The organism is Kitasatospora sp. NPDC085895 (assembly GCF_040702125.1).
Classification (GTDB): Bacteria; Actinomycetota; Actinomycetes; order Streptomycetales; family Streptomycetaceae; genus Kitasatospora; species Kitasatospora arboriphila.
Genome location: NZ_JBFBJY010000038.1, coordinates 1 through 54,741, shown reverse-complemented (window position 1 = coordinate 54,741; position 54,741 = coordinate 1). Strand labels below are relative to the sequence as shown.

At 72.4% G+C, this 54,741-nt stretch carries 62 protein-coding genes, 1 tRNA gene and 1 pseudogene; 46 read left to right on the top strand and 18 right to left on the bottom strand.

The window, feature by feature from the left end:
- Positions 1–534 precede the first annotated feature (534 nt).
- Positions 535–1,143 carry a helix-turn-helix domain-containing protein gene (locus AB0442_RS23200; protein WP_366164994.1) on the bottom strand — a complete coding sequence of 203 codons (609 nt, stop codon included), beginning with the start codon at positions 1,141–1,143 and terminating at the stop codon, positions 535–537.
- A 92-nt stretch (positions 1,144–1,235) separates the two neighbouring features.
- Here AB0442_RS23200 and AB0442_RS23195 point away from each other — a divergent pair, with 92 nt between their 5' ends.
- On the top strand, positions 1,236–1,628 hold the full coding sequence (locus AB0442_RS23195; RefSeq protein ID WP_366164993.1) for a DUF4345 domain-containing protein: 393 nt from the start codon (positions 1,236–1,238) through the stop codon (positions 1,626–1,628).
- 86 nt (positions 1,629–1,714) lie between these two features.
- Complete coding sequence (locus AB0442_RS23190) at positions 1,715–2,266, top strand: ATP-binding protein (RefSeq protein ID WP_366164991.1); 552 nt, start codon at positions 1,715–1,717, stop codon at positions 2,264–2,266.
- A gap of 257 nt (positions 2,267–2,523) precedes the next feature.
- Here AB0442_RS23190 and AB0442_RS23185 read toward each other — a convergent pair.
- The 3 genes and pseudogenes from AB0442_RS23185 to AB0442_RS23175 all read right to left on the bottom strand — a co-directional run.
- Positions 2,524–3,081 (bottom strand): annotated as a pseudogene (locus AB0442_RS23185) (sigma-70 family RNA polymerase sigma factor); the annotation flags it as partial.
- A gap of 18 nt (positions 3,082–3,099) precedes the next feature.
- A complete protein-coding gene (locus AB0442_RS23180) occupies positions 3,100–4,317 on the bottom strand; it encodes an FAD-dependent oxidoreductase (protein WP_366164990.1) in 1,218 nt (405 codons plus the stop codon).
- Between the two features lie 258 nt (positions 4,318–4,575).
- Positions 4,576–4,809 carry a hypothetical protein gene (locus tag AB0442_RS23175; protein ID WP_366164988.1) on the bottom strand — a complete coding sequence of 78 codons (234 nt, stop codon included), beginning with the start codon at positions 4,807–4,809 and terminating at the stop codon, positions 4,576–4,578.
- Between the two features lie 306 nt (positions 4,810–5,115).
- Here AB0442_RS23175 and AB0442_RS23170 point away from each other — a divergent pair, with 306 nt between their 5' ends.
- Positions 5,116–5,241: a hypothetical protein gene (locus AB0442_RS23170; RefSeq protein ID WP_366164987.1), complete on the top strand. Its 126-nt coding sequence runs from the start codon at positions 5,116–5,118 to the stop codon at positions 5,239–5,241.
- A gap of 53 nt (positions 5,242–5,294) precedes the next feature.
- Here AB0442_RS23170 and AB0442_RS23165 read toward each other — a convergent pair whose 3' ends face one another.
- The 3 genes from AB0442_RS23165 to AB0442_RS23155 are packed head-to-tail and all read right to left on the bottom strand — an operon-like array spanning position 5,295 to position 6,917.
- Positions 5,295–6,086: an alpha/beta fold hydrolase gene (locus tag AB0442_RS23165; RefSeq protein ID WP_366164985.1), complete on the bottom strand. Its 792-nt coding sequence runs from the start codon at positions 6,084–6,086 to the stop codon at positions 5,295–5,297.
- 24 nt (positions 6,087–6,110) lie between these two features.
- Positions 6,111–6,323 carry a DUF4287 domain-containing protein gene (locus tag AB0442_RS23160; RefSeq protein WP_366164983.1) on the bottom strand — a complete coding sequence of 71 codons (213 nt, stop codon included), beginning with the start codon at positions 6,321–6,323 and terminating at the stop codon, positions 6,111–6,113.
- A gap of 33 nt (positions 6,324–6,356) precedes the next feature.
- A complete protein-coding gene (locus tag AB0442_RS23155) occupies positions 6,357–6,917 on the bottom strand; it encodes a dihydrofolate reductase family protein (RefSeq protein ID WP_366164981.1) in 561 nt (186 codons plus the stop codon).
- A 178-nt stretch (positions 6,918–7,095) separates the two neighbouring features.
- Between AB0442_RS23155 and AB0442_RS23150 the strand changes: the two genes are divergently transcribed.
- Positions 7,096–7,404, top strand: coding sequence for a hypothetical protein (locus AB0442_RS23150; protein ID WP_366164979.1), 309 nt, complete (start codon positions 7,096–7,098; stop codon positions 7,402–7,404).
- On the opposite strand, the gene AB0442_RS23145 is transcribed toward AB0442_RS23150, so the two are convergent.
- On the bottom strand, positions 7,360–8,358 hold the full coding sequence (locus AB0442_RS23145) for a sigma-70 family RNA polymerase sigma factor (protein ID WP_366164977.1): 999 nt from the start codon (positions 8,356–8,358) through the stop codon (positions 7,360–7,362). The genes AB0442_RS23150 and AB0442_RS23145 overlap by 45 nt on opposite strands.
- 156 nt (positions 8,359–8,514) lie before the next feature.
- Here AB0442_RS23145 and AB0442_RS23140 point away from each other — a divergent pair, with 156 nt between their 5' ends.
- A complete protein-coding gene (locus AB0442_RS23140; protein WP_366164975.1) occupies positions 8,515–8,676 on the top strand; it encodes a hypothetical protein in 162 nt (53 codons plus the stop codon).
- A gap of 279 nt (positions 8,677–8,955) precedes the next feature.
- Here the strand turns inward: AB0442_RS23140 and AB0442_RS23135 are convergent, their stop codons facing one another.
- On the bottom strand, positions 8,956–9,948 hold the full coding sequence (locus AB0442_RS23135) for an SDR family oxidoreductase (protein WP_366164973.1): 993 nt from the start codon (positions 9,946–9,948) through the stop codon (positions 8,956–8,958).
- A gap of 584 nt (positions 9,949–10,532) precedes the next feature.
- On the opposite strand from AB0442_RS23135, the gene AB0442_RS23130 reads away from it, so the two are divergent.
- Entirely contained in the window at positions 10,533–10,949 is a 417-nt protein-coding gene (locus AB0442_RS23130; RefSeq protein WP_366164971.1) for a hypothetical protein, read from the top strand.
- A gap of 354 nt (positions 10,950–11,303) precedes the next feature.
- Here AB0442_RS23130 and AB0442_RS23125 read toward each other — a convergent pair whose 3' ends face one another.
- The 3 genes from AB0442_RS23125 to AB0442_RS23115 all read right to left on the bottom strand — a co-directional run bounded on the left by AB0442_RS23125 (position 11,304) and on the right by AB0442_RS23115 (position 13,739).
- On the bottom strand, positions 11,304–11,834 hold the full coding sequence (locus tag AB0442_RS23125; protein ID WP_366164969.1) for a hypothetical protein: 531 nt from the start codon (positions 11,832–11,834) through the stop codon (positions 11,304–11,306).
- Between the two features lie 235 nt (positions 11,835–12,069).
- The gene (locus AB0442_RS23120; RefSeq protein WP_366164967.1) at positions 12,070–12,639 is read right to left on the bottom strand and encodes a hypothetical protein; all 570 of its coding nucleotides are present in this window, start codon (positions 12,637–12,639) and stop codon (positions 12,070–12,072) included.
- Positions 12,640–13,133: 494 nt separating this feature from the next.
- Complete coding sequence (locus tag AB0442_RS23115; protein ID WP_366164966.1) at positions 13,134–13,739, bottom strand: TetR/AcrR family transcriptional regulator; 606 nt, start codon at positions 13,737–13,739, stop codon at positions 13,134–13,136.
- Between the two features lie 49 nt (positions 13,740–13,788).
- Here AB0442_RS23115 and AB0442_RS23110 point away from each other — a divergent pair, with 49 nt between their 5' ends.
- From AB0442_RS23110 to AB0442_RS23095, 4 genes are all read left to right on the top strand, one after another.
- Complete coding sequence (locus tag AB0442_RS23110; RefSeq protein WP_366164965.1) at positions 13,789–14,652, top strand: alpha/beta hydrolase; 864 nt, start codon at positions 13,789–13,791, stop codon at positions 14,650–14,652.
- Between the two features lie 232 nt (positions 14,653–14,884).
- A complete protein-coding gene (locus AB0442_RS23105; protein ID WP_366164964.1) occupies positions 14,885–15,121 on the top strand; it encodes a hypothetical protein in 237 nt (78 codons plus the stop codon).
- 84 nt (positions 15,122–15,205) lie between these two features.
- The gene (locus AB0442_RS23100) at positions 15,206–15,730 is read left to right on the top strand and encodes a hypothetical protein (RefSeq protein ID WP_366164962.1); all 525 of its coding nucleotides are present in this window, start codon (positions 15,206–15,208) and stop codon (positions 15,728–15,730) included.
- Between the two features lie 405 nt (positions 15,731–16,135).
- Positions 16,136–17,749: an SMI1/KNR4 family protein gene (locus AB0442_RS23095; RefSeq protein ID WP_366164960.1), complete on the top strand. Its 1,614-nt coding sequence runs from the start codon at positions 16,136–16,138 to the stop codon at positions 17,747–17,749.
- Positions 17,750–18,122: 373 nt separating this feature from the next.
- On the opposite strand, the gene AB0442_RS23090 is transcribed toward AB0442_RS23095, so the two are convergent.
- Entirely contained in the window at positions 18,123–18,941 is an 819-nt protein-coding gene (locus tag AB0442_RS23090; RefSeq protein WP_366164958.1) for a DciA family protein, read from the bottom strand.
- The gene (locus AB0442_RS23085) at positions 18,938–20,347 is read right to left on the bottom strand and encodes a transcriptional regulator (protein WP_366164956.1); all 1,410 of its coding nucleotides are present in this window, start codon (positions 20,345–20,347) and stop codon (positions 18,938–18,940) included. Before AB0442_RS23085 ends, AB0442_RS23090 begins: the two co-directional genes overlap by 4 nt.
- Before the next feature lie 1,016 nt (positions 20,348–21,363).
- On the opposite strand from AB0442_RS23085, the gene AB0442_RS23080 reads away from it, so the two are divergent.
- The 17 genes from AB0442_RS23080 to AB0442_RS23000 all read left to right on the top strand — a co-directional run bounded on the left by AB0442_RS23080 (position 21,364) and on the right by AB0442_RS23000 (position 36,424).
- On the top strand, positions 21,364–22,137 hold the full coding sequence (locus AB0442_RS23080) for a GntR family transcriptional regulator (RefSeq protein WP_366164955.1): 774 nt from the start codon (positions 21,364–21,366) through the stop codon (positions 22,135–22,137).
- Between the two features lie 138 nt (positions 22,138–22,275).
- Positions 22,276–22,506: a helix-turn-helix domain-containing protein gene (locus tag AB0442_RS23075; RefSeq protein WP_366164953.1), complete on the top strand. Its 231-nt coding sequence runs from the start codon at positions 22,276–22,278 to the stop codon at positions 22,504–22,506.
- A 215-nt stretch (positions 22,507–22,721) separates the two neighbouring features.
- Positions 22,722–23,498, top strand: coding sequence for a hypothetical protein (locus AB0442_RS23070; protein ID WP_366164951.1), 777 nt, complete (start codon positions 22,722–22,724; stop codon positions 23,496–23,498).
- A 161-nt stretch (positions 23,499–23,659) separates the two neighbouring features.
- Positions 23,660–24,079 carry a hypothetical protein gene (locus tag AB0442_RS23065; protein WP_366164949.1) on the top strand — a complete coding sequence of 140 codons (420 nt, stop codon included), beginning with the start codon at positions 23,660–23,662 and terminating at the stop codon, positions 24,077–24,079.
- 5 nt (positions 24,080–24,084) lie between these two features.
- Entirely contained in the window at positions 24,085–24,222 is a 138-nt protein-coding gene (locus AB0442_RS23060) for a hypothetical protein (protein WP_366164947.1), read from the top strand.
- A 356-nt stretch (positions 24,223–24,578) separates the two neighbouring features.
- Positions 24,579–24,821, top strand: coding sequence for a hypothetical protein (locus AB0442_RS23055; RefSeq protein WP_366164946.1), 243 nt, complete (start codon positions 24,579–24,581; stop codon positions 24,819–24,821).
- Between the two features lie 404 nt (positions 24,822–25,225).
- Positions 25,226–26,746: a DUF2637 domain-containing protein gene (locus AB0442_RS23050; RefSeq protein ID WP_366164945.1), complete on the top strand. Its 1,521-nt coding sequence runs from the start codon at positions 25,226–25,228 to the stop codon at positions 26,744–26,746.
- A 200-nt stretch (positions 26,747–26,946) separates the two neighbouring features.
- Positions 26,947–27,411: a hypothetical protein gene (locus AB0442_RS23045; RefSeq protein WP_366164943.1), complete on the top strand. Its 465-nt coding sequence runs from the start codon at positions 26,947–26,949 to the stop codon at positions 27,409–27,411.
- Positions 27,408–27,722 (top strand): hypothetical protein, encoded by a 315-nt coding sequence (locus AB0442_RS23040; RefSeq protein WP_366164941.1) that lies wholly within the window; start codon positions 27,408–27,410, stop codon positions 27,720–27,722. Before AB0442_RS23045 ends, AB0442_RS23040 begins: the two co-directional genes overlap by 4 nt.
- A 117-nt stretch (positions 27,723–27,839) precedes the next feature.
- The gene (locus tag AB0442_RS23035) at positions 27,840–29,978 is read left to right on the top strand and encodes an ATP/GTP-binding protein (RefSeq protein WP_366164939.1); all 2,139 of its coding nucleotides are present in this window, start codon (positions 27,840–27,842) and stop codon (positions 29,976–29,978) included.
- 23 nt (positions 29,979–30,001) lie between these two features.
- Complete coding sequence (locus AB0442_RS23030; protein ID WP_366164937.1) at positions 30,002–30,544, top strand: conjugal transfer protein TraB; 543 nt, start codon at positions 30,002–30,004, stop codon at positions 30,542–30,544.
- Positions 30,545–30,626: 82 nt separating this feature from the next.
- On the top strand, positions 30,627–32,756 hold the full coding sequence (locus tag AB0442_RS23025) for a chromosome segregation protein ParM (RefSeq protein ID WP_366164935.1): 2,130 nt from the start codon (positions 30,627–30,629) through the stop codon (positions 32,754–32,756).
- Between the two features lie 37 nt (positions 32,757–32,793).
- Entirely contained in the window at positions 32,794–33,453 is a 660-nt protein-coding gene (locus AB0442_RS23020; protein ID WP_366164933.1) for a hypothetical protein, read from the top strand.
- Between the two features lie 128 nt (positions 33,454–33,581).
- Positions 33,582–34,088 (top strand): hypothetical protein, encoded by a 507-nt coding sequence (locus AB0442_RS23015; RefSeq protein WP_366164931.1) that lies wholly within the window; start codon positions 33,582–33,584, stop codon positions 34,086–34,088.
- A gap of 51 nt (positions 34,089–34,139) precedes the next feature.
- The gene (locus AB0442_RS23010) at positions 34,140–34,712 is read left to right on the top strand and encodes a hypothetical protein (RefSeq protein WP_366164929.1); all 573 of its coding nucleotides are present in this window, start codon (positions 34,140–34,142) and stop codon (positions 34,710–34,712) included.
- Between the two features lie 96 nt (positions 34,713–34,808).
- On the top strand, positions 34,809–35,750 hold the full coding sequence (locus AB0442_RS23005) for a hypothetical protein (RefSeq protein WP_366164927.1): 942 nt from the start codon (positions 34,809–34,811) through the stop codon (positions 35,748–35,750).
- Positions 35,751–35,878: 128 nt separating this feature from the next.
- Positions 35,879–36,424 (top strand): hypothetical protein, encoded by a 546-nt coding sequence (locus AB0442_RS23000; RefSeq protein ID WP_366164925.1) that lies wholly within the window; start codon positions 35,879–35,881, stop codon positions 36,422–36,424.
- 500 nt (positions 36,425–36,924) lie between these two features.
- On the opposite strand, the gene AB0442_RS22995 is transcribed toward AB0442_RS23000, so the two are convergent.
- Positions 36,925–37,929, bottom strand: a complete 1,005-nt coding sequence (locus AB0442_RS22995) for an ester cyclase (protein WP_366164923.1) — start codon at positions 37,927–37,929, stop codon at positions 36,925–36,927.
- A 151-nt stretch (positions 37,930–38,080) separates the two neighbouring features.
- Here AB0442_RS22995 and AB0442_RS22990 point away from each other — a divergent pair, with 151 nt between their 5' ends.
- From AB0442_RS22990 to AB0442_RS22925, 14 genes are all read left to right on the top strand, one after another.
- Positions 38,081–38,620, top strand: coding sequence for a hypothetical protein (locus AB0442_RS22990; RefSeq protein ID WP_366164921.1), 540 nt, complete (start codon positions 38,081–38,083; stop codon positions 38,618–38,620).
- A 148-nt stretch (positions 38,621–38,768) separates the two neighbouring features.
- Complete coding sequence (locus AB0442_RS22985; RefSeq protein WP_366164920.1) at positions 38,769–39,548, top strand: hypothetical protein; 780 nt, start codon at positions 38,769–38,771, stop codon at positions 39,546–39,548.
- A gap of 175 nt (positions 39,549–39,723) precedes the next feature.
- A complete protein-coding gene (locus AB0442_RS22980) occupies positions 39,724–40,002 on the top strand; it encodes a hypothetical protein (protein ID WP_366164919.1) in 279 nt (92 codons plus the stop codon).
- Positions 40,003–40,395: 393 nt separating this feature from the next.
- Positions 40,396–40,812, top strand: coding sequence for a hypothetical protein (locus AB0442_RS22975; RefSeq protein ID WP_366164917.1), 417 nt, complete (start codon positions 40,396–40,398; stop codon positions 40,810–40,812).
- Between the two features lie 87 nt (positions 40,813–40,899).
- Positions 40,900–40,976, top strand: a tRNA-Met gene (locus AB0442_RS22970).
- A 183-nt stretch (positions 40,977–41,159) separates the two neighbouring features.
- Positions 41,160–41,549, top strand: a complete 390-nt coding sequence (locus AB0442_RS22965; RefSeq protein WP_366164915.1) for a hypothetical protein — start codon at positions 41,160–41,162, stop codon at positions 41,547–41,549.
- Between the two features lie 3 nt (positions 41,550–41,552).
- Positions 41,553–43,937 (top strand): helix-turn-helix transcriptional regulator, encoded by a 2,385-nt coding sequence (locus tag AB0442_RS22960; RefSeq protein ID WP_366164914.1) that lies wholly within the window; start codon positions 41,553–41,555, stop codon positions 43,935–43,937.
- A gap of 6 nt (positions 43,938–43,943) precedes the next feature.
- A complete protein-coding gene (locus AB0442_RS22955; RefSeq protein WP_366164912.1) occupies positions 43,944–44,480 on the top strand; it encodes an XRE family transcriptional regulator in 537 nt (178 codons plus the stop codon).
- A gap of 261 nt (positions 44,481–44,741) precedes the next feature.
- Positions 44,742–45,749 carry a hypothetical protein gene (locus AB0442_RS22950; protein WP_366164910.1) on the top strand — a complete coding sequence of 336 codons (1,008 nt, stop codon included), beginning with the start codon at positions 44,742–44,744 and terminating at the stop codon, positions 45,747–45,749.
- Positions 45,746–46,318, top strand: a complete 573-nt coding sequence (locus AB0442_RS22945) for an ATP-binding protein (RefSeq protein WP_366164908.1) — start codon at positions 45,746–45,748, stop codon at positions 46,316–46,318. The genes AB0442_RS22950 and AB0442_RS22945 overlap by 4 nt, the downstream gene beginning before the upstream one ends.
- A gap of 28 nt (positions 46,319–46,346) precedes the next feature.
- Complete coding sequence (locus tag AB0442_RS22940) at positions 46,347–47,807, top strand: ASCH domain-containing protein (RefSeq protein ID WP_366164907.1); 1,461 nt, start codon at positions 46,347–46,349, stop codon at positions 47,805–47,807.
- Positions 47,804–48,265: a low molecular weight phosphotyrosine protein phosphatase gene (locus AB0442_RS22935; RefSeq protein WP_366164905.1), complete on the top strand. Its 462-nt coding sequence runs from the start codon at positions 47,804–47,806 to the stop codon at positions 48,263–48,265. The genes AB0442_RS22940 and AB0442_RS22935 overlap by 4 nt, the downstream gene beginning before the upstream one ends.
- A 144-nt stretch (positions 48,266–48,409) precedes the next feature.
- Positions 48,410–49,372 carry a hypothetical protein gene (locus AB0442_RS22930; protein ID WP_366164903.1) on the top strand — a complete coding sequence of 321 codons (963 nt, stop codon included), beginning with the start codon at positions 48,410–48,412 and terminating at the stop codon, positions 49,370–49,372.
- A 46-nt stretch (positions 49,373–49,418) separates the two neighbouring features.
- Positions 49,419–49,883: a hypothetical protein gene (locus AB0442_RS22925; RefSeq protein ID WP_366164901.1), complete on the top strand. Its 465-nt coding sequence runs from the start codon at positions 49,419–49,421 to the stop codon at positions 49,881–49,883.
- 114 nt (positions 49,884–49,997) lie between these two features.
- On the opposite strand, the gene AB0442_RS22920 is transcribed toward AB0442_RS22925, so the two are convergent.
- On the bottom strand, positions 49,998–50,819 hold the full coding sequence (locus AB0442_RS22920) for a hypothetical protein (RefSeq protein ID WP_366164900.1): 822 nt from the start codon (positions 50,817–50,819) through the stop codon (positions 49,998–50,000).
- A gap of 135 nt (positions 50,820–50,954) precedes the next feature.
- Positions 50,955–51,197, bottom strand: a complete 243-nt coding sequence (locus AB0442_RS22915) for a hypothetical protein (protein ID WP_366164898.1) — start codon at positions 51,195–51,197, stop codon at positions 50,955–50,957.
- Between the two features lie 332 nt (positions 51,198–51,529).
- Here AB0442_RS22915 and AB0442_RS22910 point away from each other — a divergent pair, with 332 nt between their 5' ends.
- The 4 genes from AB0442_RS22910 to AB0442_RS22895 all read left to right on the top strand — a co-directional run bounded on the left by AB0442_RS22910 (position 51,530) and on the right by AB0442_RS22895 (position 53,105).
- The gene (locus AB0442_RS22910) at positions 51,530–51,961 is read left to right on the top strand and encodes a hypothetical protein (protein ID WP_366164897.1); all 432 of its coding nucleotides are present in this window, start codon (positions 51,530–51,532) and stop codon (positions 51,959–51,961) included.
- Positions 51,962–52,076: 115 nt separating this feature from the next.
- The gene (locus tag AB0442_RS22905; protein WP_366164895.1) at positions 52,077–52,277 is read left to right on the top strand and encodes a hypothetical protein; all 201 of its coding nucleotides are present in this window, start codon (positions 52,077–52,079) and stop codon (positions 52,275–52,277) included.
- A gap of 151 nt (positions 52,278–52,428) precedes the next feature.
- Positions 52,429–52,890 (top strand): hypothetical protein, encoded by a 462-nt coding sequence (locus AB0442_RS22900; RefSeq protein WP_366165024.1) that lies wholly within the window; start codon positions 52,429–52,431, stop codon positions 52,888–52,890.
- Positions 52,812–53,105, top strand: coding sequence for a DUF1524 domain-containing protein (locus AB0442_RS22895; RefSeq protein WP_366165022.1), 294 nt, complete (start codon positions 52,812–52,814; stop codon positions 53,103–53,105). The genes AB0442_RS22900 and AB0442_RS22895 overlap by 79 nt, the downstream gene beginning before the upstream one ends.
- A 140-nt stretch (positions 53,106–53,245) precedes the next feature.
- Here the strand turns inward: AB0442_RS22895 and AB0442_RS22890 are convergent, their stop codons facing one another.
- On the bottom strand, positions 53,246–54,055 hold the full coding sequence (locus tag AB0442_RS22890; RefSeq protein ID WP_366164893.1) for a hypothetical protein: 810 nt from the start codon (positions 54,053–54,055) through the stop codon (positions 53,246–53,248).
- Between the two features lie 399 nt (positions 54,056–54,454).
- Between AB0442_RS22890 and AB0442_RS22885 the strand changes: the two genes are divergently transcribed.
- A complete protein-coding gene (locus AB0442_RS22885; RefSeq protein ID WP_366164891.1) occupies positions 54,455–54,649 on the top strand; it encodes a hypothetical protein in 195 nt (64 codons plus the stop codon).
- The last annotated feature ends 92 nt before the right edge of the window (positions 54,650–54,741 follow it).

Here is a 54,741-nt window from a genome sequence, read left to right as displayed (position 1 = left end):
TCCCTACAGCCCGAAGGGCGCCAGGTCGGCGCGCGCGATGTAGTTGGTCGCGGCGCGCCCGACCGGGTGTTCATGGACGACGACCTGCATGACGGCACTCCCCAAGGCCAATTCCGATGGCGTGCCATAGTCCCGCAGCTGATCACCGCTGCTGTCGGCGGGGGTTAGAAGTCCGAAGGGGGACGGGTCCGGTCCGCGGAGGTCTCAGGTGGCAATACGCCGCGATCCTTGCCGCCGCCGGCACCAGAGTCGATCACCGGCGTAGTGCAGTCAACTGGCCAGGCCCCTGCACTCCGGAGCACTGCTGATCTCCGCGCTGCTGTCACCCGCCTGTGATCCCGGTGCAGCCAACCGACCAGAGCCGCACGTCCCACGGCTCCCCGATCCGCAAGGAACACCCCGACATGGCCGACCGGCGCGACACCCTCACCCCCGACGACCATGCGAGAATCGCCGCCCGCGGGCCGGTCGCACCTGCTGGTGTGCCGGGTTATTCGAAGTTGCTGAGTTCGGGCCGGCCCGGATGCCCAGGCGCTAGCGCGGCCAGTCGGGTGCGGGGTCGGTGGCGAGGAGTGGACGGACGGCGCCCAGCACGGCGCCGATGCACACGTCGCGCAGCTCGGCCCGGCTGCAGGTCTGCTGGGTGAGCCAGTCCACGCACAGCACCTGGACGAAGACCAGCCAGCTCTTCAGGACGCCGGAGACCGCCTCGCGGGCGCTGGCGTCGGCGAGGGGGAGCACCCCCAGCAGCCGGGCGCGGAGGGCGTCGAGCTCATTGGTCATGATCGTCTGAATCACTGGGTCGCCGGCCAGCACCCGGTTGGCGGCGAGTACGGCGTTGCGGTTCGCGACGAAGTAGTCCAGGTGGGCATCCAGGCCCTGGCCGAGCTGCTCGACGAGGGTGTCTGCGGGATCGAACCGGGTCTCGGCAAGCAGCTGGTCGGCCGCCTGCTGGTAGACCGCCGCAAAGAGCTCGTGCTTGCCGGCGAAGTGACGGTAGAGCAGCGCGCGGGAGACGCCGGCACGCTCGGCAACCTCCTCCATCTGCACCTCGTCGTAGGGGTGGGCGGCGAAGAGCTGCGCGGCGACGGTGAGCAGCTGGGCGCGGCGGTCGGCGGGGCTGAGCCGTTGGCGGGGAGGCATGGGTGAAGGTTACTTGACACACGTCTACCAGCACGCCCTACTCTAGTAGACGCATGTCAATTAATGCTGGAGGCGGGACCCGGGGAGGGGCCATGGCCAGGACGCTGAGGGTGCTCGTGCTGATGATGGGGATCTCGTGCGTGGCGATCGGGCTCGGACACGTGCTGCTCGGCAACGCCTCCATCCCTGGGGCGGGCGCCGCCGGGACGACGATCGACAGCCTGGGACGCTTCTTTGGTGCGATCTTCGCCGGCTACGGACTGGCCTGGCTGTGGGCCGCCCGGCAGCGGCCGATCCCGGCGACGGCCGTGCGCTGGCTGGCCGGGGTGCTCCTGCTGGGAGGAGTGAGCCGACTGCTGTCGCTCGCCCTGCACGGCTGGCCGCACTGGTTCCAGGTGGTCCTGACAGTGATCGAACTTGCTCTGCCGCCGGTCTACTTCTGGCTGGCCGACGCCGAGGAGCGGGTACTTGCGGGGCGAACCTAAACCCCGCCCGTCCGCGGCGAGCGGCGCCAAATCGAATACGCGCGGGATGCCTCGGCGACCGTCGGCTGCCGGTGCAGCGTCATCCTGTGGACAGAGCTCCGGCTCGTCAGAGCCAGCCAAGGTGCGCCCGAGTTTGCCGCGTACGCGATTTCGTACCAGCCTTCGGCACCCTCGTCGTTCTGATCGGACCGGCCGGCAGCGGCAAGACCACGTTCACCTCGGCCCTGGACTCGCGCGAGGTCGTCTCCCTGGACGAGTTGCGAGCCCCGGTGACCGGCGGCAACGCCGGCGACCAAGGTGCTACCGCCGAGGCCGTTCAGATCCAGAACCTGCTGATCGACGCCCGTCTGAGCCGCGGCCGCACCCTCTACCTCGACTCCACGAACGTCGAGGCCCAGGTCCGAGCGCAGCTGGCCGAGCGGGCCCGCCGACACGGCCGGCCGCTGCTGGCGATCGTGTTCACGACCCCGCTCGAGGTGTGCCTGCGCCGCAACGCCGAGCGGCCGGCCAACCGGCGCGTCCCGGACGACGTGCTGCGCCGGCAGCACCAACTCGCCGCCGACACCCTCCCCGGCCTGCCCGGCGAAGGCTTCGACGAGATACGGCTCTGCCCGCCGGTCAGCCACTCCGGACGCTGACGCTGCCCACCACCGCGCCCCGCCGCCACGCCACCCAGGCGTGGCGGCGGGGCGCCGTGGTGCGCGGCGCGGCCGCCCGGCCGAACCCACCACCAGCCAACCCCACTGGAGGCACCGACAATGGCCGACACCCTGCCCACCCGCCTGGCCCGCACCGCCCTGGACACCGCCGAGTCCGCCGCCACCGTCACCGCCGCGGCCGCCGCCGGCCTCACCACCTACCGCGCCCTGGCCCACCGCCCGGCCGAGACCCGCACCACCCTCGCCCTCGCCGCCGGAGCCCTCGGGTCGACTTCTGCGCCGCTGCGGCGTGCGGCGGTGATACGGCGCCGGGCCCGGTGGAGATGCTGTTGGCTTGCGGACTCGGTGATGTCGAGGATTACGGCGATCTCGGCGTGGCTGTAGGAGAACGCTTCGCGCAGGACGTAGACGGCCCGCTCAAGGGGGGACAGGCGCTCCATGAGAGTCAGCACGGCCAGGGAGACCGATTCGCGTTGCTCGAACGTGTCGGCCGGGCCGAGCATTGGGTCGCCGTCGAGGAGTGGTTCGGGCAGCCAGGTACCGACGGTGCGTTCTCGGCGCGTTTGTGCCGAGCGGAGCCGGTCCAGGCACAGGTTGGTGACGACCTTGGTCAGCCATGCTTCCGGCATGTTGATGCGCTGCCGGTCGGCGGCCTGCCAGTGCAGGAACGCGTCCTGCGTGGCGTCTTCGGCGTCGGTGGCCGAGCTGAGGAGACGGTAGGCCAGCGAGGCCAGCCGGTTCCGGCTGGCCTCGAACCGGCTGGTGTCGAAGCGATCAGTGGCGGTGCTGTCCACGCGGGTCACCCTATTCGGCTACGCGACCGCCTTCTCGGCGGACATATCCGGTGCGGCGGGCGTGGGGCCGGTTGCGGCCAGGCGGTGCTTGCGCTTGGGCAAGCAGAAGGTCGGGTGGGAGTTGATCCACAGCGACATCTTGAGAATGCCCGCCTTGATCCGCGCGGCCTTCCGGCCACCCAGGTACTTCGGCTTTGCCTGGGCTTCGCCGTCGACCAGCTGCAGGATCCCGTCCCGCCGTCCGAGGCTGATGTGATTGCCCGGGTACTCCAGCTTGGTGTGGGGGATCTTGCGGCCGGTCAGGTGTCCCACGATCGCGGCGATCGCCTGCATGCCGGTGTAGCCGGCCGAGGCGCAGGACATCGGCAGCGGACGGCCGTTGTCGCCGATGGCGTAGGCGCTGTCGCCGGCGGCGTAGATGTTCGGGTGCGAGCGCGACCGCATGGTGCGATCGACGATGATCCGACCGTCCTCGGTGGCCTCCAGACCGGCGGTGGCGGCGGTAGGGCTGACCGCGAACCCGGCCGTCCACACAGTCGCGTCGGACGCCACGGCGGTGCCATTGGCGCACAGCACCCGCGCCGCTTCGACGGCCTCGACGACGGTGTGTTCCAGGACAGTGATGCCCAGCCGGTCGCATGCCCGGCGCAGGTGGTCGCGGGCTCCGGCGGAGAGCCGGACGCCCAGTTCGCCGCGGGCGATGAGCGTCACCGACAGGCTGGGCCGAGACTCGGCGATCTCGGTGGCGGTCTCGATGCCAGTCAGCCCGTCACCGACGACCAGTACGCTCCCGCCTTCGCCTCGCCGGCCCAGACTGTCCAGACGCTCGCGCAGGCGCAGCGCCGAAGGTCGGGCCGCCACGTCGAAGGCATACTCGGCAACGCCGGGAACACCGCCGTCGTCCCCGTGGCTGCCAAGCGCGTAGAACAGCGTGTCGTAGGCGAGTTCGCCGCCGCCCTCGGCGTCGGCTACGGCGACGACCTGGCGCTTGGGGTCTATGGCGGTGACACGGGCCAGGCGCAGCCGTATTCCCGTGCCTGCGAAGACGTTGGTGAGCTTCGGGGCCTCAATCTGCTGGCCGGCCGCGAGCTGGTGAAGCCGCAGCCGCTGGACGAAGTCCGGCTCGGCGTTGACCACGGTGATCTCGGTGTCCGCCGGGGACAGCCGGCGGGCCAGGTTCCCCGCCACGTAGGTCCCCGCATAGCCGGCACCGAGAACGATGATGCGGTGCTTCATGAGTAGCTCCTGTCGGTTCGCCTGCCTTCGGTGATTGAGCGAGACAGCGCACAGATTCCTGACAGGAACCTCATGTGGCGTGGATCACATGAGCGGCTCGGTTGACGAAGCCCAGAACCCTCATCGTGTCTGCGTGTGTGATCAGTCGGCGGCGCTGGCAGATGTGCGGGGCGGGGCGGGGCGCGGCAGCGACCGGCGCCCAAGGTCGAGGCGCTTGTCCATGTTCAGGCAGAAGGAGCGGTAAGGGTTTACGTGGGATCAGAACAGCGCGGTCAGGCCACGCTGGCCCTCGTCGTTGAGCTTCTTCGGCCAGGCCAGTTCGGCTAGAACCTGCTGGAGCAGCATTGTTTTGACGTGCACGAGCGCGGACTGGAGCAGGTGCAGGGCGAGCGTGGAGGTCCCGGCGTGCTGCAGTGCGGACAGCGGGATGACGATCAGCGGCCGGGTGGCCTCTGCCTGAGCAGCAAACAACGGACAGAACTGGGGACCCACATAACTACACCGCCGCCACCGCCGCTGCCACCGGGCGGTCGCTGAGTGGGTCACCCGGCACAGCGGACTGGCGACCCGGGTCAACGACGACCCCGACCGCGCCTACTGGACCAAGCGGAACCACGTCCTGGTCACCAACCTCAAGCTTGACGCCGCCTGCTACGTCTGCGACAAGGCCGTTCACTTCGCCGGGGACTGGGTCGCGACCCTCACCGTCGTCACCCGGGCCATCGGCCTGAACAGCCGCGCCGGCATCCACCCCTGAGCACCCACCCGAACCGCCACCCCACCGACCGAGGAGAATCCGTGCGCGCCAATGACGCAGCACCCGTCGTCACCGTCGAGAACCTGATCTGGGCGGCCTCCATCGCCTGCCTGGCTTTGTTCATGAGTTTCGACAGCAGATGTTCACGACTTCGGGAGGCAGCTTGAGGGCTCCCTGTTCGATGTTCACGAGAAGCGGCAGCGCGTCCTGGGGCAGACGGTCAGGAGGCGAAGAACTTCAGCAGGGCCGGGGCGAGGGCGTCGGCCGCGACCTCATGAGTCTGGTCCGGGAGGCTCCGGTACTCGGCGTGGGGAATCGCGGCGGCCACTGCGCGGGCCGGGGCGCGCAGCAGTTCGGGGCTCGCGCCGCCGTCGAGGACGAGGACATGCACGGTGATCTTGGCCAGCGCGTCGGCCGGGACGTTCGCGCCGACTCCGGCGTCGAGGACCGCGGCGTCATAGGCCAGAGTGGGCGCCACCGCCTCGAACGCGGGCCACACCGGCGTGCTGCGCAGCTGCTCGACCATCGGCTCCGGCGCGCCGACGAAGGTCATGAACCTGCTGACCGCTTCGCCGCGGCGCTCCTCGGCGAGGTCCGCGGCCAGGCCGGTCGCGTAGTCGGTGAAGCGTGCGCGTTGCGCGTCCTCGGTGCTGAACGGCGGCTCGTACACGGCGACGTGGCTGATGCCGATGCCGTGGGTGGCGGCGCGCAGGGCGAGTGCAGCGCCGGAGGAGATGCCGACGACCGCCGCCCGCCCGCCAGCGGCGGTGATCACGGCGGCCAGGTCCTCGACCTCCCGTTCTACGGCGTAGGGCGCGGTGTCGCCGCTGGCGCCGCGGCCGCGGCGGTCGTAGGTGTAGACGGTGTGGTGCGCGGCAAGCTGCTCGGCGACCGCCTGGGAGGGCCCGAAGGCCCGGTGGCACAGGGCGCCGTCCACGAAGACGACGGCCGGGCCGCTTCCGGTGACGGTGTGGGCGATGGTGGTGCCGTCGGCGGAGACGATGCTGGTCATGGGGAGGAGTCCTTCTCGGGTGGGTCAGCGGGTGGTGTGCTCGGCGAGGGTGTGGGCGACCAGGGCGTTGGCGTGGCCGTGGCCCAGGCCGTGCTCGGTCTTCAGCCAGGCGACGAGCTCCATGTGCCTGGTCAGCGGTGAAGAGCGGATCAGGTCCTGCCAGTGGCTGATCGGTCGGCCGTACTTCTGCTCGATGGAGGGGAAGTAGCTGGCGGGGCCCTTGGCGGGGCTGGTCATCGGGAGCTCCTGGTCGTTGAGAGGGGGGTCGGGTCAGTTGTCGGCCGGGCCGTAGACGGTGTGCAGCACACCGGTGGTGAAGGCGGTGCTGTCCAGAAGCTTGAGCCGGATCGGGTCGGCGGTCTCGTCGAACAGACGCAGGCCCTTGCCGATCGCGATCGGGTGGACGAACAGGTGCAGTTCGTCGATCAGTGCGGCGGCCAGCAGGGCGCGCACCACCGAGATCGAGCCCGAGATCCCGATCGGGCCACCGCTTTCCTGCTTCAGCTCGGTGACGGTCTCGACCAGGTCGCCCCCCAGCTGCTCGGAGTTGCGCCAGGTGAACTTCAGCTCCGAATGGGAGACGACGATCTTGCGGGCGTCGCCGAGCGCCTTGGCCATCGGTGCGTCCTCGCCGCCCGCGGTCTCCCTCTCCGGCCAGGCACCGGCGAAGGTCTCGTAGGTGACGCGGCCGAACAGGACGGTGTCGGCCGCGCCGAGCTGCGCGGTCACGGCCGCGCCCATCTCGTCGTTGAAGTAGGGGAAGTGCCACTCGTGCGGGCTCTCCACGACGCCGTCGGCGGCGATGAACAGTCCGGCGGTGATCTTCCTCATGGGGCGCTCCCTGTGCTGCTCGGGTGTCGGTTGCTCTCACCCGGTCAGACGGGGCACTGCCCGCGGACTCATCGGTCGCGGCGAAAATCTTTCAAGATCTTTTTCGGCGGGTCGCGCCTGCCGATGAGTCGCGCACCGTCAGGCAGTCCCAGTAGGTGTGAAGACTCTGCTGTTCCCCGTGCCTCCGGTCCTTCCGGGCGAAGGCCCGGCCCTGCCCGAGCACCTGGCCGGGCTGCTCGCCGAGCAGTCCGATATCCGGCTCGTGGTCTGCGAGGTCGCATCCCTGACGGCACCCGGTCCCGCCGACCTCGACCGGCTGGCCCGCCTGAGCCTGGTCGCCCGGCGGGCCGGCGCCGATCTCCTCCTACGCGGGGCCGGTCAGCGCCTGCAATTACTGCTGGCGCTGACCGGCCTGGCCGAGGCGCTACGGTGCGAGGACCCCTCAGACACCAGCGGAGGCGCCGGTGGCCGGCAGCCGCATCGGTAGGCCCCACAGCGGAAACAACCGCTCGGTGTCCATGTGGTTGGTCATGGCGGCGATCCGCCCGTCGGTGATCTCCAGCACCGTGATGCCCCACGGCGTCCAGCCGTTCTTGTCCTCGGCCGGCCGGTACTGCGCGAAGGCCGGCGAACCGTTCGCCTCGACCGCCAGCAGCCGCGACCCGCGGCAGCCGCAGCCTGCGCCGAGCCACCACTCGCCCAGCTCGACCGCACCGCGCACCCACATCTGGTAGGGCGGCATGTTGAGCACGGCGTCCTCGTGCAGGAGCTTCTTCAAACCCTCGATGTCGAACGCCTCGAACGCCTGGACGTACCGCGCCAGCAGGGCCTGCTGCGTCTCGTCCAGCGGCCGGTACGTGTCGCTCACCGGGACCCCGCCGCCCTCGGCCAGCGTGGCGCGCGCCCGCTGCAGCGCGCTGTTCACCGAGGCAACCGTCGTATCGAGCAGCTCGGCGGTCTCCGCCGCCGACCACGCCAGCACCTCCCGCAACACCAGAACCGCCCGCTGTCGCGCCGGAAGCTTCTGCAGCGCCGTGACGAACGCCAGCCGAATGGTCTCCCGGCCCACGGCCAGTTCGGCCGGATCGCCGCCCAACACCCGCCGGTCGGGGACCGGCCCCACCCAGATGTTCTCCTCCAGCTGCGTCAGGTCCGGCGCCGACGCCGCGACCGGCGATGTCAGATCCATCGGCCGGGCCCGCCGCTGCGCCGCCGGCGCCATGTCCAGGCACACGTTCGTCGCGATCCGGTACAGCCACGTCCGCAATGCCGAACGCCCTTCGAACCCCGAGTACTTCGACCATGCGCGGACCAGCGTCTCCTGCACCGCATCCTCCGCTTCGAACGCGGAACCGAGCATCCGGTAGCAGTACGCTGTCAGCTCCCTCCGGAACGGTTCGAGCTGCTCGACGACGTCATCACGATCCTTGGTCACAGACACGGCCCCACCCTAGCCGCCAGACCCCAACCAAGATCATCACTCGTGCCCCAGGAGCCACTCACCGGCCTGTCAGGTGCTGTCCAAACCCGCGAAGATTTCGAGTCGGCGCGGACGGCGAGCGACTCCCGAACTCATGGATAAGTGCTGTCCGTTTTCATGAACAGAGTCACCTGCCTGATCCTCATGTGGGCGATCTCCGCAGTGCACCTGGAGGCCCGCACCATGTCGACCTGCGGACCCGCGGCCGGATCCACGGCAACCGCCCACCCCGGTGATCCGACCGGCGGCCGACCCGCCCCCACCGACTGCCCGCACTGACACCGGCACCCGCTACCCGCACCTCCGCGGTCGGGCCCGCAGCCGCCCGAATACCGCGGGACGGGGCCGGAGCGCCGTTGCGGGCATCCGCTCGGGGCCGTCAGAACGACTGCCCAGCCCCCTTCCGCACCGCACTCCCGGCCCAGTGATGAGGATCCGGGAAAATCCTCAGGCCTGCTCCCGCTCCCCGCTTGGATGCGCGTGCATGGACGCAACGCTCAAGGGCGGGTGAGGGCCGATCGGCCGTGGGTGGGTGGACCGGCCCTCGCCCTGTCGGCGTCAGTTCGTCAGTGTCCGCAGGAGGCGGTGCTCCTCCTGCTCGCTGAGCCCCTGGCGGTCCTGGGGCAGGCCGCCGCGCTCGGTGTCCCAGGCGAGCGTGTCCGCCAGGGTCTGAGCAAGCGGACGGAGCGTCAGCCCGGCGGCCAACGCGCGCGAGACATCGACTCGGTTGATGGCCGCACACGCCGGGTCGGCGATCCACATGGGAACCCCCATCCAGGGGTCGACCCCGGCCGCGAGCAGCCGCTCGCTGGGTACCCAGACCGTCTCGGCCGGTGTGCCGGCGACCGCGCGGCACACGTCGAAGAACGCACCGAAGGCGATCGTCGGACCGGTCACGTTGAAGACCCTGCCCCGGTCCTGGACCGCGCACCCGACGATCCAGTCGGCCACATCCCGGACGTCGATGAACTGGGCGGCATCCGTCGGATCGCCGGGAAGCAGCACGCGCCCGCCGCGGGCGAAGCGGCGCGGCCAGTACGCGAAGCGGTCCGTCGGGTCGTGTGGCCCCACGATCATGCCTGGGCGGACAATGGACGCCTGCTGCGCGAACGCGTCGAGCACCACGCGTTCGCAGGCGGCTTTGCGGGCCCCGTACGCGTCCTCGGGTGCCATGCCCTTATGCAGGGCGAGTAGTTCGCCCTCCTCGTCCTGCGGCGTGCTCTGATCGGCGAGGACGGACAGGGACGAGACGAAGACGTACCGCCCCACCCGGCCGCGCAGGGTCGCGACCGAGCGGCCCACCACGTGGGGGTCGTAGCCGGCCACGTCGACCACCGCGTCCCAACGACGGTCGGACAGAGCGGACAGATCGGCGGTGCGGTCGCCGAGAACGGTCTCGACCCGGGGGAACAACCTGGGGTTGGTGCGACCGCGGTTGAACAGGGTCACCTGATGGCCGTCGGCCAGTGCGGCCTCGACGACGGCACGGCCCAGGAAACGGGTACCGCCGAGAACAAGAAGACTCAGCGGTCGAGAGGTAGTGCTGCGCATGGTGTGCGACTCCGGAAGGATGCTGGGGTCCGGGTCGCGGCGGCATGGAGCCGACTCAGTCGGCGACCCGGATGAGGACATGGCGAAGCTCGCTCACGGCACCCATAACCCCACCTCCCTCGGTCGCGCACGACACCCGGGCACTGTAGCGGCGGACGTTCACCATCGCCAGGGATTTTCCGCCCGCGCCATCGCGGAAGCAGACGCGATCAGGTGGGGAGGTGAGGTGAGCAGGTCCGTCCCAACCGAGAGCACGCAGTGGGGAAAATCGGCGAGCCTCATCACCAGGGCCCGGCATCGATCCCTCCACGCGCCCCCCACGGTGTCGGGCCCTTTGTCGTTTTCCGGCGCCACCCGCCCTCCGCGCCCCACAGCGCTGCCTGCCGAGCCCCGGCTCCTGCTCGGGCCGGAGCCGGACGAACCGCACCCCGCCGTAGCGGCCGGTGCAGGACCGCCTTGCCGCGCTGACACCCACTCAGATAAGAAAGCCGTGCGGACGGGTCCCGGGTGACCGGTGCTGCACACACGGCAGCCCAGCTCCACAGGCCCGGAGCGCCCGGCGCCACCGACACCAGGAGACCAAGGTGACTTCTCTGCCCGACATTTTCGAGACCCGGCAGGGCGAGGCGCTGCGCCGGGCCTACCTCGGCGGGGACCTCGAGCAGGCCCGAAAGATCGAACAGCACCTGCTGGCAGAGTCCGCCACCACGTCTGAGGAGCGGGACGAGCTCGCGCAGACCTTGCACGCAGCCGTCCTGTTCCTGGAGGTCGACGCCGCCCGGGAGGTCGGCGACGCGCCCCGGGCCGACCACTTCCTGCAGCGGATCCGCCAGGAGTGCCAGCCCAGGGCCATCAAGCAGCACCTGGCCGCAGGCCTGCTGCAGGCGGGCCTGCGCGAAGGCCTCACCCGCGCCCAGCACGACCAGCTGATGGGCTGGATGAAGGAACTCGGCCTCGGCCCGCAGATCGTCGAACTGGCCGAGAACATTGCCATCCACTGAGCCGGCATCGCGTCGGCCGGTTTGTCGCGGCCTCGGACCCCGTGTCACCGATCAGCTGCTACTGCCCGGGGCGTGGTGCCGCGTTTCCCGGGTGCGGCCCTGCAGGCGCCCGCCTGCACGAGGATCGTCGGATCGCCGGCCCCGCAGCGCAGCGGCGCGACCACCGCGGGCAGGTCGAGCGGGTATGGCGGGCATCAGATGCGTGATCGTGCTGCGCCGTTCACCATTCTCACTGCCGTGCTCGTGTTGTTCGACGCTGTCGTGGTCGGGCGGCACCGGGGCACCGTATGCGACCGGCCTGACGGCGGCCGGGGCTGTGGTTCAGAACTGGGGCTGCCGGGCGGCTGGTCCGGGTCACTCGTAGACGCGCGCGGTGCCGAGCTGCTGGGCGATCGAGGTCCAGGTGACCGGTTCGATCGGCGGAGTGCCTGGGAAGCGCGGGGGTCGGCCGAGGGTTGAGCCCAGCCAGGCGTTCCACGATTCGAGGAACGAGGCCAGGGAACTGTGCGCCCAGCTGCCGCCGTCGTTGGCCCACAGGCCGCGGGCCTTCTTGTTCTCCTGCTGGTTGCGGTCATGGGCGTAGTCGGCTGCCAGGGCGCGTAGCAGGGCCTGCAAGTCGCCCGGTGTGGAGACTGGCGGTTCGGTGTCCATGGGGGCGGGAGCTGCGTGCCCGGCGGAGGGTGCTGTGATGGCGTCGAGTAGTTGGCCGGCCAGCCCGGTCCAGCCGGGATCCGGCGCGTGGTCGGGGAGGGCTGCGGCCCAGCGAAGCAGGAGGTCGTCCACGTCGGGAGGGTTCGCGCCGGGGCCCTCCAAGTGCTGGGTGAGCTGCTTCAGAAGGGCGCGGAAGTCCTCGCCGGTCTCGACCGGGTTCGTGATCGTGTTCATCAACGTGTGAGGCTAGGGCCGCCGGAACAGGCCGTCTACTCAGGTTGAACTCGCCTTGTCGTAGGTGCTGACGGACCTTGATCCCTGCGGTATGACATCGGGGTGCGATACGCGCAAGGGGGCGGGTTCGCTGCCCGGGAGCAATAGCGTCGGGAGCGGGTGCGGCTGGAGGCCGCCGAGCGGTTCGAACGGGGTGGTCGACTCCATCTGGTAGCGGCCCGGGGCGCTCGGCGTGCTACTTGACGTAGATCTCGTCGAGGGTGTCGATGACCCCCGCCGCGTTCAGGTGGTAGCGGAAGGGCAGGCCCTTGTCCGGGTGGGTCTCCAGCCACCCGGTCAGCTCGCTGGTGGAGATGGGCTTGCCCATCACCTCCGAGGGGAGGATCGGTGCCGTCGCGGTGATCTTAGCCTTCTCTGAGATCGGGATGTGCGTCCACGCGCCCGACGGTTCGAAGCGCCCGGGGCAACCGTACGTGCCGTGCTGGACGATGAGACTGGTCATACCGTCCTTGGGCGTGTAGCGGTGTACGGCGATCGTGTCGGGCGAGACTGGCATCCTGTGGTCGGCGCCGCAGGTCGGTGCGGGGGGTGGGGCCGGGGCGGGTGGATTTTTCCCCGCCGGGGTGGCGGTCGCCGAGGGTTTGGGTGCCGCGCCGGTCTTCGAGGGGGCCGGCACGGCGACCGTGGCGCTGGCGGTCGGCGGGGCCGGTGCGGCCGCGGTGAGCTTCGCGTCCGGCGCGGCCAGGTCGTCGCCGTTCTGACAGGCGGTCAGCGCCAGCGCGCCGCACAACGCCAGGGCGGCCATGGCCGCCTGCCTCCGATCCGCTCTCATGGTCTTCTCCCTGTCCCGGATTCCGCCGTCGCCGCACCGTAACCCCCGGGATCCAGCCGGGGCGACGGCCGGACGCGGTTCGTCGCCGGGCCGGGACCCGGTTGTTGCGGAGTGCGGACCTCCGCCCCCGCCCCGCGGACGCCCGTGACCGCCCACCGGTCGGGGTCCGGGGCCAGGCGGCCGGCGAGGGCCTGGAGCTGCGGCCAGGCGGCCTGCGGCGGGCAGGGGCCCTAGAGCTTCTGGGAGAGCGCGGCCGCCGGCATCCGGATCCCCGCGACCACCTGGGTCGAGGTCTGGGAGCCGGCCAGGTCAGCCGCCTCCTTACCTGCGAAGACCTGACCTTCCGCCCCCCGTTACTCAGGTTGAACTCGCCTTGTCGGCCGATGTGGCTCGGAACGGCCGGCAGAGCGCCGGTGGCGACGAGCACGGTAGGTGGTGGATCCTCCCGGCCCGGGCCGTACCGGCTCTCACGGCGTCCGGAAGAGTTCGTCCAGGTGGTAGGCGAGGATCGCGAGTGCGGCGTCGCCCGTGCGCTGGCCGCCCAGCACGCTCGAGCCCAGTCCGTTGACCATGGCCAGCAGCCCGGCGGCGATGATCTCGGGGTCCCTGTCGGGACCGATCTCCCCGGACTGCTGAGCCGCGCGGATCTGCTTGGCGAGAAAGCCCTCCAGCAGTTCTGGCTGCCGCGCGCCGTGCTTTTCCAGCACCTTGGGGTCGTTGAGGACCAGGGTGTAGTAGGCGGCGTAGGTCCTGGTGATCCGCCGGCTTTCCGGGTCGGTCGGCAGGATGCACGACAGGAGCGCGGTCACGGTGCCGCGCGGTGTGGGCGGGGTCCCCGCCGCGCCGATCCACTTCTCCATACGGGCCTGAAGTTGGGCGCCGAGCCTGGCCAGTGCGTCGAGTAGCAGCCCTTGCTTGGTCTCGAAGTAGTACTGCACCAGCCGTAGGGAGACGCCGGCCTCGGCGGCGACGGCCCGCATGCTGGCCGACTGCAGGCCCTGGGTGTCAGCGATCCTCAACAGTGCCTCGGCGATCTGCCGTCGGCGCTCCTCGTGATCGACCCGCGTGTTCATGATCCCACCTCCCTGGTACACCCGTATCATGCCGTGATACACATGTACCATGCGAATTGGTGAGTTCAAGAACGACCAAGCCAGAGAACGGTTCCGCGCCGCATACGAGCAGACTCTGGCCGAACTGTGGCCGGGGCCGCGGACGGCACTGGATCTTCCGACCACGTTCGGGACCACTCGCGTCTACCGAACCGGCCCACCGAGCGGCGAGCCGATCGTGCTGCTCCCCGGATCGGGCGGAAACGCGCTGATGTGGCACCGGTACATCGACACGCTGGCCCGGCACCGTCCGGTCATCGCCGTCGACACCGTCGGCGAGCCAGGCGCGAGCGTTCAAACCACCCCGATCCGCGACGGCCAGGACGGCGCCGCTTGGCTGGACGAAGTCCTGGCTGTGTTGGAGGTGACGGACGCACAGCTCGTCGGCTGCTCCTACGGCGGCTGGCTGGCGATCAACCACCAGATCCACCACCCCCGCCGGGCCGCGTCCCTCACCCTGGTGGACCCGGCGGGCTTCGCCGACTTCGGGCCGCGGTTCTACGCCTGGCTGATCGCCGGCGGGCTCGCCACAGCCGCACCCCGCCCGCTCCGCCCGCGGCTCGCCCGTCTGGTCGGCAACAGCGCGATCCTGGAAAGCGAACTGATGGGCCTGATGCGCGCATCGATGGGATTCCGTCGCGCACTCCCGATACCACCGGTCCTCTCCGACGAGGAACTGCGCCGCCTGCGCGTTCCTTCGCTGTTCCTACTCGGGGCGCGCAGCGCCATGCACGACTCACGCAAGGTCGCCGAGCGCCTCGGCAGGCTCGCACCCTCGGCCAGCGTGGAGATCGTGCCTGACGCCGGCCACGCGCTGCCGACCGACAAGCCGGAGCTGGTAGCCGAGCGCATCCTCCACGCCATCGAGCAGTAGCGTCGCCGGGTAGCCCCGACCGCTGCTGTTACGGAGGTTGACCCAGGGATGACGTCGTCCGCCCGGCTACGCCATGCCACCCGTGGACCCTGCGCCGGCTGCAGCACTCCGCGCTCACGCACGACGCGGAGGGCGGCGCCTCAACCCCCGATGCTGTTGGCCCGCTCCCGCCACGCCTCCTTCCGTTCCCTGGAGCGGTACGCCCGCCCCGGCGTCGACGCAGTCGCCCGACATGTCGCCGAGCGCGATCCCGCTGCCCGCCGATGGGGTTGAACTGGGCCGCCTTGGCGTCACCCTGATCGGCCCGCTGGGAGTCGAGGTGGTTCTTGATCTCCTCGAAGGCCGGCTCGATCTTCCGGCGTTCGCGGTAGAGCGCGACCAGTTCGGCGGCCGGGTAGTGATCAGGGCCCAGTGGTGTCGTGCGGAGGTGGGCGATCTCGTCGTCCTGGCGAAGGCGATGACGCGATAGATCACGTGCCGGGGCATCCTGTACTGCAACTACTCACGCCCGCAACCGCTACCCGCCGACAGTCATCAGGGGGAAGACCACAGCATGCTCCATCCGAACGTCCTCGGGGACTGGCAGGAGTACGACGAAGACTTCACGGGCCTCCGCGTCCGGGTACACAGCTTCAAGAAGGGCGACGTCCCCAAGGGAGGCCGTGACGACGACGCGAAGGGCCTGACGTACTTCAGCTTCCAGGTCACCGTCGAGAACCGCGCCGAAGAGTACTTTGACCTGCGCCTCTACCACGACGAGGTGCAGATACGTGCAGGAAAAGACGGCCACGGCGCCTTCCTCGACAGGTACGGCTCGGCCTGGATCAGGAACTTCCGGCTCTACCCGCTCCGCCGGGCCTCAGCCACCATCTACGCCGCCGCCCCCGCCAGCCACCTCAAGACCATCGATATCCAGATTGCCATGCGAGTCGATGATGAAGACACGGACCCGTACGTGTGGGTCGGCAGCGATGGCATCCCCGAATCCACCGGCCGGAGCGCGGTGAAGAAGACCCACGGCAAGGGCATCGCGGACGAGGTCAGCAAGTTCCTTGAGCAGGGAGGAGCCGATGGCTGACCTCACAGACCGCGTTTGAGATCTGCCGTTCAGCCTCCCCCTGCCGGGTGGGGGCTCAGTAGCTTTCCTCGATGTAGAGGAGGGCCATGTTGTTTGGAGAAGCGAACTCGGCCGGCCTCCGACCGGCGCATCAATATCTTCACCCCGTTCGGCCGCCGGGCCACCGTCGAGGAGATCGCCGCCCCCCTACGCCTTCCTCGCCTCGCCTGCCGCCGCCTACGTCACCGGATCCGTCCTGGCTGTGGACGGCGGTTACACCGCGACCTGACCGCCCCGGTTCCCCGCAAGGAGCAGAGTCAAAGCCTCCCGTCTGGCCTCCCCAACTGGGGGCAGCTCCCTAGACGGCCGTCCTGTCGCAGTCCGCTGGCATGATCGTCCGAACAGCGCGGACGCGAGGGGACGGACATGGACCTGACGGTGGAACAGACGGCACGGCAGATAGCGGCGGAGATCGTCGCGGGGGCGCCGGAGGGCTGGACGGAGTACCTGCTGCGCGGGCGCGGGAGCCAGGGCGGCAGCTCTATGTCCGGTGGCGGGTATGTGGTGCCGAGCCGCCCGGGCGGCTTCTTCGCGGGGTTGCCCGCGCACATGAACCTGCCGGCACACCTGAACCTGCCCCCGCACCTGAACCCGAACGCGTTTCCACACCTGAACCTGCACCCGCACATCTCCTCACTGTCGTCCGCATTCCGGGAAAGCCACGGTTGGGAGGGCATCGCTCTGGAGTTCGCCTGCCACCCCTCGGGGGCCTTCGAACTGGTGGTGTTCCGGGACGACTTGGAGCCCGGAGGCGGTCCCGAGAGCGGCTGGACGCTGACCGTCGACCCCGCCTTCGAACCGTCCGAACCGGGCGCGGCCGAAGGCGCGGAACCCTCCCGGCGCCCAGCCGGCGACCCGGCTGAGGCGGTCGATCGGCTGCGGGCCGTACTGCGGCAGCACGTCGAACACTCCGGTGCGGAACCGGAGTTGTCGGCACCTGTCACCGAGGAGCAGCTCGCCGCAGCCGAGCGCCGCCTAGGCCGACCGCTGCCCGCTGACTTGCGGGCGCTCTACCTGGAGGCCGACGGGGACGGCGGCAGCGAGGCACTGGCCGGGTACTGCTGGCTGTCGCTCGCCGGGGCCTTGGCCGAGCGTGACGACTACATCGGCGTGCCGGCCTGGTTCGGCTGGAGCCTCGACTGGGACAAGGTGGTGTTCGACGCCGACCCGCCGAACACGGTGCGTCGCTGCTCGGGGCATCCGGGCTGGCTCCCGTTCGCCACCGGGCTCGACGGCAACTTCCTCGCCGTGGACCTTGCGCCGGCCGCGGACGGCCGCCCCGGCCAGGTGATCGAGGTCGGCCGCGACTTCAATGGCGGCCCGCGCTACGTGGCCTCCTCCGTTACCGCTTGGCTCGGCCAGGCCCTGGGCCTGCCGGACCCGCATGCCCTGCAGCAGACCGACGACGACTCGCGAGAGCCGGTGGTCCAGGCCCTGGACGAGCGGCTCGCACCGGACGCTCAGGAACTCCACCTCAACGACCTCCCCTCACCCGCCGACCTCGCCCCGCTCTCCGCCACCCCGCACCTGCGACGCCTGCACCTCAACCGCTGCGCCACCGCCGACCTGTCCCCCCTGGCCGCGCTCCCCGTCGAGGACCTGGCCGTCGACCTAGCGGCCGGGGCCGACCTCGCCCCCCTCACCGGCCACCCGCACCTCGCCTCCCTCGCCGTCGGCTCCCCGGCCCCGATCGACCTCGCCCCGCTGCGGACCCTCCCGGCGCTGCGCTCCATCGACCTGTCCCGCTGCCCCGTCATCGACCTGGCGTGCCTTGCCGAACTCCCCGGCCTGCGCTACCTCGCCCTCTCCGCCGACCAGTGGAACGCCCTGATCGCCGCCGGCCGCCTCCCCGCCCGCCTCGCCGCCGCCCGAATCGCTGGGGCCCCGTCCTTCACCGCCGCCCTCGACCTGCTCGCGGCCCTCGGCATCGACACTTCCACCGCGTACCGCCTCTCCGGCATCGCCGAGGGCGTCTCCTGACACCTTCCTGCTTGTCATCTGATGATCTGAAACTTCAACGCGTACGCCGGCCTTAGCGCAGACACCCGGTTAACCTGCGCGTTTTATCTGGAGTCGCGTCCGGATCATGATCGGAAAGTGAAAGTGCCTTCTGAGCTGCAACGATGAGGCTGGCCTAAGTGGCCGTTGCCGCGAGGACCGCCACGGCACGGGGTGCCGCGGCGGTCCTCGCGGTTTCGTGATCCGGGGACCAGGTCGAGGGTGTTGTCGCACATGGTGCCGTGTGTAGCCAGCCAGGTGCCTGCCCATATTGTCCCCGGTGGGGACTTCGGACGGCACCGGCTCACGGATTCGTACGGTGGATCGGCCCGGCATGCCGGTCCCGGTCGGGTTGTTACGCGGCGCCGCTGAGGAGCATCGGCGGGCTCGCCTCCCGCAGCGGAGTGGTTCCGCGGGCGGCTTTGTCGGCGCGGGCGCGGCGTTCGGCGAGGGCCTGGCTGGTGGTGGCCGTGGTGCGGGCGGCGGCCTCGTCTTGGTCGGTCTGGGTGGTGACGGCGTCGGTGAACGCCGTTTCCGGCTCGCGTCGGCTGAGGATGGCCTGCTCCTGGCGGGCGATGGCGGCGGCGATGGCCGGGTCGGTGAGGGTGGCGGTGCGCCGGATTGCGGCGAGCGCGCGGTGGTAGCCGGTGCTCGCGTCGTCGCGAGTGCGGACCGGAGCCTCGGGCTGTTTGACGGCCTGGTGATCGGTGCGCTGGTCGGAACCGGCAGCGATAGCGCCGGGCGCCAGGACCCGCAGGTCCCGTACGAGGGTCTGGCCGGCCTTGCCGTTGATCCGGGCGACGAGCTGGCGGCCGAGCAGGCGCAGCTGGGTGGCGTAGGCGGGGGAGGTGGGTTGGAGGTCGAGGCGGCCGGTGCGGGCGTTGAAGTGGGTCGGGGTCACCTTGCCGACGAGTTCGGGGGCGATGGTGGTCCATTGGTCGAGGATGCCGCCTGCGGCGGTCGGGGTGTCCCAGGCTCGTTCGGCGATCAGGCCGGCCAGGGCGGCGCCGAGTCCGATCGGGTCGCGGCCGCCGGTGCGGACCGTGGTGCGGCGGGTGGGGCGGGTGGTGGAGCTGCGGCCGCCGGGGGCGTCGGCGCTTTGGGTGCAAGCGGCTTCGCGGGCGGCTTTGAGGGCGACGCGGGCGAGGTCGATGCCGGTGGACGTCTCGGTCACGCGGACCTCCAGGTCTGGTGGATGAGCATGCGGCCGGTGTGCCGCAGGCGCAGGACCTGGTCGACCAGGCCGTGGGTGTAGAGCTGGCGGGCGTAGGCCTCGCCGCAGTCCCGGATCGCCATCAGGACCATCTCCGGGTCGCTCTGGCCGAGGGTGCGCAGCTCGATGACGTCCTCGCGGGTGAGCTGGTGCAGGTCGGTCAGGCCGTCCTGGTCCTGGGCGAACAGCTCCAGCTCCTGGGCGCCCTGGCCGCCGGCCTGCCGGACCTGGGCGAAGGCCTCATCGACGAGGCGGGCGGCGGCCCGGGTGGCCGGGTCCTGCCAGTCGGTGAACGTCCACTCCGGCGAGGTGCGGTCGCGGCGGGCGCGCTCGGCAGAGCGGGACTCGCGCCAGCGTTCGACCTGGGCGGCGCGTTCCTTCGGGGTGCGCCAGCCGGGCATCTGGGTCATGCCGCGCAGCCGGTGGGCGAGCAGGCCGGATGGCCGGTAGCTGCCGCGCTTGGGCTCTTCCAGCGTGGACAGCCAGGCGATGACCTCCTGCGCCGTCCAGCCCGCGTCCGCGACCTCCTGCACGACCCAGGCAATCCGGGGCACCAGAGCGCGGCGCAGCCACGGCACCCGGCGAACGAGCTCGGCGGCCAGCTGAAACCGCCGCCCGACCCGGTTGAGCTTCCGGGCGCAGCACCCCGCCTTCGTGGACTTCTTCGCGACGGTGGACTTCGGCTTCCCGCTCGCGACGTCTGTCTCAGAGGGATGGGGAGTAGAACCGTCAGCAAGAACTGTTGAGCAACCACCCTCCATTGGGGTGCAACGGCTGTTGGCTGCTGAGGTGTTGTCAGTGGCCTGTGGGCCCTGGGACGGGGCAGTGGTTGAGGGAGTCTTTGCGGATCCCTTCGACCGGGGGACCTTGACCTTGCGCGAGGCCCTCTGCCCGAGCTTCGCGATCAGGGTCCGGCCCGCCTCCGAGATGCCGGTCATCCGCCGCTCTACACCCTCGCCAGCGGTGCGGATCCCGAGCGCCTGGTCGTAGGAGAGGGGGATGAGCCGCTCGTACTCCGACGCAAGGCAGGTGACACGCTTCTGACCGGGCATCATCGGCAGCCGGGTGCCGACCGAGCGCCAGGCCAGCAGACCGGTCGCCTGGAGGATGTCCCGGTGGTACTGCACGGTCCGCCGGGAGCAGCCCAACGCGCGCATCAGATGCGCGATCGACGGCCGGCACGGCGTCAGTGCCGAGAGCACCTCCGCGAGCCGGACCGTGGTCTTGCAGAAGCTCGGACGCCGCGGGGGTGGGACGTACAGGCCGGAGTCGTGCACCCAGTGCACTGCCTGCATCCAGCTGTAGCCGTCCAGCGCGAACCTGCTCGCGGTGCCGGACAGCAGGTGCTGCTCTCGAGGCGCCCACACGGTCCGGGACGGCGCAGGGGTGGGCACGGGCTGCCCAGCTGACCGCTGGCCGGGGAGCGCGGAGCGGATAGAGGCATCCGAAAATCGCGGGTTTGTACGGCAGTCGGGCATGGCCGACTGGATTTGGGCAGCATCGTGCTGCATCATGGCCCCGTCCTCATGCGTTTGGATGAGGGCACACGGAAGCCCTCGAAGGGGGTTGACGTGGGTTCCAGGAAGAACCGAAAAGAGGACGACAGGCCCCTGGCAGGGCGGTCTCCTCACGTGGACGATTGGGCGCGTATCCGGCCGGCAAGCCGGTGAGCACCCGGGCGGCGCTTCCGTGAAGTCCTCTGGCAGGAGGAGTTCCGGCAATGGCGCCGCCCGTAGCGGTTTAGGTCATGAGGCTCCCCGGATCCATCGCGGGACAGGCGAGATCCGTGCAGCGCGCAGCGTCAGCAGCCGCACGGAGGACTGGTCATCGATGGGTGTGCGAGCAAGCGCAGACAACGCGGAGGGCATTACCGCCTGGCTGTTGCGCCAGCGGGCCTTGCTCCGGGTACGCTGATACACGGCGCGCCACCTTCCTCTGATTAGGTGTGCCGCTACTGAGTCATCGAGGCCGCCTTCGACAACGGTCTCTGACTCTCCGGCCCCGGGCCTCCGGTTCCGGCGGGAACTTCCACCCCGCCGCGGAAGCTAACGGGGCCTTACCTTTTGTCCGGTTCCGGCGGGGCTTCCACTCCTCGCCTGACTACGGACAGCACCTGATCCTAGACCCTCTGCTGCCTGGCAAGTCCACCTCTATGTGTGCTGCAGCGTGGTGTCTGGGGTTGCGCGCCGGTGGTCGAGTGGTTGTCTGATGAGCGCCCTACTTCCGTGGTGCCAGGTGGTGCCTGCAGCGCTCCAGACCTGCTGTTGCCAGCAGGCAGGTGGTGGCTGCAGGATCTAGAGTTCCATATAGAACATGGAGTGACGGCAGTGCGCAAGTACAGCCGGATATCGAAGCGCGGGCGCGGCGGCAGTAGCGTAGGGCCGTGAATCCGGGCGAGGAGAGCGAATTGGCTGGTCAGGAGCCGGGCAAGGTGGCGCAGGTGGCTGCCGAGATCCGCGGCGCCATCATGCGCGGGGACCTGCGGGCCGGCGACAGGGTGCCGAGCGAGCCCCAGATCATGCAGGACTACGCACTGTCCAAGATGAGCGCGCGGAGGGTGATTGAGCGGCTGAAGACCGAGGGGCTCGTAGAAAGCCGGCGAGGGTCAGGCACGTACGTGCGGTCGTTCCGGCCGATCTGGCGGCACGCCAACCGTCGGCTGAGTATGGACCTGTGGGGCGGTGGGCGCGCGATCTGGACTGCCGACGTCGAGGACCGCCCGCTTGAAGTCGCGAACCTTCAGGTCGAGCGGGTGCCGGCACCTGACCATGTCGCAGAGGGGCTGGAGCTGGAGGAGTCGGCGCCCGTCTGGAGGCGGTCGCGGATCTTCGTCGTCGACGGCGTCCCCGTTCAGCACGCGATCGCCTACCTGCCTGCCGACCTCGCGGATGGCACGCCGATTGCCGAGGCAGACACCGGCCCTGGCGGTACCTATGCCCGACTCGCCGAGGGCGGGCACGCGCCGGCTCGCTTCCGGGAGGTGCTGCGATCGAGGCCGGCGGCCGCGGACGAGGCCGAGCGGCTGGCCATGGCGGTCGGAGCCCCAGTTGTCGAGATCACCCGCTGGGCCGTGACCTCGGACGGCCGGACAGTTGAGTACCAGGAGATGCTCCTCGACGCATCCCGCTACGTCCTGGAGTACGCCTTCTCGGCCTGAAGCCCCTGCAAGGAGGCCCTGTCCCGACGGGACAGGGCCTCCTTTTGCGTCCGGACGTGCACGCAGTCTCTTGACTTCCATATGGAACATTGCTTCAATGGGTTCAACGATGCTCCATATGGAACTTGGGAGTTCCTGATGCCCTCACCACCTGAACTGAAGCCCTACCTGTCCGCCCCGGAGATCGCCCAGGCCCTGAACTGCTCGGTGCAGCACGTGTACAACCTGATCGGCGAGGGCCGTCTGGCAGCCATCGACATCGGCGTCGGCCAGCGAGCGAACATCCGAGTGGACGTTGCCGCCTTCGAAGCCTTCCTCACATCGGCTGCGGTCGTTCCGGCATCCCGGGTCCCCGCCGATCAGAGCTGACATCAACAGCACGGGCCGCCGAACGGCCTGCATCTCCACCGATCAGCAACCTCTCGCCGGGGTTGATAGCTCCACCAAATCCCCCGGCAGCACCACCATCTGCGTGGTCGCGGTGAACTGTCCTCCCCTCAGGGCGTCCCTGGCGCACAAGGCCATGGCGAGCGGAGAGAGCACCGCACCGACGCGACCCTCGCCCTCCAGCCCGAGGAGCCCCGATGCCCACGCCAACCGCGATGTCCACCGCCCGGCCGCGCAAGCGCCGCACCCGGACGACAACCACGTCCTCCCGACCACCGCTCGCCCTGTCGACCCTGCTGCCCCAGCTGATTGACCTCCTGCCCGGAGCCGAAAGCCTCGCCTGCCCCGACTGCGGTACTTGGTGCCCCATCACCGGACCCCACAGCAAGGAACCCAAGCTCGTCCCACACCACACCCACCCCGCCGGCACCCCTGGTGCGCGCCGCTGCATCGGCACCAACCGACTGGTGATCATGGACGTGACGATCGCTGAACAGCAGCAGCGTTCGGCCGAAGCCATCACGGACACCGCTTCCCGCCAACCGACCAAGGTCCTGCGCAAAGTGACGACGCCGAACGCCCCAGCACTCACCCAACTTGACCCGGCCCCGCCCACCGTCGAGACGGCCCGCGAGACCTACTTCAAACACCGCACCCGCTGCGCCGCATGTACCGGCCGAGTCCACTGCACCGACGGTCAGCGACTCGGCGCCATCTACCTGAGTCTGCTCCGCCGGGAACCGCAGCACCGCCGCAACCGCGAGCTGCTGGCCGAGCTCCTGCGCGAGACCGAGCGGACGGTTGCCCGGACGGCCCTGCGCGAGCGAGCCGACGCGTGGAACCGAACACGCCCAGCCGTCGACGACGCCGACAAACGTCGGGCCATGCCGCTTCAAGGCGCGCGCAGCCCAATCTTCCCGCTCACGATGCCGACCGGCACGCCCACCGAGCCGCTCAAGGTATCCGCTGCCTGAGCCACCGCCAGCACGAACGACCACGGCCGCCGTCGACCCCGACCCGCGGGGCGGGCGGCGGCCGTGGCTGCTCGTACAGCAGTCAGCACAAGAAGGCCCCGGGGGTGCGACCCCGGGGCCTTCGTCGGTCGCCCACCAACCTGTGAGAAGAGGACACGACCGTGGACACCATCATGGCATCCGCCGGCACCCCGGCGAGCCACCCGAACGACGACCTCGACGACCTCGACGACCGGTACGCGGTCCGCCTGCGCGCGGCCGCCGCCGAGCAGCTCGCCGCGATCAGCCCGGAGAGCACCGGCCTCGACGAGGACCTGGCCGAGGCGGTCTGGGCCGACGTCGCCGCCGGCCGCTACCCGCAGGGCGCCCGCGGCCTGGACGGCCTGCTGATCCTGCTGCGCGACCCGGCCCGACAGGTCCGGGACCGGGCGCTGGCCGCCACCCGCGCGATCCGCAAGGTCGCCATCGACCTGGACGGCCTCGCCGACGAGCCGCACACCGCGATCCCCACCGTCCGGGCGCTCCCGGCCACGGTCTCCGCGGCCGTCGCCGCCACGCGCGGCCTCCCGCTTGCCGGGTGAGCGCCATGACGATGACGCCCGAGGGTGCCGCCGAGCTGCAGCGCCAGATCCAGGAGCAGGCTGCCCGGCTGGAGGCGCAGCGAGCAGCCGACCGGGCGGCCGCCGAAGCCGCCGCCCGCGCCGCCGCGGGAGGTCGCGGATGATGCTCCGCCAGCACCTGTACGTGTGCCGCAGCTTCATCGGCGGAGGCACCCCCGTCCCGCCGCCCGCGCCTCCGGCCCCGCCCGCGCCTCCGGCCCCGCCGGCCGACCCGAACGGCGGTGACCGGTGAGCAGCCCCGAGGACCAGGCCTGGACCGGCCAGCAGATGGACGAGCTGCTGCGCCGGGCCCGCGAGATGCACCAGCGGGCGCAGGCCGAGAAGGCCGGCCAGCAGCAGTAGTCGGTTGTTGTCATTCGCCGCCGCCCCGCCCCGCACGCCGGTGCGGGGCGGCGGTGTTCGACGATGCCCGACGCGCCGCCCGCCGGATGCCGGCGGACCGACCGGAGAGGACCCGCCCATGTTCGAGCGCCTACGCGACACCGTCACCGAGTTCCGGGGGCAGCGCGAGTTCACCCGCGCCATCCAGGCGGCCGTTGCCGCCGGTGACCGGGAGGCGGCCGTCGTCTTCCGCACCGGCACCCTGGCCGCCGCGCTGACCGTCCGCAGCCGCGACGCCCGCGGCGAGGAGGTCACCGCCTACGTCCGCGCGGTCATCCGAGCCAACGGCAACGCCAAGCGCGTCGCCTGGCTGCGCCGCTGATTTCGGCACCGCCCCCCGCTGCCTCGATCGGTTTCGGGAGCAGCACCGCGCCGCTTCGGCCCCACGGCGCAGGACGCCGCGTGCGGACCCGTCCCGACGGGCCGTACGGGCCCGTTCTGTATCCCGGCCGGCCGCCGTTTCGGGAACGCCTGACCCCGTTTCGGGAGCACCTGATCCCGTTTCGGGAGCAGCCCCGGCCGTTTCGCCCCCACCCTTGACGATCTCTTCCGGAGGCCTCCGTGACCATCATCGACATGCCGCCCACGGCGGCTCCCCCCATTCCGGCGCAGCCCGCGCTGGGCCCCGTTTCGGCACCGGCCCACCCCGTTTCGGAGACGGCCGGATTCGTTTCGCCCCCGGCCGCGGCGGCTTCGGACACGCCGCGCACGGCCCGCAACCCGCTCATGATCCTGCTGTCCGTGGCGGCCGCCTTCGGCGGCACCGCGGTGGGCATCATCGGCTTCGCGATGTCCTACGACACCCTGTCCCGGGTTGCCCTCGCCTGGGGGTTCAGCGAGCGGCTCGCCCCCTGGTTCCCGGTCGGCGTGGACGCCTCGATCGTGGCGTTCCTGGCCCTGGACCTGTACCTGGTCTGGAAGTACACCCCGTGGCCGGTGCTGCGCCTGGCCGGGCACGGCATGACCGCGGCGACGATCTGGTTCAACGCCTCGTCGCAGGGCGCGCCCGCGGCCGATCCGGTGCGGGCGGCCGCGCATGGCGTCATGCCGCTGCTGTTCGTGATCGGGGTGGAGGCCGCGCGCCGCCTGATCATTCAGAAGGCGCAGCTGGAGGCCGGGACGGCGGCTGACCGGGTGCCGTTGCACCGCTGGTTGCTGGCCCCGGTGGCCACGCCGCGGCTGTACCGGCGGATGCGGCTGTACAACGTCGTCTCCTACCCGGAGATGGTCCGCCGTCAGCAGGAGCTCATCGCCTACGAGCTGTGGCTCAAGCGCAAGCACGGCGGCGACCTGGGCGCGGCCAGCGAGGACGAGCTGCTGCCGATGACGATGGCCCCCTACGGCTACACCGTCGCGCAGGCGCTGGCCATGCCGGACGAGCAGGAGCGGGAGGCCGAACTGCGGGCCGAGGAGGCCGAGCGCCGGCGCCTGGAGGCCGAGACCCGCCGCCAGCTCGCCGAGAAGGAGGCCGAGGCCGACCGGCTGCGGGCGGAAGGCCGCCTGGAGGCGGTGCGCGCCGAGGTCGAGGGCGAGACGGGCCAGGCCCGCGCCCACGCGAAGGCGCAGGTCACGGCCGCCGAGCGGGCCGCGGAGATGGAGAAGGCGGCGCTGGAGACGGCGCTGGTCGCCGAGGCCCGCGCCCGCACCGCCACGGCGGAGCGGGAGGAGGCCGAGCAGCGGCAGGCGGCGGCCGCCGCGGACGTGGAGGCGGCCCGGTTGGAGCGGGCCGCGGCCGAGGAGCGCAGGGCGGCCGCCGAGGCCGACCGAATCGCGGCGGCGGAGGAGCGGGCGATCGAGACGCAGACCATCGCGGTGGCCCGCCGGGCCGCTGCCGAAGCGGACGCGGCCGCTGCCGAAACGGAGCGGACCGCTGCCGAAAGGCGCCGGGCCGCTGCCGAAGCGGACCGCCGGGCGGCCGAGGAGAAGGCCCGCACGGAGGCAGCTCTCGCCGCCGCGGAGGAGTCCCGGAAGGCCGCTGCCGAAATGGCGCAGGCCGCTGCCGAAACGCGGCTGGCCGCCGCCGAAATCGAGCGGCGCGCGGTCGAAACCGAGGACATCGCCAAGCTGCGGCCGCGCGAGCGGGCGGTGCGCAAGGTCGCCCGGATGATCCTGGCGACCGCCGGCGGCGAGGCGGAGCAGCTGCCGCTCGCGGAGATCCAGCGCGAGCTGGAGGTGTCCTCCCCGGCCACCGCCTCCGAGTACCGCCAGGAGGCCGCCGAGCTCCTCGTCCAGGGCTACCGGCCCTGACCGGCCCCGCCGGCCGCACCCGTGCACGGCCTCTCCGGTGGTCACCAGGGCGCCCAAATCGCCCTGGTGACCGCCGAAGGCGCCGAAGCGCCGAGCACCACCCTAGACCCGGCCGTCCGGCCGGAGCCCGGGTCGACAACCGCGACCACCACCCCCTGAGGCCGGGACACCCGGTCGAACCTCGAAGGAGGAAAACGCCCATGACGGACGAGCACGAGAACGCCCTGCGGGCCGTCGCCCAGAACCCCGAGGCCTTCGTCGCCTACCTCGCCGACCTGCAGCGCGTGCTGCTGGGGATCGGGCAGAACCTGGAGACGCTGCAGCGCGAGACCCGGGTCCACCTGCGGTCCACCCACGTCGAGGGCGACCGCTGGTACCACGCCCGGCTGCGGGCCCTGCCGCTCGAGCGCCAGCTCGCGGACGTCCTGCGGCACCTGAAGGCCGTCACCGCCGGCCTGGAGAAGGGCGCCTACAAGCGCCGCGCCCACGACGACGAGGTGAACGCCCTCCCCGGAAAGCGCCGCGAAAAGGCCCTCGAGAAGGGAAAGAAGATCCCGCCCGCCCTCGCCACAACCAATTCCGCGGAATCGGTCACCGCCTCGGCGGAATCCCGCTATGGTGGCCCCACGACGATTTTCGACCTGAGCGAAAAGCGGTCCGCGTGAACCGGCCGCTGACCGGCGTCGAACGCGGCACGGAAAAGCGCCGCGCCTGGTACGTCGACGAGGAGCGCAAAGCCCGCGAACAGCGCGGCGAGCAGGGTGCGATGGAGTTCTGGCTCCGCACCGCCCGCTCCCAGATCGCCAAGGACATCAGAGCCGGCCGCACGGATGCGTGGGCCGGCTTCGCCCTGGTGTGCCGACTGCTGATGACGGCGCTGCAAAAGCGCGCCGCGGGGGACCGGCGGATCTGGGACGACCTGATGCGCTACGCGGAGCAGGTCGTGGCGCAGCATCCCCCGCATGACCCTGCGTGACATACGAGGCCCCGCCGGACGGCCGGCGGGGCCTCGCGCGCATTACGCGTGCACACGTGCCCGTGCACGCGTGCACACGAGAGCCCACTGTCTGTCAACCCCTGGAAGGAGGTTCCCGTGTCCGACGACAGCAACGACAGCGACAGCCGCGACGGCCAGGTGATCGAGTTCCCCGGCGCCGGGGACGGCTCCTACGTCCCGCCGCCGATCCCACTCTACCGCGACGAGACCGCGGTCCCCCCGGAGAGCCCCGAGGAGACCACACTCGAACTCCCTGCCATTCCCGCACCCGCGCCTCCCGCGGCATTCCTGGCCTCGGAAGGAATTCCCTCCAGTTCCGCATCCGGGAATTCCGGCGGTGATGCGGAAATTGAGGAGGAATCCGCCGAATACTGGGTGCGGCGTTCCCTCGCCGATCGGATCGGCGACTGGCTGGAATACCGGATCGACCTCGGACGCGCCCGCAAGGACGCCGAAGCGCCTCTGCGCGAGGCCGAGATCGAGGTCGCGATCGCGCGCCTGAAGGCGAAAACCGACCGCGAAACCGGGCTCATGGAGCAGCAGAACAAGCTCCGCCAGGCCCAGCTGCAGGCGGCCGCGGCCCGCACCGCGGTGCAGGGCAAGACGGACGCGGCCGGCAAGGGCGCGGGCAAGGGCGCCGACAAGGGCCTGACCAAGTCCCCGGCCGGGGCCCCCGGCGGCGCCGGCCGCAACGGCGGCCCCGGCGGTAGCAAGGGGCCCAACCCCGGCGCCGGTGCTGGCAAGGGTTCCAGCCCGGGGCCCGGCGGTGCCAAGAACGGCCCAGGCGGGCCCTCTGGCAGCCGCAAGGGGCCGGGCCGCGGCACGGAGTCGGCGAGCGACCTGAAGGGCCGTCAGAAGGGCTCTTACGGCTCTGGCGGTTCCGGCGGGGGACGGGACGGCAAGGGCCGACAGCAGGCTGCGGCCGAACGGTCCCGTGCCCGCCAGGAGCGGCTCGCCGCCCGGCAGAACGCCGATCTCGCGGACCGCACCAAGGACCGTGACCGGGCCCGCGACCGTCGCGAGGCCGACCGGCAGGAGCGCCGCACCGACAAGGCCGACCGCCGCGCGAAGAAGGCCGAGCGCGCCGCCGCGCGAGCGGCCGCGAAGGAAACGGCGAAGGCCTCCGCCGCCGAGGCGGGCCGTACCACCCTCGGCGAGGCCGTCGCCCAGGAGGCGCAGCGGCGCTGGGACGAGCGGCAGGAGACGCGACAGAAGGCCGAGAGGGAGAAGGCGGCCGCACAGACCGACCTGTCCAAGGGCAAGGCAACGGGCGTCGACGGCCAGGACGGTGCGCCAGCGGCCGGCGGCCCGGAGCCGAAAGACGGCGGGCCGGACCCGAAACGCCGGGAGGCGGACCCGAAACGGCAGCAGCCGGAGCCGAAAGACGAAGGACCGCAGGCGGGCGAGCCCGGGCCGGTAGGCGACGGGGGTCCGGACGACCAGCGGTCGAGGGAGCGTCGGTACACCTGGTGGGACCCGCGCGCCGGGTTCGGTTACCGGCGCACCGCCGACGGAACCGCGACCGAAGCCGGACCCGCCGAGGGCAACGGCACGGCGCGGCCGGGCCCCGGCGATCCGGACCCGGAGCCGGAGACCGTGTCCCCGGGGCGTTCCTGGCAGCCGCCGCGCGGCACACCGGACGGCGACGGCGACGGCGACATCCAGGACGCGGAGATCGTCGTGCCCGAGCTGCCGGCCACCGGGCCCGCCGCTCTGGGGCCCGCGCCCGAGCGCCACACCCGGCGGCCCGGCACCACCCGGCCCACCCCGACAACGGAAACGGAGGACGTACCCATGGCGGCACCCACGGGCACGGGCGGCCGGCAGCGCACGGCCGCCCGGCAGGAGATGGCCGCGCAGCACCGCACCGAGGTCACGCTCGACGAGTACCTGGTCGAGATCGCCAACATCGCGGTGGCCGCGGCCGCGGACAGGGAGGACGCGGAGGAGCTCGCCGCGTCGCTGACGGCTGTGGCCGAGGCGCTGCGGGAGATGGCCGGCGACCTGGTCGGCGACCACAACGTCGACACCGACGTGGTCGACCTGATCACGAACCTCGCCGACTCCGCCGCCGCGATGGCCGCCCAGGCACAGCGCTGCTCGGCCGAGTGCGAGGAGGCCGCCGCCGCGGCGGCCCTGGCGGCGCGGGCCGTCGCGCAGGCCTACACCGAGGACGTCAACGCGATGGACGCGGGCGGTCTGGCGCAGGCCTCCGCCGCCGCCCACCACGACTAGACCACGAAGGGAGAAGCACGCTGATGAGCAGCGAAGTCGACCACCCGCCGACCGGTGCCGTACCCGCTCCAACCGGTGCCGTACCTGCATCGGCTGCCGCCGTACCGGCACCGTCCGCCGCCGGCCTCGGGCCGGTTCGGCAGGCGCCGGCCGCCGTGCTGGTCCGGCAGACGGGGCGGGCGCCCGCGCCGACCGACGGCGACAACCGGTACAAGGCGGTGCAGCACAAGCTGAAGGCCTTCTCGGGCGCCCTGGACGCCTCGACGGGGCGGCTGGAGGCGCTGCGGCGGCGGATGCGCGCCACCGCCGACCGGGCCTCCACGCTGGCCGGACACGCTGCCGACGCCCACGTGGACGGCGTGCTCGTGGAGATGACGAACGCCGTGGCCGCCGCCCTGGACGGCGCCGCCCTGGCGACGGGCCGCCTGCACGAGAGCGCGCAGGCGGTCTCCGCGGACACCACGGAGACGCAGCGCACCCACGCGCGGATGTACGAGGCCCTCGACCAGATCCGCTCCGGCCGCAAGCACCGCACCCCCAAGCCGGGCTTCTTCGCCCGCAACTGAACCCGCCACACACTGCGCCGCGAGGGCGGCCCCACCAGATGGGTGGGGCCGCCCTCGGCGCTTGTCCGAAAGGAACCCACCGGTGCCGACTCCGCGTGCCGTCGTGTTCGAACGAGCCCTCTACATTGCGGCCGCGCCCTTCCTGGGCGCGGCCGCGAACCTTCCACAGGACCACCCAATGCACACGGCGGTGGTCCTGGCCGGCGGCGCCGGGGTCGTCGGCTGCGTGGCGGTCGCGGCCAAGAGCACCGAGGGCACCGGCCGCAAGCTCATGCGGCTGTCGCCGCTCGCGCTGGCGGCCGCGGTCGAGGTCGCCGCCAGTGCGGTGCCCGGCTGGGGCTGGGACGCGCTGTTCGCCGGGGTGTGGGCGGCGGCCGGCTGCATCGTGCTGCCGCTGTCGCGCACCTCCCGCCGCCTCAAGCCCGCCCTCGCCGCCACCCCTGTCCCGCCGCCGCTGCCCGCCGCGGCCCCCGCCCCCGCGGCCTCGACTGCGGCGCCCGCCCCGGTGCCGGCCGACGGGGCCGACGCGCTCACCCGCGGCGTGCGGGGGCTGTGGGAGCGCGCCGACAACCCCGGCCGCACCCACGTCGTCACCGCCACCCGCCACCCCGGCAAGCGCCACGACCTGACCATGCTGCTGCGCGCGAGCGACCCGGGCCGGCCGATCACCGGCCTGAGCGAGGCCGCGGTTGCCGCGGCGTTCGGCATCACCGAACCCGACGTCGTGCTCCTGCCGGTGACCCAGCAGGCCGGCCGCCAGGGCGGGCCCGGCTGGCTGGAGGTCAAGCTCGTGCCGGAGGAGAACCGCCGCCGCCGGGAGAAGCCCACCGACGCGGAGCGGTGGGCCGACGGAATCGGCGCCACCGCGATCCCCGGCTCCCGGCTCACGGGCAAGCGCCGCAACCCCGAGCGGGGCGTCACCTACTGGACCGCGCACCTGCCCGACGGCGAGCCGCGCATCGACCTGAAGGCGCTGTGCAAGGCCCTCGGCACCTCGGCCGACGACGGCCGGGTGTTCGTCACCGTGGACGGGGCGGACGTGCTGGTGTCGGTGTGGGACGTCTCCCCGCTCGCCACCGTCTACCCGGCCACCCGCGAGCTCCTCACCCCTGATGCGCAGGGGCGGTGGGTGTGCGGGTTCCTGACGAACGGCCAGCCGGCCCGCAACCGCGTCTACACCGACCGCGGCGCCGCCCACGGCCTGTACGTCGCCCCGTCCGGCGGCGGCAAGACGCAGCTGATGGCGCTGGCGATCTGCGCCGCTGCGAACTTCGGCGCGGTGGTGTGGCTGGTCACCGAAGCCCCGGACTCCAAGACGCCGGTGCTGGGGGAGCACTGCGACCGCTACGGCGTCGGTGCGCTCTACATGGTGCGGGCGATGCGGGCGGCGGTCGCGCTGATGGAGATCCGCGGCACCATGCTGTGGGCGGACGGCCAGGTTCACGAATGGGACCCGGCCCTGCCCGGCTGCCCCTACCGGCCGCTGGCCGTCTTCTGGGACGAGTTCCTGTCCGCCGCCCGCAACGGCGAGTACGGCGCGGAGATCATGAACCTGGCCGAGACCATCTCGGTCAAGGGCCGCAAGTACGGCATCGGCGAGCACGTCGCCGGCCAGAGCGTGTACGTGCAGGACGGCTTCACCCAGCTCCTCAACGAGAACCTCCGCGAGAACTGCATCCCCGTCGTGCTGAAGGTCGCGCCGAAGAAGGTCGCCGAGATGTTCAAGACCCTCGGCGTCACGCCCGAGGACATCCCCGACCCGCTGCCGCGCTCCTTCTCGCCGGCGGAGTCCGGCCGCATCGAACGGATCATGAACGGCGAGCCGGAGCCGCCGAGCGACTCCAACACCGGCGGCGTCGGCTGGATCATCGAAAGCCGCAAGCCGGAAGTCCTGCGCACCCTGTTCATCGACTTCCAGCAGCCCATCGCCCCGCTGTTCCCCGACACCGTCCACGGCCTCACCGACCACGAGATCGCCGAACTCGAGGCCCGCGACCTGTGGTTCGACTGGAACGAGCCGCCCCGCCCCGGCGAGTTCGGCCCCGAACCCGACGACCAGGACGAGGACGGGAGCGGGCTGCCGTCCGGCAGCGGACCCCGCCCGGGCAAGTCCCGCTCCGCCGCCGCCACCGCCTCGGCCATTCCCACCCAGAACACCGTCACCACCACCCGCCAGGCCCTGGACGCCATCAAGAAGCTCACCGGCGCCTGACCCACCCCACCACCCCCTTCCTCGATCGGAGACCGCCGTGAGCAGCACCCACCACACCCCGCCCACCCCGCACAGCACCACCCGGGCCGCGGCCGAGCCGCAGATCAGCCTCCTGGCACCCGACTACACCCCGGTCGTCCTCGACGGGCGGATCCTCGCCGTCCCGCTGCACCCCGGCGCCACGGACGAGGCGTTCGTGCCGGCCCTCATCGACGGCGAGGTCGCCGCCGTCCCGGTGCACAACCCGCTCGCCGTCCCGGCCGCGGCCCAGCCGGAGCCCGCCCCGGCTGCGGCGATCGCCCCCGTGCCGCCGGTGGCGGACCCGGGGCTGCCCCGGGTGGTGCGCGACTGCCTCCTCTACGGCTCCCTCGCCGCCATCGCGGCCGGCGGCGCGGTGTGGATGGTCGGCGCGGCCGTCGCCGCCGCGGCCCCGCACGCCGGCGAGCTCGGCGAGCTCCTCCAGTACGCCGCGGTCCTCGTCGGCGTCGTCGTCCTGGGCCTGGCCGTCCTGCTCGGCAAGCTCCGCACCCTCACCGGCCCCACGACCGGCACCGGTACCGGGGCGGCCGTGACCGCCAGCGGCACCGCCACCACCGCGACCGGCACCGTCCTCGCGCTCGTCCACCGCACCACCACCACGACCATCGGCCGGCAGAGCGCCTGGGGCCGCGGCGGCATCACCAACCACACCGGCTGACCGGCCGCCCGGTCTCGCCCCCGGCCCGCACCCGCCCGCCCCGCCGTCTCCCGGCCGGGCGGGCGGGCCGCTGTCCGGGGACGGGACCGGCCGACCGGCCGCCACCGAACCCGCTGGAGGTAACCACCGTGACCACGCCCACCGCCTCCCCGCTCGCCCAGCTGCTCAACGCGCTCCACGTCAGCGAGCGCACCACCCGCTCCACCGCTGGCCAGCTGCTCGACGTGCTCACCGGCCTGCCCGACACGGCGCCGGTGCTGATCGCCGTCCCCGACCTGGACCACTGCGCGGAGCAGCCGGTGGCCGCCGCCCACTGGGACGGCGCCCTGCTGCTGACCACCCTGCGTCCCGTCCCGCAGGCCGAGGCGCTGTTCCCCGCCCTCGCCGCCCCCGCGAACACCACCGACGGCATCGTGCGTGCCGACCGGGCGGGTGAGTGCGGGCTGAGCGTCGGCGAGCTGCGCGAGGTGCTCGCCGCGCTGCCGGACTGCACCCCGGTGCTGCTGGACGTCCGCGGCTGGGACGGTCCCGCCCAGCTGCCGGTCACCGGCGCCGAGTGGGACGGCGCCCTGACCCTCTCCTCCCCCTACCTGTCTTGGGCCCCCGGCAGCTTCGACTTCCTCCACCAGGCCTGACCTGCCCCGCTCCTACGCCACACGCCCCTAATTGGAAGGACCCATCCGGCCATGACCACGCTCGCCGTCCGCGACCTGCACGAGCTGCACGCACTCCGCCCGTGGCTGCACGACCCGGCCCGCCGACACACCTGGCACACCACCCGCCTGACCCGGCAGGCCGAGGCCGCCGAGCAGGAACGCCGCACCCGCCGCGCCGAACTGCCCGGCACCGGCGCGAGCGGCGAGCAGATCGTCCGCAGCCGCCAGCAGCTCGCCGACGCCCGGGCCCGTGCCGACCTCGCCGTCCTCGGCGAGCAGTTCACCGAGACGACCCGGCTGCGCCTGACCGTCACCCTCGCCCACCGCAAGCACACCTCGCAGCAGGGAAGCGCGGAGGACCCGGTGGGGGAGCAGCTTGCCGAGGACATCGCCGATGAGATCCGCACCATCGCCGAGGACCTGCTGGAGGCGCAGCCCGTCTACCCGGGCGAGGCGCACCGCAATGCCGAGGCGGTCCTGGTCCCGCTGCTGCAGCGGGACACCGCCTTGGCGGCCACCGGCGAGTACGAGGACCTGACCCGCTGGCTGGCCGACCTGCGAGCGGCCCGCCTGGTCCTGGACCAGGCCGCGACCACCGACTGAACCCCGGCAGCTCCCCGGGGCGGCACCCGTGCCGCCCCGGGGCCGGATCCCCGCCACCTTCACCGTCCCTGCCGAACAGCCGAGGAGTGCATCCCCGTGTCCATCCCATCCCAGCCCGGCACCAACGAACCCGGCCGGCGCGGGCGCACCGCCGTCCGCGCGACCACCCGGGCCGCCGCCCGGCGGCTGCGCGAGCACACCGCCTCGCGCCCCTCCCGTCCCGCCGAGGCGGCCGCCGCCGTCGCCGGCGCGATCCTGGCCGTCGTCATCACCGGCGGTGCCTTCTACTGGCTTGTCCGCTTCCTCGTCTGGGTCATCGCCGGGGCCTTCCGCGGCACCGCCGGCCTCGCCGGCGCGCTGTGGCACAGCGGCGCAGCCGACCACGCCCGCGCCGTTGTGAAGGCCTTCACCGCGGTGGTGACCGGCCCTGCCGCATCGTGGCTCCACCAGCACGCCACCGGCCTGCCGGTGACTACCCACCAGCTGGCCGTCGCCTGGACCCTGCTCGCCGCGATCGCGTTCGTCTCCGCCCGGGGCGGCTCTGCGGCCGGCCGGATGGTGTGGGCCGCGGTCGGCGCGGGCACCGCCACCGCCGTCTGGCAGGCCTCCCCGGACGGCCAGCAAGCTGCCGCCACCGCCACCACCACCGACCTGTGGCTGCTGCTCACCCTCTCCGCCTACCGGCCCTGCCCTACCCACACCACCACCAGCACCCGCACCGAGCTGATCGTCTCCCCGCTCCTGGAACGGGCCCTGACCGGAATTCTGGAGCGTGCCGCCGTCCCCACCACCGTGTCCGCCGCCACCGGGGCCACGGTCGGCGCCGACCGGGCCGAGCCGCTTCCGCAGCCGACCACCCCGAGCCTGCCGCCCGTTGACCTCATCCCGGCCGCCGCCGGATTCCAGTGCCGCCACTGCACCCGGCCGCTGCGCTGGGCCACCGGCCACGAGCCCGGCGACCGCACCCGCACCTGGCGCACCGCCGACGACGCCACCACCTGCCCGACCGCACCCGATGGCCTGCACTACGCGCTTTGACCCTGTCCCGACTACCGGGCAGTGCTGCTGGGCAGCCTGCTGATCTTCCCCGTCGCACTTGAGCAGAACATCAGCCCCGGACACCCGGCACACCGGACAGCACCCCACCCACCACGAAAGGGCCGATCATGAACCCGGCGCTCGCCGCCCACATCTCCCAGCTGACCCCCGACCGCGCCACCGGTCGCCTCGGCGACGACGACGCCTGCGACGTGCTGATCCTGCTCCTCACCGCGTTCCGCGACCTCGGCTTCGACCGCACCACCCCGGACCAGCTCCACACCGTCATCACCAGCATCGACACCCGCAACGCCTTCGGCGGCCGCCGCCTCCTGCACACCCTGCTCTGTGAAGCTGCCGACCACCACCAGGTCCGCCTCACCGCCGCCGGCCACCTCCTGCTGCGCACCGACGCCCCCAGCGACGGCGGCCCCGAGCACGCCTGGATCCGGCTGCAGAACCGCTACGGCGCCGAGGTCGAGATCGTCGGCGCCGACCCCTGGCCGGACACCCACCAGGTGGCCCCCGGCCTGGCCTGGTGGCGCTGCACCGCCTGCCGCGCCGGCAGCGGCACCAACGCCCAGGACCTGAACCTGATGCGTACTCAGGCCACCGACCACGCCCGCGACTGCCTCGCCCTGCCCGCACCCGTCGCCTCACCCGCGGCCGACTGACCCGGCGTCAGTCCCGCACCGGACCCCCGCGCTGCCCATCACCGCGCCCCGCCGACCGCGCCCACCAGGCGCGGCGGCGGGGCGCCGCAGTGCGCGGCGTCAGCGTCCGGCCGACCCCCGCTGGCAACCGACGGAGAACCACCATGACCACCGACCGCGCCGCCCACTTCGCCGCCGGCTACGTCCTCCTACGCGCCGCTGGAGCGATTGCCGACATGTGGGTCCAGACCGACACCTGCGCTCGGATCAAGGGCGCCACCGACACCAACCCCGTCATCGACCGCGACGAGAAGGCTGGCACCGAAACCGTGCACGGCACCCGCGAAGGCCGGCTCGCCTGCGCCCACCACTGCGCGACCTACACCGCCACCCAGGCCGGCGCCCTCCTGATCGGCTCGCGCCTGCTGGGCCTGCGCCTCAACCCGGGCCGCGCTGCCGCCGCCCTGGCCCTGTCGTTCGCGCCCCACTACGTCGCGGACAGGCGCCGACCCCTGGCCCGGTCAGCCGGGCATCATGCCCATCTGCTTCATCATGGCGACGGCGTCCCAGCTCCACCAGCCCTCCTTGGCCTGGCCGTCCTCGAACCGCCAGATCGTCATGCCGGTGGACTCGATGGCCTTGTTGGTGGCCGGGATGCCCATGTACTCGCCGATGTGGGTGCCGCGCCACGTCCACCGGGTGGCGACCTCGTCCCCATCGGCGATCTGGCTGTGGATGTCGAAGGTGAAGTCGAAGCCGCGCCGGTAGCCCTCGATCATCTGTTTGACGGCCTCGGGGCCGACCGTGTCGCCGTCCATCGAGGGGTCGTGGTCCCGGTAGTCCGCTGCGATCAGGTCGTCGATGGCGGACATGTCGCCGGTGGGCGGTTCCATCAGGAGCCGACGGGCCGCGTCCTTCAGAAACTGTTCGTCGCGGACCAGGTCAAGGTTGGTAAAGGTGGGTGGTGTCTGGCAGAGGGCCACCATCTCCTGAAAGATTCGGTCCGTCTCCGGAAGAGCAGAGTTGCGCATCGCTGCCTCGTATGACGGGAACTCGACGATCTCAACGACGTGCTGGGCGTCCTCCCGGTCCGAGCCGACCATGGTGTGCGTGGCAGTCCGCTTGCCCTGGGTCTGCTCGATCCAGGTGTCCATCAGCCGGTTGAGCTCGTCCGGCCGCTCCGTGCGGCACTCGACAATCTGTACAAAAGTCATCGTGAACCTCCGATACGTCCTTTCAGGCACCACTGATGGCGACGACTCCACTGTCCCTCCGACAGCTCCGAGGCGCGCCCGCTGGCGACCCGGAGCAGGGCAGCGACGCAGGACGTTGACCCAGTCGGTGCCGAGGATCGGGGCGTCCTCGCAGCCCTTGGACACGACGAAGTAGGGGCCGACCCCCTTGCGGGACTTGCCGGTCGGGGCGGTCTTGTCCGGGTAGGTGCGCCGGTGCATCCCGACCACCCACCGGTGCCGGTACACCCGCTCCGCGTGATCCCGGTCGCCGCCGGCGGCAGCGGGCACCATGGGCAGGTCACCTTCGTTCGGCTCAGGCCCGAGAAGTAGTGGCCCGTCCTGGCAGACTCGCGGCGGCCTATCCGGGCCCTCAGAGCCCCAGCAGGCCGCCGATCAGCTCGCCGACCAGCCTGGCCCCGATCCGGGCCAGGTCCGCCCCGCAGTGGCGGCGCGTGGGCCTTGGCTGGCGCTTCGGGTCGGCGACCGCTTCGACCGGCTGCCCTGGCGCGACACCTTCGCCCAGGCCCCGGCGCTGGGCGAGCTCGCCGAGGATCTGCGTGAGCGGTACGACTACACCGAGGACCTGCTGCAGGACGCCTTCCTGGCCGCGTACAAGGTGAAGCCCGAGCTCCGGGACCAGGCCGACATGGCCGCGTCCCGGCTGGTCAACCACCAGGTGGTCACCGCCATGATGGCCTTCCCCGAGTTCGCGGAACTGCGCCGCGAGACCGTCGGCGACCCCTTCGCCGCGGCGATGGCGGTACTCGCGGTAGCCGGACAGCTGCGCGAGCTCCTGGAGCGCACGAAGCAGGCCCGGGACCGGGCCGAGCAGGCGGAGAACGCGCAGCGCGAGGCCGCCAAGGCGGTCCAACGGGCCATCCGACTCTCCGAGGCCGCTGACCTCGCGGTCGACCAGGCCGTCGAGGAGGCCCGCGACTGCCTCGCCCTGCCCGCACCCGTCGCCTCACCCGCAGCCGGCTGACCCGGCGGCAGTCCCGCACCGGGCACTGACGCTGCCCACCACCGCGCCCCGCCGACCACGCCCACCAGGCGCGGCGGCGGGGCGCCGTGGTGCGCGGCGCGGCCGCCCGGCCGACACCCGCCACCACCCGACCTCTGGAGCACCGACAATGGCCGACACCCTGCGCACCCGCCTGGCCCGCACCGCCCTGGACACCGCGGACAGCGCCGCCACCGTCACTGCCGCGGCCGCCGCCGGCCTCACCACCTACCGCGCCCTGGCCCACCGCCCGGCCGAGACTCGCACCACCCTCGCCCTCGCCGCCGGCGCCCTCGCCGCCCTCCTCACCGACCACCACGCCTACAAGGCCCTCGCCCCGCTGCGCCGCCGCCTCGGCGCCGAGCACCACCGTCCGGTGCGTGAGCCGGTCCCGGCGCCGACACTCGAGCAGCTGGCCGCCGACGTGTGCGCGGACGCGGCGCACCGCGCGGCCGCCGGTGCGGTCCGGCTCGACTACGGCCAGGGCAGCCTGACCAAGGCCGCCCACTGGACCGGACAGCCGGACGGCACGGCGACCTGCCCGCTCGGCGCCGGCGCGCACCTGCTGGCCGTGCCCCGCCCCACTGACCGCGACGGCTACAACAGCCGCCGCTACCTGCTGGTCACCGGCACCGACGCCACACCGCTCGAGGTCCACACCCTCACCGACCTGGTCGCACTTCTCGAAGGTCCCGCCGCCGGCCTGCCGCGGCCCGCCGCCGACGAGGACGAGGGCGGGGACCCGGGGGACGCCCTCGGCCGGGACCTCGCCATCGCCGAACTCTGCCCAGAGCCCGGCGGCCCGGCCGCCGAAGCGGAGACGAGCGCCGACCGCCACGCGGACGCCGGGCAGGACCCGGCCGACGACCTCGACCCGGAAGCCAAGGCCCACGCCCACGGCACCCTCTGACCCAGCGCTCCCGCCCGGGCCCGAGCTTTCACCGGCCCGACACGCGAACACCCACCACCGGCCCGGCCCGCATCTCAGCGGGCCGGGCCCGACCCGTTCACGCCGTTCAGGACGACCACGAGCCGAGCCCCGACCAGCTCGCCTTCCCGTAGACCCGTCGGCTGACGGAGGGTCCATGCACCGCGTCACCGCCCCCAACAGCCCGAACGCCGGCACCAACCACACCGACCGAGGAGAACCCGTGCGTCCCAATGACGCAGCACCCGTCGTCACCGTCGAGAACCTGATCTGGGCGGCCTCCATCGCCTGCCTGGTCCTCATATGGGCGATCTCCGCAGTGCACCTGGAGGCCCGCACCATGTCGACCTGCGGGCCCGCGGCCGGATCCACGGCAACCGCCCACCCCGGTGATCCGGCCGACGGCCGGCCCGCCCCCACCGACTGCCCGCGCTGACGCCGACACCCGCTACCCGCACCTCCGCGGTCCCGTCCGAGGCCGCCGCCCGCCCAGGTGCCACAGGGCGGGCCGGAGCACCGATGCGGGCACCCGCTCGGGGCCGTCAGAACGACTGCCCAACCCCCTACCGCACCACACTCCCGGCCCAGGGCCCGGCACCGATCCCAAGCGGTGTCGGGCCCTTTGTCGTTTTCCGGCGCCACCCTCCCTCCGCGCCCCACAGCGCTGCCTGCCGAGCCCCGGCTCCTGCTGCAGGACCGCCTTGCCGCGCTGACACCCACTCAGATAAGAAAGCCGTGCGGGCGGGTCCCGGGCGGCCGGTGCTGCACACACGGCAGCCCAGCCCCACAGGCCCGGAGCGCCCGGCGCCACCGACACCAGGAGACCACGGTGACCTCTCTGCCCGACATTTTCGAGACCCGGCAGGGTGAGGCGCTGCGCCGGGCCTACCTCGGCGGGGACCTCGAGCAGGCCCGCAAGATCGAACAGCACCTCCTCGCAGAGTCGGCCACCACCCCTGAGGAGCGGGACGAGCTCGCGCAGACCCTGCACGCAGCCGTCCTGTTCCTGGAGGTCGACGCCGCCCGGGATGCCGGCGACGGGCCGCGGGCCGACCACTTCCTGCAGCGGATCCGCCAGGAGTGCGCGCCGAGGGCCATCAAGCAGCACCTGGCCGCCGGCCTGCTGCAGGCAGGCCTGCGCGAAGGCCTCACCCGCGCCCAGCACGACCAGCTCATGGGCTGGACGAAGGACCTCGGCCTCGGCCCGCAGATCATCGAACTCGCTGAGAACATCGCCATCCACTGAGCCGGCATCGGGCCGACCGGTCTGTCGCAGCCTCAGGCAATGCATTTCCCATGCTCAGCCGCGGTGCCGTACAGTCGTGCTCACCGACGCGGGGTGGAGCAGCTCGGTAGCTCGCTGGGCTCATAACCCAGAGGTCGCAGGTTCAAATCCTGTCCCCGCTACCAACCCCGGCAGGCCCGGCACCCCAGGTGCCGGGCCTGCCGCGTTTCCCGGGCACGACCGCCGCCGGCGCCGCTCGACCGCATCCCCGTGACTTGTCGTCAATCACGCTCGTTCGAAGCTTCGTTGAGTTTTATGAGTTGATAAACTGCTCTGATCTGCGTTACGATTGCATCGTTCGGCTTACCATGTCCTGGCTTGGGGAGGGTCTCGTGCTCGCGGTGGACGTCCGGCAGGCACTCAAAGGCGGCGAGACGGTCCTGGAGGCCGCGTCCCGCTGGTGGCGGTTCGGCGAGCAGACCATCGCCGACCACGGCGACTTCCTGCTCGCGTTCGTCGACGGCGGCGTGTGCGTCGGCGCGTTCGAGATCCGCGCCGCCGAACCCGACCCGCAGGCCGGCGGCAAGTACGCCTTCGACCTCGCACCCGCCGAGCGCTTCCGCTGGGCCCTGGGCGAGCGCCTGCCGCTGCCGCCCGGCCGCAACCCAGCCCGGATCATGACCGGCGCCGCGCTGCGCACCTTCCTCGACGCCGACCCCGGCCGCACGCCGCTGCCGGCCCGCACCGCGGAGAACTGACCGATGACCGACACCCCGGACGCCGTCGACGCGCTCCTCGGCGCCGGCCCGCGCCGCGCCGTCGCCCTGCCCGAGCCCGCCGAACGCGCGTGGCTGCGCAGCGAGTACGGGCTGACCAAGGCCGAGACGGCGAAGGCTCTCGGCGTCAGCCCCGCCACGTTCACCGCCTGGGAGTCCGGCCAGCGCGACCCGCAGGGCGACGCCCGCGCCGCCTACGCCAAGCTGCTGGAGGGCATGGCCGCCCGCCTGCTGCCCCCGGCCCAGCCCGCGACCGCCCCAGCGCCGGCCCCAGTTCCGCACCCGGCGCCCGTGCAGGCCCCGGCCGCCGCCCCGGTGTTCCCTCCCGGTCCGGTCGAGATGGACCGCACCCCCTCGGGCGACCTGGTCACCGGTGAGCCGCAGCCCTGCCTCTGGTGCGGGCGGCCCAGCATCTTCCGCGCCGCCGGCCGACCGGTGCACGTGGGCGGCGGCTTCTGCGTCCAGGCCCCCGCACCGACCCTCCCCACCCCGGCACCGGCACCCACGGCCGCCCACGGCACGGCCGTGCCCACCGCGACGCCCGCCGCGCCCACTACGGCCGCCGTGCCGCCGCACCGGCCCGTGCCCACCCGGTCGGCCCGCCCGGCCGCCACGTCGCGCCCCAGCGCCCGCCCGGTGCGGAAGGCGCCGGCCCGCGCCGTCGCCCCGGTGGCCGACGCCCGGGCCGCGGCGGCCGCGAAGTTTGCGAACGGGCCGCTCGCCGTCGTCGACCCGGCGCCGTCCGGGCGCGGCCTGGTCGCGTACCTCGTCGACGGCCGCGTCCTGGACGCCCCCGCCGTGATGACGCTGCCGGAGCTCACCGAGTGGACGCTCACGGCGGGACTTGGCGAGCCGCGGCTGCACAAGCACGGCAAGGACGGCGACCCGCTGATCGTCCTCACCGACGCCGCCGCCACGATGCTCGGCCTGCCGCCGATGGGCACCGAGCCCGGCCAGTTCGAGCGCCGCCTGGGCCGCCTGCCCGAGAGCCACAAGGCCGTCAAGGCCCTGACGAAGGCCGGCTGGCAGCTCACCCAGCGCGGCTTCGGACCGTGGGCCCGCGTTTATCGCACCCCGGACGGCGCGAAGCGGAGTTGCGTGCAGTACTGCATCCCCGCCTGGGCTGCCCTGACCTCCGCCGGCTGGAACATCCCCGCGGGCCTGGACGCCCCCGCCCTCGCCGCCCTGCTCGGCGGCTACGCCGAGCGCGTCATGACCCCCCGCGGCTCCACCGCCGTCACCGGCCTCTCCCTGATGGAGGCACTGCGGCCGCCGACCCGCGCGGTGCGCACCGAAACGGGCTGGACGTCCGGCCTGGTGGAGGGCTCGCGCAGCTACGCGTTCGATCCGGCGCCGCCGGAGGCCCCCGCGGAGCACCCGGTCGCCCAGGACCGCGACCCGGGGGACGTCCTGGTCACCGAGGCGTGGGACTGGATCCGCCCCATCGAGGCGATCGGCGAGGCGGAGCGGGCCCTGCCGCACGTGGTCGGCCTGGACATCAACACCGCGTTCCTCGCCGCGGCCGGGCGGCTGACCATGGCGCTGTCGGAGCCGGTGCACGAGCTCAACCCCGTCTTCGATGCGAAGATCCCCGGCAGCTGGAAGTGCGACTTCTCCACCGCGACCCTGGATCCGCGGCTACCGAACCCGTTCACCCCGGACGGCCTGCCGCCGGACGGCCCTGCCTGGTACACCACCGCGAAGGTCGCCTACGCCCGCGAACTCGGCCTCCCCGTCGCGCCGATGGAGGGCTGGCTGCGGCACGAGTCCGGGCCGTGGCTCGACCCCTGGCACAAGCACCTGCGTGCCGCCTACCTCACCACCATGGAGAAGCTTGGTGTGCCGCTCGACCTGGGGGAGCGGGATCCGGAGGCGTTCTTGGCGGTGATGGCCGGCCTGCAGGAGAGCGGTGACCCGGTTGAGCTGGCCATCCTCGCCGCGGTCAAGGCGACCGCGAAGGGTGGCATCGGCAAGCTCCGCGAGCGTCCCCGCGGCGCCTCTTACCGGCCTGGGCAGCGCTGGCCTGCCCTGGAGCGCCCGACCTGGGACCCGCTGAACCGGGCGCTGATCATCGACACTGCCACCGTCAACCAGCACCGCAAGATCCGCCGCCACGCGCAGGCCACCGGCCGGTTCCCGCTCGCGATCCTGTCCGACTGCACCGTCTACCCGGCCCCGGGCCCCTCCGCCCTGGACCTGCTGCGCGGCCCGGACGGGGCGCTGACGTCGGTGTGGCGGCTCGGGATCTCGCCCGGGATGTGCAAGCACGAGGGCACCCAGACCATGGACTGGGCACTCGAGCTGATCGCCGAGGACACCAACCCGGGCCGGCACATCAAGGGCGGCGACGCCGTCGCCGAGGGGGAGTAGCCGCACATGGATGCCATCGACCGCGGGCTGGAACGCGCCCTGCAGACCCAGCCCATCCCGAAAACCCTCCAGGGACGGGTGAATTTCCTGATCCGGCAGTACAAGGGCACCCGCAACGTCGCCGCCCACCTGGGCGTGTCCATGCGTTCCGTGGAGCGGTGGCGCAAGGGCGCCGGCATCGGGACGGAGAACGCCCGCAAGGTCGAGGACGCGGTGCGCGAACGCTGGCAGCCCCGCGTGCGGCAGCGGGTGCGCGAGGCGGCGGAGGCCCGCGGCTTCACCGTCGAGGTGATGGCCTCCTTCGGCTACACCTCGGCCGGCCAGTCCACCGACGACCCCCGCGAGCGGATCGTCACCCAGCGCCTGCCCGGCAGCGTCGCCCGCGACCTCTTCGCCGCCCGCGACCGCGGCGCCTCCCAGCAGGAACAGGAACAGATCATCGCCGAAGGCCTCGGCCGCGCCTACTTCCAGGACGGCGGCCGCCGGGCCCGCGGCCTCCAGGTCACCCTCACCGGCCTGGAATGGGCCGACTTCTCAGTCTGATCCCCGCTCGGTCGGCGCTGCGCCGATCCGACCGGATCCGTAGCGCCGGGCGGCCCCAGAAGAAGCCAGTGCGAGGCTCCCCGCCGCGAACTTTCTCCGGCTCGTTCCGCAGTCACTTCCGCCTCATGACGCAGCAACAGAGTCATTGCCGAGCAAGCCCGTTACCACTTCTGGGTATTTTCTGGGCACAGGACTGGGCAAGTTCTGGACGTCGGTGCTTCACTGGTTTCCTCACACCGAGGAACGGAGTGATCACAGATCATGACGACGGTTGTGCAACACCGCTCCGACCAACTCGCGGCGGACGAGTCCGCTGCGCTGACCGACGAGCTGAGAGCCCTGGTCCGCAAGGGCCTGCCGCTCGGCCCGGCCACCGGCGCACCCAGGCTGACCGCCCTGGCGACGGTCGCCGCGCGGGCCGGGGACGGCGCCGAACCGGCCGCCCGCACCGAAGCCCTGGACTGGGTGCTGCGCCGCACCCTCGCCCGCCTGGATCCCGAGGGCCTGCGGGAGGCGGCGAAGGCCCTGTTCGGCCTGCCGCCCGCCCGTGCGGGGGCGAACCTGACGGAGCGCCGGGAGGCGGCGGCCGCGGCGGCGGGCCGGGAGGTGCACCACTTCCGCAAGCGGATCGAGCCGCAGATCCTCGCCGCCCTCGCCCACGCCCTCCAGCGGGATGCCGCCGTCCAGGCCCGGCCGTGGGCGAGCCCGCCGCCGGTGCGGCCCGGCACCGGCCGGCGCGTGCTGCCGAGCGACGTGTTCGCGTGGGAGGCCGTCGAGCACGAGGAGGCCCTGACCCGGCTGTGGGCCGCGGTGTACGCGCTGCGCGCCGAGCTCCTCGCCGTCGAACGCCTCACGTCCATGGGCGACATGGCGGAGGCGACCGCGGAGGCCGACACCGCGCTGTGGCGTTACGGGCATCTGCACGCCGAGGCCCGCCGCTACCAGGCCGCCTACGGCGGCGCGCTGCTGCCCGACCAGGCCGCGGCCCCGCACGACCTGATCGCGCTGGCCGGCTGGACGCCCCGGCTGCCGCAGGCCGACACGGCGCTGCTCGCGGACGCCGCCACCGCGACCAGCGCCCACCTGTTCATGCTCTCCGTCCACGCCGCGCCCGGCGGCACCGCCCTGCTGACCGCCTGGCGCACCGCCCTGACCGGCACCGACCACACCGACACCGCCCCGGCCAGCGTGGGGCAGACCAGCGTGCCGCCTGGCACCGGACCGGACGGCGCCGACACCACCGCGACGACTGAGGAGACTATGCGATGAACACCCCGCACGACAGCCCGTTCACCACCGGACCGGCCCGCCGTCACGTCATCACCGGTGGCCCGAGTGCCGGCAAGGAGGCCGTGTTCGAGGCCCTCGCGATGGCCGGCTGGCCGGCCACCGACGGCGAGCCGGCCCGCGAGATCTACCGCCGCCACCGCGAACGCCTCGGCCGCCACCTGGAGGTCGGCGACCGCCGCGAGTACTCCCGCGAGGTCCTGCAGGCCTTCGTCGACGAGTACAGCGCCCACAAGGCCGGCGTGCGCTTCTACAACCGCGGCATCCCCGACGGCTACGGCTGGGACCGCTTCTTCGGCCTGTCCCCGTATCCCGAGCTCGAAGAGGCCACCCGCGTCTACCGCTACGACACCGTCTTCGTCCTCGACCCGCTGTCCACCTTCGAAGACGAGAGCGACATCGTCTTCGCCAAGGACCGCGAGATCCGCCGCGTCCACGAACTCATCGTCCAGGGCTACTACGACGCCGGCTACGAGCCCGTCTTCGTCCCCGCCGACGACGCCGAAACCCGCCTCGACTTCATCCGCGCGAACCTCCGCCTCCCCATGTAGCCCCGCCACGGAAGGGGAAACACCCGCGATGCCCGAGCACAGCAGCACCACGCCGACCCTGATCTCCCCGAACAGCGTCCTCGCGAACGCTCTGCTGCGCACCGTCGACATGATCCGCCCCCGGGTGAAGGCCCAGCGCCCCACCCGGATCGAGTTCGTCGTCGGCACGCAGATCAACGGCGCACCGCACCTGGGAACCAACCTCGTCCAGGCCTCCGCGTTCCTCCTCGCCCAGCAGGCCCGCCGCGTCTTCCGCCTCGAGACCGCGGTCCGCTTCTCCGCGCTGGACAACGCCCCCTACGACATCACCCTCGACCCCGAGACCCACCACGCCTACCAGCAGACCTACTTCCACGCGCTCGGCAAGGACGGCATCGCCGACCTGGTCGCCGGCTACTACCGGCCCCTGTTCGACTCCCTGTCGAATGCCACCGACGTCGACTACCTCATCGAGACCTACACCGACCAGCAGGCCACCCCCGGGTTCCGTGCGGAGTTCCTGCGCACCCTGGAAGTCCTCGACGACCTCAAGTGGTGGCTCAACCCGTCCACCGGCGTCGTCCACACCCGCCTGCCCTGCCCGGTCTGCGGCTGGGCCGAGAAGCGCGCCGAGCGGACCCGCCTGCAGCGCCTGGACGACGACGGCGCCGTGTTCACCGCCGTCTGCCACGACCACGACGCCTACGAGCTGTGCATCGACCCCGTCGACGGCGGCTACCTCGACCTCGCCACCCTCTACCGCAACCTGGTGAAGGAACGCGCCTTCACCCGCGACCGCGCCACCCTGCACGTCATGCTCAAGGGCGGCGACTGGGCCTTCGGCTGCCAGCTCGTCGACGGCGCGCTCGCCGCGCTCGGCACCCCCGCCGGCGCCATGCCGGTGCGCATCTTCACCCCCCAGGTCCTCTCCGCCACCGGCGGCAAGCTCTCCAAATCCCTCATCCGCCACGCCGGCACCGCCGGCGGCGGCCCCGGCGTCGAGCCGTGGATGCTCGCCACCACCGCCTGGCCCGGCACCACCGACCAGTACGCGGATGCCCTCATCTGGCTGGTCGGCCTGCTGCTCACCGACCCGAAGCACTTCTTCCGCTCCTTCACCGCACACGAGTTAGGACGACTCATGGCCGCCCGCCCCGCCGACCTCGCCACCGCCAAACGCGCCCGCGACATGCCGATCTACAAGCGGTACTACGACCTCATCGCGAACGGCAGCAAGACGATCGAGGTCCGCGTCGCCTACACCTCCATGCTCCGCATCAAGGCCGGCGACCACATCCGCTTCACCTGCCGCAACGAGGCCACCCTCACCCGCGTCAAGCGCGTGAGCCGCTACCACGACTTCGACGACATGTTCGCCCACGAGAACCCCGCGGCGATCAACCCCACCGCCACCCCCACCGAGCAGCTCCGCGCGATCCGCGAGATCTTCCCGCCCGAGAAGGAAGCCCTCGGCTGCCTCGCCATCGAGATCGAGAAGGTCCAGCCGTGAACGACAACGACCAGACCGGGCGGCCGCGGCGGATCCTGACGGTCTGCAAGGGCGGGCACTGCCGCGCCCCGCTCGCCGCCGCCGTCCTCGCCCGGCACGGCGGCACCGCCGTGGAGACCCGCGCCGCCGCGATCCGCCCCTGGCACATCGGCGAGGGCGCCCACCCCGCGATGGTGGCGGCCGCCGCCCGGTGCGGCTACGACCTCACCGGCCACCGAGGCATCCAGGTCAGTCCCGAACTGCTCGGCTGGGCCGACGTGGTCCTCGCCATGGACCAGTCCGTCCACGACGCCCTCACCGCGCAGATCACCGACCCCGCGACCCTGGCCAAGGTTCACCTCTACCTCGACGGCCGGGACGTCCCCGACCCGTGGGAGCAGCCCGAGGAGGCGTTCATCGCCTGCGTCACCGTCGTCGAGACCGGAGCCAACCGCCACCTCGCTCCCACACCCGCCTGACCCAGGCCACCACAGCAGCGTGCCGGGCACCGTGCGATGGTGCCCGGCACACCGCTGCCAACAGGCCCTTCAGATCAGCAGTCCCGGCCGTCAGTGCGGACCGGCATGATGGTCACCGCCGTCGACGACAGACAGGAGTGCGCCGTGAGCAGGTCGCCAAAACGGCACACCGCCACCGAGGTCACTGTCGTGGTCGACCCGGCCATCCCCGTCCGTGACCGGGCCGGCATCGCGGACCTCCTGCACGCCCTGCCCCGCCGCGCCGCGGACGACCTGCAGGTCTCCAGTGCCGTCGCCACCGACCTGCTCGGCAAGGCGGCCGCCACCGCGGGCGCCGGCGGCGCCCTCACCGCCGTGGCCACCTGGGCCCAGAGCGGCATCCACACCCCCCGCCCCGGCTCCCTGACCGAACTCCTCCTCACCGGCTGCGACTGGGCCGCCTTGCTCGGCCTGCTCGCCCTGGCCGGTGGCGGCATCCTCACCACCGTCCTCGGCACCCTCCGCCTCACCGAGACCCGCCAGCTGCGCCGCCTGCTGCGCACCGCTCGCACCCGCGCGGTGCGCACCGACGCACTCACCGGGCCCGCCGCCGACCTCCTCACCCGCGCCCAGAGCGCCGTCGCCGCGATCCGCGCCTCACGCCTGCACCACGCCGACCTCGCGGGGCTGCACGGCCGCACCGAGGAGCACCTGCCGGTCGAGCTGTGGGAGATCGCCCAGGCACTCCAGCAGTACAGCGATCTGGCCGGCACCGAGGCCGACGGCGGAGACGATGCAGCGGCCGGGCTGCGGGCCGCCGAGCGCAAGGCCCTCGCCGAGGTCCTCGCCGCCGCCGAGCGCCGCATCGAGGCGCTGGAGCTGTACGCGGCGAGCGCCGCCGAGGCCGACCGGCGCCTGGAGGAGCTCGCCGCTGTCGAGCGGCTCGAAGCCCGCAGCGAGCAGGTCCTCGAACTCCTCGCCCGCACCGCCGCCGCCGACGTCGCCGCCGCGGACACCCGCACCCTGGCCGAGCAGACCGCGGCCGCCGGCCGGGCCCTGGCGCAGGCCGTCGACGAGGCCAAGGACGCTGCCGACGTCGTCCTGCCCGAACCCGGCGCAGCAGCCTGACCGCGCGCCGGACCGGCATGTCGCAGCTGCGGCGTAGGTTCGGCCTATGGACGTCGAATCGCTGCAGGTCGAGGAGCTCGTGGACCTTACGATCGATGAGACCGTCCGCACCGGGGACGGTGCCGCCGGCCGACTGCTCGTCGCCGAGCTGGCGCGCCGGGGCGAGGACGACTTGTGGCAGGGCGCGCTGTTCCTGTTCGGCGTCCTGGCCACCAGGCCGGTCTACGGCCTGCCGGAACGCGCCGGGGTGGAGCGGCTGCGGCTGGTGGCCCGTACGACACCGGATCCGCTGACCGCCCTGGTGCTGGAGTGCCTCGCCGAGCACCGCGACGCGGGCGCGGCCGCGGCGCACGCACTGTGGCAGCTGGCTCCCGCCGAGCTGCAGCGGGCCGCGCTGCTGCAACTGCTCATCTCGGCGTGTGCCGCGGTCGGCTCCGACCACGGCACCCTCCCGTCGGCGCAGACCGTGGCCCTGGTCAAGCAGCTCATCGTGGCCGGTGCGCCGGAATGACCCGGGCTCGCCCGCCGGCCGGACCGCAGCAAGATCCGGCGGCCGGGTGTGAGCGGTGGGCGACCGTGTGAGTGCCCGGCGGCATCGGCCGGGCACCGTCACGCTTCGGGGCCGTCAGACGGTGGCGGCCAGGGTGACCGCGCGGGCGCCGGCGGCGTCGGCGCGCTTGACGGCCTTGGCGAGCGGCGCCGACATGGTGCCGGGCTTCCACGTGCCGGCCTGCAGCTCCTGCTGCCAGGCGGTGCTGGCCTCTTCGAGGCGCTCGGCGTACTCCTCGACGGCGACGATCATCGCCCAGCCGTTGCCCTGCGGCTCGCCGGCGGCCAGGCGCCGGGCCATCGACCAGACCCCGGCGGCGAGCGCAGTGCGGTTCGGCGGGTCGACCAGGGTCACGAACCGGGCCGCGGCCAGTGCCGAGTTCACCGCGTCCTGGGCCCGCACGACCATCTCCAGGTCCTTGCCGTCGAGGTCCTCACCCAGCAGCAGGTACCGGCTCTGCGCGGCGGCGAGGTCCTCGGCGACGGCCCGCTTCCCGCCGGGCACCAGCACCAGACGCCACGCGATCGCGCCGACCAGCAGGGCGATGACGACGTAGACCCACACCGCCACCGCCACGAACGTACCCACGGAGACCGGAGTATTGCCCTGGGCCTTCTGGACGCCGGTCATGATCAGGAACGACAGCGGGGAGATGATGACCGCTGCGCCGTAGAACAGGCCGGCGCCCTTCAGCACGCCCGGGGCGGTGGCCAGGTCGTAGGCCGCGGTCCGGGGCAGCGTGGTTCCCGGCCGGCGCAGAACCTGCGGGCCCTGGCGGGCCAGCCGGTGCACCGTCTTCTGCACGGACTCCGCCAGACCCGGGTCCACCACGGCGTCGGCCGGGGCCTGCCGGCCCGAACGGCTCTCCAACGACATCTGCGGCCTCGCCTCTCCCATCAAGGACTCCACAAGCCGGAGCAGCCGGCCACCGACAATCTGCCGCATGCCGCCGACAACCCGCGACGACCGGCACCCCGCCCACCGCGGGCTGCGGCGGCCCGGCCCGAGACGGGACCGGGCCGCCGCCGCGTGCTACTCGCGGTCGCCGGACGGCTGGTCGGTGACGAGGCGCCACAGCTCGCCCGCCACGCGCGACCCGGCGCCGGACAGCAGCCGCCCGACCACCAGACCACCCCACCCCGACGGGTCCCGCCACGCCGGGACAACCTGGCCGGCGCCCGCAGCCCCGGGCGGCTGCTCCTGGTGCTCGCCGCCGCCGTGCGACCGGCCCGCCCTCCTGATGGTGCTGCGCGGCTCCTTCTCAATCTCGTCCACGCTGCTCTCTCCATTCGCTCGACGCGGGTGGTGGACGTCGGATCCGCTCGGGACGGCAACGGGAGATGGCCCCCTGACTGCCTCTCAGCGGTCCGACAGGCCGGCACAGTAGGAAGCCCACAGCGCCGATCAACCCCTCGCGGGCACCGATTTCGGGACCCGCCAAACACAGGGCCAGGAGGGGGAACCGCCCGCACATACACCACCCAGCGGGCGAATCAACCCCCGCGCGACCAGCACCGATTCCTATCCGAGCGGCACCGGCCGGACCGTTCGTCGCACTATTGCCAACCCGCCGCGCAGCCCCAGGCCCGCGCCGTAGGCTCCCGTCCGTGCCCTCCCCCGCCGCGGACCCCCGCCACGCCCGCCTGGTCACCGTCCTGCCCCCGCTGCTCACCCGCTCCTGCCCACCGCAGGCCGGCGGCTACGGCGGAGCGTGGGAGGTCCGGCTGACCCGCGCCGAGACGGAAGACCTCGGCGGGCTTGCCCTGCTGCGCTCGGCGCTGCGGAGCGCCGCCCACTCGCTCGGCTGGCGGGCCGGGACCTACGGCGCCCCGACGCTGTACGGGGCCGTCGCGGGGATCGTCGACTGGCGCCTTGTGCCGGAGGAGTTCGCCGGCGCGGTCGACCGCTACCGCCAGGAGCGGATGCGGGCGGCCGTCGAGACGGCCGAGCGGAACCGGGCCGACGGCGGGCAGCGGGCGGTGCGCGGGTCGGTGTTCGTGACCACCCAGGAATTCCGGGCCGCCCTCGCCGACCGGTAGCCCCCTGTGCCGACCGCCGCGGCCGGGCCCCGCCAGCTCGGACCGGCGCGTCGGCCACGCAACGGAGCGGCACCGGCACCGTTTGCTGTGCTGACGGTCGGTCATACTGGCCGCCATGAGTGATGATCGTCGCCCGCTGGGCCTGCCCGAGTTCTCCGCCCCAGCCACCGACCAGCCCCAGGCTGCCGACCGGCGCCCGCTGCCGCCCGTGGACCGGACCCTGTTCCTCCCGCCGCCCAGCACCGAACAGCCGGCTCCCGCACCGGCCCGCCGCCCCCTGGCCGACGGAGGCCTGACCTTCTCCGGCGCCGCCTGAACCAACCGTCCCGCCCGTGACCACAACCGGCGTCGCAGCAGCGGACACCGGCCGTTGCCACATTCGGATGACCACGATCGATCCGGCCGACACCCCGGCCGGAGCTGCGCGTTGGACCGGGCGACCACCCGCCGCCCGCCCAAGGACCCCCGTGCGCCTCCACACCGTCCTCGCCGCCGCAGCCGCCGCCACCCTGCTGCTCACCGTCCCCGCCCACGCCACCACCCCGACCGCTGCGCACCGGGCGGCGGGGGAGGTGGTGACGACGACGCTGTACGGGGCGATCGACGCGCTGCCGGTCGCGGACGAGGACCGCACCAGATACGTGCGCACCGCGTTCCGGCACTGGATCGACGCGGACAAGGACGGCTGCGACACCCGCAAGGAGGTGTTGATCGCCGAGGCGACCGAGGCGCCCGTTGTCGGGGCGAAGTGCGCGCTGAGCGGCGGCGAGTGGTTCTCCCCGTACGACGATCTGGTGCTGCAGGATGCGAAGCTCCTGGACGTCGACCACCTGGTGCCGCTCGCGGAAGCCTGGGTCTCGGTGCCTCGACCTGGAGCGCGCAGGAGCGAGAGGCCTACGCCAACGACCTGGACGAGCCCCGCGCACTGATCGCCGTCTCCGCCCGCTCCAACCGCTCCAAGGCCGACAAGGACGTCACCGACTGGCTCCCGCCCGCCGCCGGGTACCGATGCACGTACCTCGCCGACTGGGCCGCGATCAAGACCCGGTGGGGCCTCACGGTCGACCAGGCGGAGGCCGACACCCTGCACCGGCTCACCGCCGACTGTCCGAACGAGCCGCTCACCGTCATGACTGCCCGCTGACCCTTCTTGAGGGGGCTGCGAGGCGCCGGTGGCGCTGGCGGAACGTGGGCCTGCAGCCGGTGTGCTGTCGGCCGCCCGGTCCCGGGTGCAGGCTTCGACGGGATGCACGGTCTGCCCGCGGCAGGTGGCCGGCAGGTCGGCTACGCGCGGCGGCGGGCGGCGTCGCGCAGTGCTGGGCCGAGGAGGCCCATTTCGCCGCCGAGTGTGTCCACGAAGGCATCGAGTTCTTCGATGATCTGCCCTTCGACGGTCTCTGGCCGTTCGGCGAGAGGGCGCGTCGCAGGGGCGGCGTGCAGGACCGGACGCATGGACCGGTTGTAGTCCGCCCAGTGCGTGCGATGGACCTCCCGGGCGGCGTGGAGCACTTCCTCGCGAATGGTCTCGGCCGCCAGCTTGCGCGTGACGTCGAAGGTGACCCGCCGCAGGGCGAGGAGCTGGGCTGTGGTCACCGGCGCCCAGGCCGCGCCGAGGCCGCGCTCGATCCGGGGAACACCGGGCAGCGCTGGCCAGGGGGAGGCAACAGCGGCCACCGCAGCCTCCACCTTGCCCCAGTCGGGCTGGCGTGTCCGTTCGCTCTCTTCGAGCCTCATCATCGCCGTGCGGAGGGCCTGATAGCTGGCGGAGGGGTGAGCGATCCGCTCGACGAACCGGCGCGCGTTCTCCTTGCGTCTGGCCGCCGTGCTGACACCGACGGCCTTGGCATGCGTGCTCCAGGCACGCTTGGCCTGCCGTGTGCCGACGACGGTATTGTCGGCCAGCCACACGGCCAGGACCGGTCGCACGAGGGTCCGCATCGGGACCCGCTTGAGGGGAGAGCGTTGCCGGGCGAGGAGCAGCTTGGTGAACAGCCGCCGTTGCCCGGGCGGGAAGACGCGGGGGTCGCTCCCGTTGGCAGTGGTCTTCCAGAACTCGGGGTTGGCCAGGAGCCCGACCTCGACCCAGTCGGTCACTGTGCGCGGGCTGATGTTGTCGACGCCGAGAGCCCGCGCGCCGCCCCCTGGCCGACGGCGGGCTGACCTTCTCCGCCGGCTCCTGAACCAGGCGGCCCGCACCACCGACCACCCCCGCCGGGGCCGTGCGCGGGATCCTGCCCGCATTCGGATGACCACGACCGATCCGGCCGACACCCCGGCCGGGCCCGCGCGTTGGACCGGGCAGCCCACCCGCCACGCCAAGGACCCCTCGTGCGACTCCGCACCGCCCTCGCCGCAGCCGCGGCCCCCTGCTGCTCGCCGTCCCCGCCCACGCCACCACCCCCGCAGCCGCCGAGCCGCGGCGGATCGCAGCTGTCAGGGGCGCGTCCTAGCCTGTGGCTGGGGTGTCATCTTGGGCAGCGAGAGGATTCGTCCGTGTTCGACGAGCGTTTGGCGGAGTTCTCCCGGGAGCGGCTGGGCGGTCGTCCCGTGCCGGAGGATGTGCAGATCCTGGCGACAGCTCAGTGGGCGGGACGCGGGCACCCCTTCGAGCGTTTCGGTATCACCATTTTGGAGCCCGGTGCCCAACACCCGCTGACCGACATCAGCTATCTCAGCGAGGAGGAGTGAGGCTGAACCTGTGGAGTGGACACCCTGACAATGGATCTTTGATCCAGGAAGGGATGTCCAGGTGGGACGGAAGTCTCCGTATCCGGAGGAGT

What these genes read in the sequence shown, in the direction of transcription:
- AB0442_RS22980 (WP_366164919.1), top strand. Translation starts at nt 39,724, where the DNA reads ATGCACCGCGTCACCGCCCCCAACAGCCCGAACGCCGGCACCAACCAC.
- AB0442_RS23010 (WP_366164929.1), top strand. Translation starts at nt 34,140, where the DNA reads ATGACCACGCTCGCCGTCCGCGACCTGCACGAGCTGCACGCACTCCGC.
- AB0442_RS23195 (WP_366164993.1), top strand. Translation starts at nt 1,236, where the DNA reads ATGGCCAGGACGCTGAGGGTGCTCGTGCTGATGATGGGGATCTCGTGC.
- AB0442_RS22960 (WP_366164914.1), top strand. Translation starts at nt 41,553, where the DNA reads ATGACCGACACCCCGGACGCCGTCGACGCGCTCCTCGGCGCCGGCCCG.
- AB0442_RS23180 (WP_366164990.1), bottom strand. Translation starts at nt 4,317, where the DNA reads ATGAAGCACCGCATCATCGTTCTCGGTGCCGGCTATGCGGGGACCTAC.
- AB0442_RS23105 (WP_366164964.1), top strand. Translation starts at nt 14,885, where the DNA reads ATGTCGCCGAGCGCGATCCCGCTGCCCGCCGATGGGGTTGAACTGGGC.
- AB0442_RS23160 (WP_366164983.1), bottom strand. Translation starts at nt 6,323, where the DNA reads ATGACCAGCCCCGCCAAGGGCCCCGCCAGCTACTTCCCCTCCATCGAG.
- AB0442_RS23115 (WP_366164966.1), bottom strand. Translation starts at nt 13,739, where the DNA reads ATGAACACGCGGGTCGATCACGAGGAGCGCCGACGGCAGATCGCCGAG.
- AB0442_RS23050 (WP_366164945.1), top strand. Translation starts at nt 25,226, where the DNA reads ATGATCCTGCTGTCCGTGGCGGCCGCCTTCGGCGGCACCGCGGTGGGC.
- AB0442_RS22925 (WP_366164901.1), top strand. Translation starts at nt 49,419, where the DNA reads ATGGACGTCGAATCGCTGCAGGTCGAGGAGCTCGTGGACCTTACGATC.
- AB0442_RS22965 (WP_366164915.1), top strand. Translation starts at nt 41,160, where the DNA reads ATGTCCTGGCTTGGGGAGGGTCTCGTGCTCGCGGTGGACGTCCGGCAG.
- AB0442_RS23070 (WP_366164951.1), top strand. Translation starts at nt 22,722, where the DNA reads ATGCCCACGCCAACCGCGATGTCCACCGCCCGGCCGCGCAAGCGCCGC.
- AB0442_RS23000 (WP_366164925.1), top strand. Translation starts at nt 35,879, where the DNA reads ATGAACCCGGCGCTCGCCGCCCACATCTCCCAGCTGACCCCCGACCGC.
- AB0442_RS22985 (WP_366164920.1), top strand. Translation starts at nt 38,769, where the DNA reads ATGGCCGACACCCTGCGCACCCGCCTGGCCCGCACCGCCCTGGACACC.
- AB0442_RS22905 (WP_366164895.1), top strand. Translation starts at nt 52,077, where the DNA reads ATGAGTGATGATCGTCGCCCGCTGGGCCTGCCCGAGTTCTCCGCCCCA.
- AB0442_RS23155 (WP_366164981.1), bottom strand. Translation starts at nt 6,917, where the DNA reads ATGAGGAAGATCACCGCCGGACTGTTCATCGCCGCCGACGGCGTCGTG.
- AB0442_RS23120 (WP_366164967.1), bottom strand. Translation starts at nt 12,639, where the DNA reads ATGGCCGCCCTGGCGTTGTGCGGCGCGCTGGCGCTGACCGCCTGTCAG.
- AB0442_RS22945 (WP_366164908.1), top strand. Translation starts at nt 45,746, where the DNA reads ATGAACACCCCGCACGACAGCCCGTTCACCACCGGACCGGCCCGCCGT.
- AB0442_RS23165 (WP_366164985.1), bottom strand. Translation starts at nt 6,086, where the DNA reads ATGACCAGCATCGTCTCCGCCGACGGCACCACCATCGCCCACACCGTC.
- AB0442_RS23060 (WP_366164947.1), top strand. Translation starts at nt 24,085, where the DNA reads ATGACGATGACGCCCGAGGGTGCCGCCGAGCTGCAGCGCCAGATCCAG.
- AB0442_RS23055 (WP_366164946.1), top strand. Translation starts at nt 24,579, where the DNA reads ATGTTCGAGCGCCTACGCGACACCGTCACCGAGTTCCGGGGGCAGCGC.
- AB0442_RS23200 (WP_366164994.1), bottom strand. Translation starts at nt 1,143, where the DNA reads ATGCCTCCCCGCCAACGGCTCAGCCCCGCCGACCGCCGCGCCCAGCTG.
- AB0442_RS23100 (WP_366164962.1), top strand. Translation starts at nt 15,206, where the DNA reads ATGCTCCATCCGAACGTCCTCGGGGACTGGCAGGAGTACGACGAAGAC.
- AB0442_RS22995 (WP_366164923.1), bottom strand. Translation starts at nt 37,929, where the DNA reads ATGGTGCCCGCTGCCGCCGGCGGCGACCGGGATCACGCGGAGCGGGTG.
- AB0442_RS22950 (WP_366164910.1), top strand. Translation starts at nt 44,742, where the DNA reads ATGACGACGGTTGTGCAACACCGCTCCGACCAACTCGCGGCGGACGAG.
- AB0442_RS22940 (WP_366164907.1), top strand. Translation starts at nt 46,347, where the DNA reads ATGCCCGAGCACAGCAGCACCACGCCGACCCTGATCTCCCCGAACAGC.
- AB0442_RS23140 (WP_366164975.1), top strand. Translation starts at nt 8,515, where the DNA reads ATGAACAGAGTCACCTGCCTGATCCTCATGTGGGCGATCTCCGCAGTG.
- AB0442_RS23110 (WP_366164965.1), top strand. Translation starts at nt 13,789, where the DNA reads ATGCGAATTGGTGAGTTCAAGAACGACCAAGCCAGAGAACGGTTCCGC.
- AB0442_RS23075 (WP_366164953.1), top strand. Translation starts at nt 22,276, where the DNA reads ATGCCCTCACCACCTGAACTGAAGCCCTACCTGTCCGCCCCGGAGATC.
- AB0442_RS23125 (WP_366164969.1), bottom strand. Translation starts at nt 11,834, where the DNA reads ATGAACACGATCACGAACCCGGTCGAGACCGGCGAGGACTTCCGCGCC.
- AB0442_RS23095 (WP_366164960.1), top strand. Translation starts at nt 16,136, where the DNA reads ATGGACCTGACGGTGGAACAGACGGCACGGCAGATAGCGGCGGAGATC.
- AB0442_RS23030 (WP_366164937.1), top strand. Translation starts at nt 30,002, where the DNA reads ATGAGCAGCGAAGTCGACCACCCGCCGACCGGTGCCGTACCCGCTCCA.
- AB0442_RS23135 (WP_366164973.1), bottom strand. Translation starts at nt 9,948, where the DNA reads ATGCGCAGCACTACCTCTCGACCGCTGAGTCTTCTTGTTCTCGGCGGT.
- AB0442_RS22920 (WP_366164900.1), bottom strand. Translation starts at nt 50,819, where the DNA reads ATGGGAGAGGCGAGGCCGCAGATGTCGTTGGAGAGCCGTTCGGGCCGG.
- AB0442_RS23045 (WP_366164943.1), top strand. Translation starts at nt 26,947, where the DNA reads ATGACGGACGAGCACGAGAACGCCCTGCGGGCCGTCGCCCAGAACCCC.
- AB0442_RS22955 (WP_366164912.1), top strand. Translation starts at nt 43,944, where the DNA reads ATGGATGCCATCGACCGCGGGCTGGAACGCGCCCTGCAGACCCAGCCC.